Source organism: Streptococcus pseudopneumoniae (assembly GCF_001073085.1).
GTDB classification, from domain to species: domain Bacteria; phylum Bacillota; class Bacilli; order Lactobacillales; family Streptococcaceae; genus Streptococcus; species Streptococcus pseudopneumoniae_M.
This window is the reverse complement of the sequence record NZ_JVFV01000044.1, coordinates 1-57,517: the sequence shown is the minus strand read 5'-3', so window position 1 is coordinate 57,517 and position 57,517 is coordinate 1. Positions and strand designations below refer to the sequence as shown.

Genomic DNA, 57,517 nt, shown 5'->3' with positions numbered 1-57,517 from the left:
AGAATCCTCTTTATACTTAATAGTCCTATTTTACCATAAATGAGAGGATTGGGACAGTGTGAAAAGAAGACTAACACCTAAATTTCATTTTTGAGATTAAGACTAGCTAGGAGAATCGCAAGCAAGGAAAGCCCAACAAACAGAGCCCATGTTAACTGTATATCCCATACTGCCACCAGTGAAAAACAGGCTGTCCCCACTGGTATGGATAGAGTAAACAACAAACCTAAAAAATTACTGGTACGAGAGAGAACCTCTGGAGCAAGATTTTTCATGAGCAGAGCACTAATTTTTGGAGAAATTTTCCCAGAAACATACATGGTAAAAAAGACGAAAAGCATCCCGAGCAAGACTTGGTTTAACAAATTAGATAGACCAACTAGACTGGCTCCTAATGTAACCCACATCATCAATCTAGGCAGAGATTGCTTCCCAAAATAATCATTGCCCGTAAGGCTACTGATGATAACTGCTAATAAGGTAATCAATTGTAAGATAAACAAGGCATCCTTGTAGGAAAAATTCAGTAAGGAATGATTTAAAAGGAAGATGTTATAGATACCACCTAAGGCACCACCCAAAGCATTGATAATCAAGATAGCAAAGAGCATAAAACCAAAGTTTTTATGTCCACTTTTAAGAAAAACGAGACGTAAGTTTCGGTAAATCGTTAAAAACTGATCTTTGATAGAAAGTTTCTCATTTTTCAGTGATTTACTATCAACAAGTGGAGTTGATAAGCTTAATTCAGCCCTTCCTAAAAAGAGAATGAGAGCTGACACTAGGAAAAATATGGCATTGATTCCCGCTACGAGCGAAAAGTTCTGTGTTGACACCCCTAATAGCCAAACTCCAAAAGCTTGGCCGCCAATCGCAGAGATGTAGGTAATAAACTGCGAAAAGGAATAGGCCTCCATCAGATCTGACTCTGCTACCTTTTCTTTAACGAGAGGCATTCGCAAGCCACCAGCAAAATCACTGGCTACATCACTAAGGACATTGATGAGGCAAAGGGTCGAAAAGGCAAAGAAACTAGCTTGCTGAACAACTAGGGCTGCTAGAAAAAATAAAACTGCCTGAAATAAACCGACATAGGTCATCCATTTGACCTTGTCCTTGGTATAATCTGCCCGAATTCCCACAAAAACGGTAAAAAGAGTTGGAAGCATCATCACAACATTCGCCATGGCAACGGCAACAGAAGCCTCTGGCAAAGTCGAGGCATAGACCACAAATACTAAATTAAAAATGGAAGCTCCAAAAGCATTGAAAAATCGTGATAAACTCAAAACTCTGTATGCTTGATTTCTTAGTAATAGTTTCATATAGATTCCTTTCTTTCTCACATTCTACTTTTATGGTAGTTCTAGTATAGCACCAAGAATCCCTCGAGAATACTTTTTTGAATATATGCAACAGACCAAACTGATAGCGAAAACGATAAAATTTTCTACTACTAATAAGTATCTTCACAGTCCTATCGTTTCAATTTAATTTACCTAGTTGCAAATATTCAACACTCCATGCCACTTCTATAATAGTCTGCAGATTTGCTACAACCGATCATCTCGAAAATACGGATAGCGTCCTCCATTTTTCTCTGTCCTTCCTCCGCTCTTCCTTGCTTACTATCAAGCAAACCTTCTGCCCATAGGTAGACTATTCGAAAATAGGTTTCATTTTCTTCAAAGAAGTTCTTTTCAATTTGTTTTTTGAAATAGAGGGCATTGGTAAAATCATCAACTTCAATACAGGCCATAAAACCATTGAGGAGCAAGGTGTGCATCATATTCCGATTTTTCCCCACTCCTTGCAAGAAATCTGACTTCCGCAACATTTCTCGAGTGTACTTTGTCAAAAGCTGGACCGATAAAAGAGGAGAGCAGGAAGAAAAGAACAACAGTTCATAGTACCCCCAAATTTCAACAGAAAATAGATAATCATGTAGGACTCTTTCTTCCTCAGAGGTCAATGTAACCGTCTCATCAATAGCTTTCATATAGGATTTTATCAAAATAGCATTGAGAATGTGTTGCTGTTTATCCTTTGAAAAAGGAAGTTGTTGATATTCTCTCTGGTAGAGAGTACGCAAAGATGTTAAATCTTGTGGGTCTATAGCCTCAAACATTCTGTTTCTAAATTCAGAATAGGCATCCTGATGAAAACCTCTCGCCAAAAATAACAACTCTTCCATACTCGCATGAATATTCTCCAAAGCTGTGATTAACTTTGGAGCAGATATTTCACTCTGACCATTTTCAAAACGCGACAATAAGGATGCTGAAAAGCGTCCACCTGTGGCTTTTCTCAAGGAGATTTTTCTGGACTCCCTTAACTCTTTAAAAACTTTTCCTAAATTCTTCATCCTCTTACCACTCGTCTTTTATTTTTTCCTATTTTACCACATTTCCTAATAAATACTAGTTCCAAGCTAGCATTTACAATCTGCTACAGGCATGATACAATGAATAACATCAGATATACGAAGGAGAACTTATGAAAAAGAATATCTTGACAACCCTTGTAGCCGCTCTTCTCTACTTTCTCTGTATCGGAGTGGGGGTTCTACTAGGGAACCTTGTCGACCACACTGGAAATATGTTTTACGCCCCTGCCTTTTCTGCTCTTGTGGGTGGTAGCGTCTATATGATCCTTTTAGCAAAGGTGCCTCGTTTTGGAGCGATTACTACGATTGGACTTGTAATTTCTCTGTTTTTCCTCGGGAGCAAGCATGGTGCTGGAGCCTTTCTGCCAGGAATTATCTGCGGTCTTGCAGCAGATGGCATCGCTCACCTAGGCCACTACAAAGATAAGGTCAAGAACCTTCTTTCCTTCCTAGTTTTTGCTTTTGGTACTACTGGTCCCATTCTACTCATGTGGGTGACCCCTCAAGCCTATATAGCAACTCTAGTCGCTCGTGGAAAATCCCAGGACTATATTGACCGCATCATGGTCGCAGCAAATCTCACTACCATTCTTCTCTTTGTAGCAAGTGTCCTCATCGGTGCTTTACTTGGTGCCTTGATCGGACAAGCACTTAGTAAGAAATTCGCAGATAAAATGTGATAGAAAAAGAGCCACACGGCTCTCAGTAGGTAGACAAAGCCTTTCGGTAATTAAAGGAGCTTGGTTCCTACATCTTGAAAACTCTTAGAAATGCAGATATAATGCTATTTTTAAGAGTTTTTTATTTTCTCTAGTAAAAAAAGATTGAAGAAAATTGTCCACAACGAACTTTTTCTTCAATCTGAGAGCCAGCTGGCTCTTTTTTTATTTATGACTTAATTTCTTGGTCAAGAAGTCTCCCAAGAACTGAATCGTAAAGATAATCAAAATGATAATAATGGTTGCCAAGATGGTCACATCGTGATTGTAACGGTTAAAACCATAAGCGATGGCTACGTTACCGATACCACCTGCTCCGACCGCTCCCGCCATGGCTGTTTCACCGACTAGTGAAATCAAGGTTACAGTCGTCACACGGATTAAATCTGGAAGTCCTTCTGATAGGTAAACACCCACGATATCCCAGAAAGTCGCTCCACTAGCTTGAGCTGCCTCAATGACACCACCATCTAGCTCAGCCAATACCACCTGTACTTGACGGGCAAAGAAGGCAAAGACTGCAAAAGATAGCGGAACGATAGCCGCATTTGGACCAATGCTTGTTCCTACGATTAGATGAGAGAAGGGTGACAAGACTGCCAAGAGAATGATAAATGGTACCGCACGGAAAATAGAGGTAATCTTATCCAAAATCCAAAAAACAACTTTATTTTCCAAGACCCCACCTGGAGCTGTCAAGACAAGGAAAAGCCCTGCAACCAGTCCTAGGAAACCTCCGATGATAAAGGAAAGAACCGTCATATAAAGAGTCAAGTAGATAGCTGTTCCCCAGCCAGCTTGACCAGACCAACCCATCTTATAGACGTTTGGTAAGTATGCTTTAATCAATTCTGCCATCTTACTGTCCTCCCTTCAATACTTTTAGTTGCACACCAGCCTGACGGATGGCCTCTTGAGCGCTTGCCAAGGCTTCTTTTTCCCCTGACAAGACAACCACAAGCTCACCAACAGGAGTACCATCCAAAATTTCGATGTTTCCATAGAGAATATTTGCTGTTACTTGGTAGTGCTTATACAATTCATTTAAAAGTGGCTCATCTGTAGAAGCTCCTGCATACTTGAGTTGTACCAAAATGCTGTTTTCAGATAAGTGCTCTACGATTTCTTGTTTCTCAATCTTGACCATTGCTTCATCAATACCTGTCGCAGTCGAGATAAAGTCCTGAGTCAATGGCTGCTTAGGATCTGAGAAGATTTCAAGAACGCTACCTTCTTCAATCAATCGACCATCCTGCATCACTGCCACACGATTAGCAATATCTTTGACAATCTGCATCTCGTGTGTAATCAGGACAATGGTCAAACCTAGTTTACGGTTCAATTCTTGCAAGAGTGACAAGATTTGTTTCGTTGTCTTTGGATCAAGAGCTGAAGTTGACTCGTCTGAAATCAGGATTTTTGGATCATTAGCCAAGGCACGCGCAATAGCCACACGTTGTTTTTGACCTCCAGATAATTGTGAAGGATAGTTTTCGGCACGGTCAGCCAAGCCCACCAAGTCCAACAACTTAGCTACTTTGGCCTTCTTTTCTTCCTTGCTGAGTCCAGAGTGTTTGAGAGCAAAGGCTACATTTTCCTCTGCTGTTTTCTGGCTCATCAGGTTAAAGTGTTGGAAAATCATCCCGATATCTTGACGTTTATGACGTAATTGCTCAGCAGTTAAGGTAACCTTGCCATCAAAAATTACATCATTATCAATAGTAATCTTACCTGCAGATGGTTTTTGCAAGAGGTTAATAACACGAACTAGGGTTGATTTCCCTGCTCCAGAATATCCTACGATTCCGTAGATATCCCCTTCTTGGATGTGAATAGTCACATCCTTGACCGCTGTGATGGTTCTTTTCTTTTGGTGAAAAGTCACATCGATCTGATCTAATTTGATAATATCTCTACTCATAGCTTCTAATCAGCTCCTCTACTAATTCAATATGGGTGTAATAATCGGCGATCCGCACGTTTTCATCTCCACCGTGGTCTCGGCTATTAGCATTTCCTAGACCAAAGGCAACCATAGGTACTTCTAAGGCATCAAAGACCGTATGCATAGGTCCTGTCCCAGCTGTAGTCGGCAAGACAGATACGCCCTGTGGATAGAATTTCTTAGCCAACTCAATAACATTGAGAATAGATGGTGCACTCATATCGCTTCGATAACTCATCTCACCCAAGGTATAGTATAATTCTACCTTATCAAAGCCGTTTTTGTCTAGTTGTTTCCGGATTTTATCCAAAACATCATGTGGGTCCAAGCCAGGAACCAAACGAACTTCTAGCTTGGCACTAGCCTCTGCTGGTAAAATCGTTTTAACTCCTTGCCCCTGATAACCAGACTGAATCCCTTCGATATTGAGTGCTGGTTCAAAGAAGAAACGCTTTAGAAAGGCTATACGTTCCTCTTGTAAAAGTGGCAATTCCAAGCCATAAATCTGGCTGATTTCTTCTGGATTGCGTTGAGCATAGGTTTCAACCAAGGCTAACTCACGTTCGTTAGGCTCTTGGACCTCATCGTACAAGCCCTCAACTAAAATACGTCCATCTGCAGCTCGCAAACTGGTCAAGGCTTGAATCAGATACCATGGAGCTGACTCTACAATGCCGCCATAGCTAGAGTGGATATCCACATCGGCACTCTTGACCTTAGCATCAAAGGTTACAATTCCTTTGTTCCCACCAGAGATTTCTAGCTGTTCCAAGGCATTTTTGGTCCCTTGTTCCCAGACCAATAAATCTGCACCACGAAGCTTGTCCGCATGTTTTTCTAAATATTTGTCCAAGTCCATAGAGGCAGATTCTTCTGCACCTTCCATGATGAAACTGATATTGACTGGTAGATCATCATGATGCTGCATGTATTTTCTAAGAGCACTCAAGCGGGCAGTGATATGCCCCTTGTCATCATCAACCCCGCGTCCATACATAATGCCATCACGCACAGAAAGCGTAAATGGATCCTCTGTCCAGACTTGGTCGCCATCCGCAGGTACTGTGTCATAGTGGTTGTAGAAAATGATAGTCTTGGCATTTGGGCGTGAACTTTTAAAATGCGCCATGACAAAGGGTGCCGTATAACTCTCATCAATCTCAACTTCAGCCCCTACACGCTTGAAAATCTCTCCCAGATAACGAGCCACTTCCTTGAGTCCGACTTGCTGGGCAAAAACAGATTTTTTAGAAATCAAGGTCCGCAACACTTCAAAGTAATGTTGCGCTACATGATCCTTTTCAAACTTTTCAATTTGTTCTTCTTGGCTATGGAAAACCATTTTCTCTCTACCTTTCTACTAGGACTTGTACCTTTGGAATCAATACAAGTGGATGTTCCTTTTCTTTAGTCTCTATATAAAAGCAAGAGGTGGAAAAAATCTCTCCCACCTCCCTGTGTTTATTACCAAACTGGTTGATCCAAGCCGTCTGAAGTTTCTTCGATGACTTTTTTCACTTCATCAGTATGGTAAGCTGCGATAATTTTCTTGATTGCATCAGCTTTAGGTGATGATTCCCAATCTTTTTTCGCAACGATGATGTTGTACCATTGTTTTGAGTTTTCGTCAGCTTGCTCTTTAAAGAGTGCTTTCTTGTAGTCCAATTTTGCTTCTGTAACAAAAGTGTTGTTTACAACTGCTGCATCAACTGAAGTCAATGAACGAGCTGTTTGGCTAGCGTCCAACTCAGTGATTTTCAAGTTCTTTGGATTTTCTTTGATGTTTGCGATTGTAGCAAGTTCAGTTCCTGAAACATCCAATTTAATCAAACCTGCTGATTGAAGAAGGTAAAGGGCACGGCTTTCGTTAGTAGCATCGTTTGGAATAGCAATTTCACCGTTGTTTGGGATTTCTTCCACTTTAGTGTACTTGTTTTCTTCACCGTTTTTACCTGAGTAAAGGCGGATTGGTGAGATATAAGTATCTGCAATCGCTACAAGGTCTTTACCGTTTTCTTTGTTCCAGTTGTTCAAGAAGTTGTAGTGTTGGAAAGCGTTCAAGTCTACTTCACCATCAGCAGTTGCTTTGTTTGGTTGTGAGTAGTCTGTAAACTCTGTGAATTCCAATTTAATTCCGTCTTTTTCAACCAATTCTTGGACTTTGTCCCAGCGTGCTTCTTCTGAACCGCTACGGTTAACAGTCGCGATTTTAACTGTAGTTGTGTTGTCTGCTTTCTTGTCTGAATTTCCGCAAGCTGCAAGTGCAAGGCCTGCTACTGTAGCGATAGCTGCTACGCCTAACCATTTTTTGATTTTCATGATTCATTCTCCTTTAAAAATAATACTGTAATAGTATCTCACACTTTATTTGATTTCGCAAATTGTTATTAGATAGGCAGACATATAGTTTGAAACTATATGCCTAAAAGTTACAAAATCATCCACCTACGAGAGAATGGATGATTTACAAACTTATTTGATGTCAGCTTCTGCTGGGAGGTAAGAACCACCAAAGAACTGTTGAGATAATTTTTCAAGAGTTCCGTCTTTGTAGAGTTCTTGGATGCGTTTGTCAACAAATGATTTCAATTCATCTTGACCTTTTGCAAGAAGTGGGTAAACGTAAGGTTGTTGGTCGCTTGGAAGTTCGATGACTTTCAAGTTATCCAAACCTTGGTTTTTGATAACTGTTTCTACACCGATTTTATCAAAAATCTTGTAGTCAAATTGTCCATCGCTCAAACGTCCCATGATTTGTTGGAAGTCAGCTTTTGTATAGTTAAGGACAGTTGGGTTATCTGCGTGTTGTTTGTTGTATTCTTCCAATTGTTTAGCTGATGTTGTTCCTTGAACGACTTCAGTAGATTTTCCACCGATATCATCAAGTGATTTGATGCTAGTGTCGTCCTTCTTCACAACAAGAACGTTAGGGTTTTTAGCAGTTGGCGCTGCATAGAGGTATTTCTCTGCACGTTCTTTGGTATAACTAAGGTTGTTAACGGCCATTTGGTAACGATCGCTATCAAGTCCTGGGAAAATCCCTGACCACTCTGTCTTTTCAAACTTGACAGTATACTTGTCTGAGTCTTTAAAGATAGCACGAATAAGCTCAATCTCGTAACCTGTCAATTCACCATTTTCTTCATAGATAAATGGTTTTGGTGAGCCGTTAGTTGCTACGACGATTTCTTTTTTACCAGATGTTGCTTCACCAGATGCAGCATCTTTCTTTTCACCACCTGAGCAAGCTGCCAATACACCCGCGGCAACAAGTCCTAGGGCAGCAAGTGATGAATACTTAACGATTTTTTTCATGATATTTCCTCCAAAATAGAATACAATCTTATCTTAACAGAAAAAAAGGAATTACGCTATTATATGATTTCTATATTTGTGATAGGTTTTCTTTATGGCTGATTAAAAGACCAAACGTAGGACTGCTATCAAGACCACTCCAAAGAGAACAGTCCCTACCAGATTGCGGTAACGAAAGGCTACAAAGGCCGTTGGAAAGATTGCTAAAAAATCTAACCACTTTATCTGCGGAAGGCTTCCAACTTTTCCTGTCACCACACTTGAAAGAATCAAGGCAAAGATAATAGAAACTGGTAGAAATTTCAAAAAGCGCTCTACGATAGGCGGCAAACCCTTGTACTTGGCTAGGATAAAAGGAATCATTCTTGGAATCCAAGTCACCAAGCCAGAAAAGACAATTGCTAATAAAATATACTTACTGACCATCCAAAACCACCCCCATGGTACAACCTAGCAAGGTCGCAAACAGAACAGCTAATGACTGAGACACCACCGTCAAGAGCAAAAAGAAAGATACAGCTACAACTGCTAAAATTATGAAGAGATTGCGCAAAGGAATCCGTTTTTGCATAATCTGAAACTGGGAAGTAAAAATCCCAATAAACATCCCCACTAGGGCAAAATCTAAGCCAAAAATTTCTGGATTTGGTAGAAGTCCACCTAGAGCAGTTCCGACTACAGTTCCAACAAACCAAGCTACATAGCTGTTAAGGTTGTTCCCGTGCATCCACATGGGGTTAACCTTATCCGTATGCACCAACTCGCCCATCAAAACGCCATAGGTCTCATCAGTCAAGAGGCTAGACATACCGATGTTTTGCCAAAGACTGGTATGACGGAAATAAGTCGACGCATGCAAACTTAGCAAGAAGAGACGCAGATTAATCAAAAAGACCGTCATGGCAATGGCTGCCACAGGTGCTTGAACTGCTATCAAGGCTATCATGGCAAACTGAGCACTCCCAGCATAAACAAAGAGACTCATCAAACCCATCTCGACAGGTGTTACGTAGGGCGCACCGATAATGCCACAGGCAAGACCGATGCTGACATACCCCAGAGCCGTTGGCATGGCTGCCTGCACACCTTCCCAAAATCCTTTTTCTTTCATAAATTCCTCACTAATCATTCCTTCAGCGACTGCTTTCCAAACAGTCACAGCAAACATTATTATAACATATTCGTAAAATAGAAAAAAGTCTGCTGATTGACAAGAATAGAAAAAGACTGGGAGGCCAGTCTTACTATGCAACTTATAAACTATTTTAGATTTAGCACCCAAATACCAATAAACTAACAACGATCCTTTTCATCGTTGATCCTTTAAAGTTTTAGTTATACCATCTTCCAGCTAAACTTACCCAAATCCTTTTATCCAATCAAAATCACCACGATGAGGACTTTTCCCTTTATTTATGATTCTTAAAATCCTCTAAAATAACAAAGGTAGAATTTGCCCAATACCGTTATAGACTATATGCAGTCCAATAGGCCAATAAATTGACTTTGTCACTCTAAAAAAGACTGCCATTATTAGACCACTACCCATATATACGAAAAAGTCTGTCAAGACCCAACCATGACTACTGATATGCAGAATTCCAAATAAAGTAGCCGAACCGAGCACATCCAGTCCCCATTTTTTGACTTTTTCCAAAGCGGTCATCACCAATCCACGATAGATCATCTCTTCAAAAATGGGACCTGCAATCACAGGATAGAAAAAATACATCAAAAATGCCGTAGCGCCTGTAAAAGTAGGAAGATCTAGTTGATAAGAAATTGCATTTTGGGTAGGTGGGAATAGGAAAAATTTAATAAAATTCCAAATAAATAAAACAAGAAGAGCTAAAAAGGAATAGAAAAGATAGGGCACTTTAAATTTTCTGCTATTGATTTGTTGCCATTTCCCTGACCAAGCCATAACAATAAAAATAAGCAGAACCACAAGAAAATGCAACATTAGCCTCGATAGATAAAATGCAAAATCAGATAGATCAGCAGCCAAGTCACTGTGTAAAACCAGACGGATGAGGAACTGGTCCGCAATGATAAGTAGAATAGCTACAAAAAAGTAGTAGCGTGAGATGATCTTTTTCATATATCACCCTTCTAAAATCCAAATACCAATAAACTAACAATAAGCAAGAAGGTATTCCATGAAGCATGTAAAGCTATGGCCCAATAAATAGAGCGTGTATAGCGAAACATCATGCAAAATATCAAGCCCATTACAAAGTAGAGTATGAAATCCGTCGTTATCCAACCATGCTGTAAAACATGCATAGCGCCAAATATGGCAGCAGAAACAAGAACATCAATATAGTAGTTTTTGAATTTAGACAAGCTTGTCATCAAAAAACCACGACACACGATTTCTTCTGCTACAGGTGCGATAAGGATACCGTAAAGTACACGCGTAATAAAATAGCTAATTCCTGTCAAACTGGTGGCTACTTCCACTACTGTACTTCCATTTTGCGTACGAGGAAAGATACGAGTTGCTAGATTTGCCCACACAAATAATAAGAAAAAAGAAAGAAAGAAAACACCTAGGTAAGACCAACGAAACTGGAAACGACCATACTCTTTCCAATGTTCACTTTTGACAAAAATAATTGTAGATAAAGTTCCCAGGATAAGTACTAATAAAACCTGAAACACATAGTAGATCTCATCAGACAAAGCTACAGTAAAATCTAAGTCTGGTATGACATTAAAAATGAGGTAATAAGTCAAAAGCAACAAGCCAGTTGCTAGGTGAAATTTCATTTCTTTCATTTTCTTCATTGAATCAACTCCTATAGTATCCTATCTTCTACTACGCTTAAACAACTCACCTGTTGGATCTACAACCCAAGCAAAAGCACCACGACGAGGATTCTTCCCTTGATTTAGGATTTTGAAAATCCTCTAAAACAGCAACGGGAGTATATGCCCGATACCGTTATAGACTATATGCAGTCCAATAGGCCAATAAATAGACTTTGTCACTCTAAACAAGAGTGCAAATATGATACCGCCGCCCATATATACGAAAAAGTCTGTCAAGACCCAACCATAATCACTGATATGCAAAATTCCAAATAAAGCAGCAGAACCAAGCACATCCAGTCCCCATTTTTCCCATTTTTCCAAAGCGGTCATCACCAATCCACGATAAATCATCTCTTCAAAAATGGGACCTGCAATCACAGGATAGAAAAAATACATCAAAAATGCCGTAGCGCCTGTAAAAGTCGGAGCAGCGAGTTGGTAAGCAAGTCCATTTTGGGTAGGTGGGAATAGGAAAAATGTAACGAAATTCCAAATAAATAAAGCAAGAAAAGCTAAAAAGGAATAAAAAAGATAGGACCCTTTAAATTTTCTACTATTGATTTGTTGCCATTTTCCTGCCCCTACCATAAAAATAAAAACAAGCAGAACCACAAGAAAGTTCAACATCATATCCGAAAAATAATAGCCAAATTTAGATAGACCAGCAGTAAAATCATTGTTTAAAACCAGACCACTGAAGTACTGGTAAGCAATGACAAGTAGAATGGCTACAAAAAAGTAGTAGCGTGAGATGATCTTTTTCATTCTTTTTTCTCCTATACCATGGAATGAAGACAGTATAACACGAAAAATTCTATATTTTAAAAAATCGCATATTTGACATTTTTTCTGATAGGAATTTCACATTTGCGATTTCTAACTAATCTATAAGTTCTTTATATTGCTGGAAGCGTAATTCAAAAAGGGCTGTTAATTGTGGATTTTCTAATACTTGCAGAGATTGGATAAAGTGTTCAATCTCTTTTTGATTGCTTCCCTTGGTTTGAAGGAAAACACTCAATTTCTTTAAAAATTGCCATGATACTTTCTCAAAGACATCATAGGGACGAAGCATACTCTCCAACTCGGACTCAAAGATTGGGATGTAGGAGAAAAGTTTACGCTCCATAAGCTCTGAGATGATATTTAGAAAGCCACTTTTCATATACAGTCTATTGTGTGCCAATTCTTTAAATTCCTTAGATTTTTCGAGTAAGGAGGTTGATAAAAAGATCAGATATTGATTGCTCAAAAAAGGCATGGTATTGCAAAAAATATAGAGTTCAAACCAGGTCCAAGACTCGATAGCATAGAGATAGGTGGTCAAAAACTCGCTATCCTCCTCTGCTAGCGGATAGCTTTTATCTAGTGAATGGATAGCATCTTTAATCACAATAGAGTTCAAACGGCGATAAGTCTGCGCCATCTGTTCTTGCTCAATTTCTTTCAACAATTGTTCTAAGCCAGCTATATCTTGATGGGCAAAGCGATCCACAATCCTTCTACCAATTCGCATATGTGGAGATTCTTGGTAATTGTTGAGCTTGTGCCCAAATTCATCAAAGGTCACATTTATCCCTTGAATAGCTAGGATCAGCTTATCCGCAGACAGCATAGACTGCCCTAACTCAAACTTGGATAGCTGAGAGGCTGTTAGTCCAGCACAAGCCACATCTGACTGCTTGAGCTTTCTTGCCAGGCGCAATTCCTTGTAAAATTCTCCTAATTCCTGTTTTTCAATCATTACCAAACTCCCTTTTAAAAATTCCCTTTACTATTCTATTCGTAAAAACTTTTTACTTTTTTAACATATTATAAAATATTTTAGCAAAAAAGCCAGCTTCAAGCTGACTTTTTATTCCATAGTATCAAAAGCGAGACTTGGTTTGGCGTTTAGCTCCAAGCCTGCAAAGTTTTCTTTGTTCCACTCGCTAACGCTGGCATAGGCAATCATACCTGCATTGTCTCCGCAGAGACGCAGAGGCGGAATGATGACCTTGACATCTGTGATTTCAGCTGCCAAGCGTTCTCTTAATCCTCTATTAGCTGCCACACCACCAGCCACGACTAGAGTTTTAACAGGGTATTTTTCTAAGGCCTTCTTGGTTTTTGCCATGAGAATATCCATAACTGCTGCTTGGAAGGAAGCAGATAGATCTTCCTTGGATAAGCTTTCCCCCTTTTGCTCGGCATTATGGTGAAGATTGATAAAGGCAGACTTCAAACCTGAGAATGAAAACTCCAGATTGTCCTCCTTGATCATGGCACGTGGAAAATCATACACATCCTGACCTTGATGAGCCAACTCATCAATCTCACGACCTGCTGGATAGGTCAAGCCCATGACACGGCCGACCTTATCATAGGCCTCACCAACCGCATCATCTCGGGTCTCTCCAACAATCTTGTAGTCACCAGCCTCAGACACATAGACCAACTCTGTGTGCCCACCACTGACTAAGAGGGCTAGCAAGGGAAACTCCAAGGGTTCCACACTTTGAGCCGCCATGAGGTGGCCAGCCATGTGGTTCACAGGAATCAAAGGAAGGCCATGCGCCCAAGCAAAAGCCTTGGCAGCTGATAAACCAACTAGCAAGGCTCCGACCAAGCCTGGTCCATAAGTAACCGCAACAGCTGTCACGTCCTCTTCGGTAATTCCTGCTTCTACTAGTGCCTCCTCGATACAGGCTGTAATGACCTCGACATGGTGACGGCTAGCCACTTCTGGCACTACGCCCCCAAAACGTTTATGACTTTCAATTTGACTAGCTATGACATTGGACAAGAGCTGGTCGTCGTTTTTCAGGACGGCGACACTGGTCTCATCACAGGATGTCTCAAATGCTAAAATATATCTATCCTTCATCTATTTCTCTCTTCATGATAATGGCGTCCTCAACTGGATTATGGTAATAGGACTTTCTCTCAGCGATGACTGCCATTTTTTCTTTCTTGTAAAATACTTGCGCTCGGTGATTTGACTTTCTGACTTCGAGAAAAATCTCCTTGTCTGTCGGTAATGTTGCAAACAAGGCTGACGCGATTCCCTGACCCTGATAAGCTCCCTTGACAGCGATTTGCAGGACTTCTACCTCAAAGAGATTTTCCTGAACAGCTAGAAAGCCAATCACTTCTATCCCATCGTAAGCTAAAGCATACCAGGTTTGGTCTTGGGACAGGTCTGCTTGGATTTGTTCCAGAGTCCAAGGACTAACTGGATAAACATCTGCCATAACAGCATAGATAGCTTGAGCCAAGTCAGGTTGCTGTTGAATTCGTTTAATCTCGATCATAGGCGTTTGATGTAAGATTCTCCAGAATCGGTGTGATTCTTGAGCCAGTTTTCCTCAGCTTCGACACGCTTGAGGTAATTCGGCACAAAGTCGTGCAAGGAGTCTGCTTCCTTGTCCCAAACCAAAAGAGCTAGATTGGCTGCGTTTGGTAAGGTTTCTAGATAGTTGGCTTGTGGCAATTGTTCTTGGATTTGATCCACAAAGGCTCCAACTTCACCGACAAAGGTTACCTGCTCAGCATCCTTGACTTTTTCTAACACCTCTTCAAAAGATAGGTGCGCTTCTGGAAAGACTGGCTGGGCATTTTCATAAAATCCTGCATAAACATTGTTGCGACGCGCATCCATCAAGGGAACGAAGAATCCTTCTTGCTGATGTGGCACCAGTGCCAAGAGGCTAGACATACCAACTAACTCAATATTCAGAGTATGAGCCAAGGTCTTGGCAGTCGCTACTGCGATTCGCAAACCTGTGTAGCTACCTGGCCCCTCTGCCACTACGATTCGATCCAAATCCTTGGGTGTCAAATCCAAACTTGCCATCAAAAAATCGATAGCAGGCATCAGAGTGATACTGTGATTTTTCTTGATATTAATAGTCGTCTCGGCAAGAAGCTGCTTGTCCTCTAAAATAGCTAGAGAAAGAGCCTTGCTGGACGTATCAAAAGCTAATACTTTCATAACACATTCCTATCTTTTTGTCTGCTTACTATTATACTACAAAAGCTGGCACATGGGAATTTTCTTTGTTTTGTATCAAAAATCACAGTGAAAAGAAATCTTCAAAAAAATCGCAACTTTTCCTTTTCGTTTCCGAATATAAAAGTGAACAAGAAAAAAGGAGGAAAGTTCAATGACAAATTTCGAAAATATTGACAATCAATTTGTATCGCTATCTGAAAATGAATTATCAGATATTGATGGTGGTCTCGCTCCCTTGGTTATCTTTGGTGTAGCAGTTTCTTGGAAAGCTGTTGCTGGCGGAACAGCACTTGTAGGCTCTGGCTTAGCAGCTGGTTATTTTTTAGGAGGTTAGTATGATTAAAGATTTAGACAAATATCGTGAAATTTCTAATAAAGAATTGCAAGAAATCAAGGGTGGTTTTGGTGTAGGTGTTGGTATAGCTTTATTTATGGCAGCTTACACCATTGGAAAAGATCTCCGTAAAAAGTTTGGATAAGTCATGCTAGATAAAAGACACATTTTTAGAAGGATGAATTTTATTTTCTTCATCTCTTACAGTTTGATCAGTATTCTCAACGATTTAAGCATTACTACTATACCATTGCCAATTGATTTATCTGTTTGTATTGTTTTATTTTTATGCTTCAACTCTTTTTTTGAACAAAACAATCATAACTGTAAAAATAAGGATAGGGCCTGAAAATATAACCTCTGTTTGAGGGAAAATTGGACACAGAATTTGAGAAAAAGTTGAAAAATCCACCCTATCTTAATAGTTGGGGTGGATTTTTTTGTAACTAGATTCGCTATCTTTTTATACCAGATATTCGTTCAATCAGCAGATATAAATAAACAACTGAAGCTAAGCATTCAAACCAAAGTAAAATACAAGCCAAACCACATAGGTCACAAGAAGGAGGAAAATGGAATACAGTGTTACAAAGAGAATTTTCCAGTGTACAGCTGTTTTTCTATGTTCCAGCCGAACAAATAGTAGATTGCCACCGTAAACACAAGCAACAAAAACAGCAAATACCAAGAGACGAATCGCGATAGCTAGTTGAAACATAGAGAGCCTCCTTTCTCCAATTCTAAAGGCAAATATTTCAAAATCATCATCTAACAAAAAGGAGCCCAAGCAGTTGTAGCAATATGTAGAATTTCCATCCAAATAGGTGAAACACAAAATCAAGCATAGCTAGTCCTCCTTAATCAAGAAAAACCTCTTTTCTAACTTTATTATAGCACTTACATCTGATGGCTTCAAATACTTATACAAGGTAAAATGAAACCCATTTCAAGCTCCTTACTTTCATGTTTCCTGCTTTTACTAATTCCCCTTTTTATGATATAATTGAGATAATTGTAACGAATCAAGGTCAATAAAGACAAAAAATGAACTGGAATCAAACCAGCTTCAAACTGAGCATTTTTGAATATAGCTGACCTGAAAGCAGAAAGGAAACATATGATTTACAAAGTTTTTTATCAAGAAACAAAAGACCGTAGCCCACGTCGTGAAACAACACGCTCACTATACTTAGACATCGATGCTAGTTCAGAACTTGAAGGACGTATCGCTGCTCGCCAACTTGTCGAAGAAAATCGTCCAGAGTACAACATCGAGTATATCGAACTCTTGTCTGACAAATTGCTAGACTACGAAAAAGAAACTGGCGCATTCGAAATTACGGAGTTCTAATATGGCCTACACTCTTAAACCAGAAGAAGTTGGCGTTTTTGCTATTGGTGGTCTAGGAGAAATCGGTAAAAATACATACGGAATCGAATATCAAGACGAAATTATCATCGTTGATGCAGGGATTAAATTCCCTGAGGATGACCTGCTTGGTATCGACTACGTTATCCCTGATTACTCTTATATTGTAGAAAATATCGACCGCGTCAAGGCTCTCTTGATTACACACGGACACGAGGACCATATCGGAGGGATTCCTTTCTTGCTCAAGCAAGCAAACATCCCTATCTATGCTGGTCCACTGGCCCTTGCCTTAATCCGTGGAAAACTCGAAGAGCATGGACTTTTGCGCAATGCTACACTTCACGAAATCAACCACAACACGGAGTTGACCTTTAAAAATCTTAAAGCAACTTTCTTTAGAACAACCCACTCGATTCCAGAGCCATTGGGAATTGTCATCCACACACCTCAAGGGAAAATCGTCTGTACGGGAGACTTCAAGTTTGACTTTACACCAGTTGGTGAACCTGCAGACTTGCACCGAATGGCAGCTCTAGGTGAAGATGGAGTACTTTGTTTGCTCTCTGACTCGACCAATGCTGAAGTGCCAACCTTTACAAACTCTGAAAAGGTTGTCGGCCAGTCGATCATGAAGATTATCCAAGGTATCGAGGGACGTATCATCTTTGCATCCTTTGCCTCAAATATCTTCCGTCTCCAACAAGCAACGGAAGCTGCTGTTAAGACTGGTCGTAAAATCGCTGTCTTTGGGCGCTCTATGGAAAAGGCCATTGTCAATGGAATTGATCTTGGCTACATAAAGGCTCCTAAGGGAACCTTTATCGAACCAAATGAAATCAAAGACTATCCTGCGGGTGAGATTCTGATCCTCTGTACAGGTAGTCAGGGCGAACCTATGGCGGCCCTCTCTCGTATCGCTAACGGAACTCACCGTCAAGTGCAACTCCAACCTGGTGATACTGTTATCTTCTCATCTAGCCCAATTCCAGGAAACACCACCAGCGTTAACAAATTAATTAACATCATTTCAGAAGCTGGTGTTGAAGTTATCCATGGTAAGATTAACAACATCCATACATCTGGACACGGTGGCCAGCAAGAGCAAAAACTCATGCTTCGCCTCATCAAGCCAAAATACTTCATGCCTGTTCACGGTGAATACCGCATGCAGAAAGTCCACGCTGGACTTGCCGTAGATACTGGCGTAGAGAAGGACAATATCTTTATCATGAGTAATGGTGATGTGCTTGCCCTCACTGCAAACTCTGCCCGTATCGCAGGTCATTTCAATGCTCAGGATATCTACGTCGATGGAAATCGTATCGGCGAAATCGGTGCAGCTGTGCTTAAAGATCGTCGCGATCTATCTGAAGATGGTGTTGTACTGGCTGTCGCAACCGTTGACTTCAAGTCTCAGATGATCCTATCTGGACCAGATATTCTCAGCCGTGGATTTGTCTACATGCGCGAGTCTGGCGACTTGATCCGTCAAAGCCAACGCATTCTTTTCAATGCTATTCGTATCGCTTTGAAAAACAAAGATGCCAGCATCCAGTCTGTCAATGGCGCTATCGTAAATGCCATTCGACCATTCCTTTACGAAAATACTGAACGTGAACCAATCATCATTCCGATGATTCTCACACCAGATGAAGAATAAGAAAAAATTCTCTGAAATCCTATGACTTCAGAGAATTTTTTTATTATTTTTATTTTACGATAAGTTGTAGCAATTATTTTCTTTAATCAACTATTCTATAAGACTTATAACTCTTACCTCTGCTTGGTCTCAATAGCTTTTTTCACTAAAATCTGTTGATAAGCTTCCATATCTCCACATTTCAATTCTTCTTCATGAATGGATAGTCGCCATTTATAAGCCTGAATTTCCTTATCCAACAACTCCTGAGGTGCCCCAATCAGATTCAAAATAGTCAGACGCTCTTCAATACTCTTTAAAGGATAAACATCTGCAAGATTAACTGTTCTCGTCACACTTGTGGAGCGTTTTCTATGAATATAAATGGCTTTATTCATATAGGCTATCTTATTCGCTTGAAGATAAACCTTATAGGTCGTATAATCGTCTTCTACCTTCTGATCCGTTGGATAAACAATATCCTTGAAAAGCTCTGCTTTATAGAGTTTTGCCCACGGAACTGTAAAACATTGACTAATATTATACTTTCCATCATATTGATGATGGAACCAATCGAAAGAGCTGTACACTTGTTCAAAATAGTTATCTCCACCTACATGGATTAAAAAAACTTCCCTGATCTTCAATAAATTGAGTAAAATTACCAATTGCAATATCTGCATCCGTTTTTTTCAATAAATCATAAAGGCTTTGAATATGGTCTAACTCTAGACAATCATCATTATCCACAAAGACAATGTAATCACCTGTCACAGCTTCCAAAGCTCGATTGCGACTGGAAGTAACCCCTTCATTCGGCTTATGATATACTTTAACACGCATATCTTGATTTTTATATCGTTGACAAATAGCTGCTGAACCATCCGTTGATCCATCATTGATCAAAATAACTTCAAGATTTTGATAAGTTTGTTGAAGAAGGCTATCTAAACATTTTTCAAGATAGGCCTCTGACATATAAACAGGGACGATAACACTTATTTTTTACATTTTATTTCTTTCTTTATTCAATTTTTAGACCAGTTTCTTCAAATATCGCTGAATCGATACAATCATATCCTCTTAGCTACAAACTCTTGATTATATTTCCCCATACTAAGTTAATGATTCAAATACAAATTATCAGCAAGCGAAATACTAAGCTAAACGCTATATAGTTATTGATATCTTTATCTAGGAGGATCTACTCTAAAGCTTTTACGATACTTCCTTTATTTATCCGTCATTTCAAAAAGTAACTTCATCTCTTCCTTTGTCGCTAAGCACGGATTCATCTTCTGTTTATCATAAGCGGATTGATATTTTTCCGGATTCCCAAGTTGAGATAATTCATCAATCATCTCTGCTACACCATCCTTTGGAAACAGATGGTCAGTGGCATAAAACTCTGGATGGTGACTCATTTCCTTAAAAGAATAAAGGATCATGCCATTTTCAAGAGCTGCACGGCTACCATCAAGTATTTCCTGCGCATGAGAAATATCCAGATAAATACTACACGTTTGTAAAAGTTTCTCATATATCTCTCTAGATAGTCCTGGATAGAGATGAACATTTGCAAGGCAATCCAGAACTAGCAAGCGCCTTCCCATTGCTGTTAAAGCAGCAATATGAAATTCAAAATTCGGTAGGGCAGATACAAGGACTTCAATTTGTTCTAGTTCTTGCGTATTTGTCAAAATTAAAATATGCGGACGAAACTCCCTAAAGGCACCAAGAAACGTTGGCAGATAAATCAGGGGAAGATTCATATTATCTGTCTTAAATTTCAAATCTTGGGTCAGTAGTTTCCCACAACGCTCTTTTAGATATGAAATATCTTCTACAGACAACTCTTCTCTTATATAAAACATTATCTGATTAGATGAGAGGTTGGGCATATCCCTAAGCAAGCTTATATCTGATAATACTAAACAATCACCTGTGGACAATTGTTTATCTAAAATCAGTTTTATTGCTTCACCAATTGAAGAAAGCCCCTGTTCCCGACCATTTGCTTCTCGAAAAAGTGCACGATTATGAGATGAAAAAAGATAGAGTTGCTCTTGATTTTCCTGACCATAAATGTCTATCTCTTTTTTCCCACCACTCCAGATTTCTCTATGAAAACAAGTTCCCGATAAATCATAATGATCTTTTGCACAACAAACACCTTTGTTATCATACCATTCGACTAACTCCACCATTTGTGGCCACTGAGGATAGCAGTAAATCTTCCCTTTTTTATTTCCTTCGGCTACGATATCACCTGTAGAAAGAACCTCCCAAAATCTAGGTAAGGGTAGTTGAGTCATGTGTAAGGGACTTGAATTTTCATGATTAGAAAAAAAACTAGTAAAAATATTGTTAATCGTTAATGGTTTCAGATCCATCCCCATGAGTTCTAAATCTTTTTTTAGGCGATCGTCATCTGAAGACCATTCCCTCGCCAGATAATAATACATCATTTCTTTTTTTATTCCCATTCTCTAGTCAAAAATTCATGCCATTGTTCTATTATACGGTCTGATAAATACTCTTCAGCCAAGCGGTAAGATCCTTCCCTGAACTGTTCGATTTGTTTGAAGGCTTTCTCTAAAGCTTTTGTTAAATCAACCACAATTTCCTCATCCGAACGAGCATCAAAAGGAACTAAATAACCATTTTTACCCTCTCGAATAAAGGTCTGATTTCCATATGGTACATCTAAACCAACAAGAGCTTGTCCAGAACCAATTGCTTCTAACAAAGTTATACCAAGAGTTTCCCATTCCGAGGTAGCTAGGTAAAGTTCATACTCTTTGAAACGGTTTGAAATTGTCTGATGCCCCTTAAGATGGATGTAATCTTGTGCTCCTAGATTGGCAATCTCTGCTTCAATATCCGGCCATAGCATCCCTTGACCATAGATATCTAAGTTGACGTCTGGACAAATTTCATGAAAAGCAACGATTGCTTTAATTGCTAAGTCTAATCGTTTTCGACGTACAAATCGAGCGGCGAGCATCACAAAATATGGTTTTCGTTCATCTGCTAATTGCAACTGGTCTAGAGCAGCTACTGGAAGAACGCGAACTTGACCAGTTTTTCCCAGTAACTCTAAATGTTTTTCTAATTCATCCTTCTGTGCTTGCGTTGATACTAAAATACCATCAAATTCTTCAGCATATTGAAAGAGCTGATAATATTCAGAATTCATATGATCTCCCCAATAATGAATGGAGTGCACAACACAGGATAATCTTGCTTCACCCTTTAAACGTAAAAGAGGAGACATGAAGGGGAGATTCTCTAGACGATCAAGAAATATATGATCCTCTTTACTAAACTGCAACTCTGATATGGCTCGCTCTAAAAATTCAGATTCACTATAGAACCACTCCGCACCACACCGATAAACTGCTTCAGTATTGTCACCTGGTTCTTTTTTTATCTCTTCAAAAGCTACTGAACCATCTCTATTATGAAACAGTCGGCGAACAACTCTAGCTTCTAGACCAAATCCAGTATCCACTGCTGTAAAAAATTCTGTGAATAGCTTTTTCTTACCATAATGTTCTCTACGAAGTAAACGACCAAATACATAATAATCTACATAATCCACATAATCCGGTTTTAGACTATTTTTATGTAGAATGATAGTCACACCATCTTGTTCTTGAAAACTCAACTCGTGATTATTTTCCTTATATTCAGCAGTCAAATGTAAGAGCTGTTTCATATCATCTATACGGATCCCTAAGCTCATATCACGCTGATCTGTCAACAACATATGTGCTAACAGGATTTCTTCCTCAAGATGACCCAAAGATAGGTAGTAGTCCCATTTATATCGAGGAGGGACTTGTGTAAATACAAAACTGGCAGGGAGGCCCAAGTCGCGAAAAGCCTTCCCACGATATGCTTGAGCAACATCTACACCATTGGGTTCTAAACCCACCATAAGATTGAAAGTGTAAAGCATTCTTTAACTCCAAACTAAACTCTAATCACAAGCATCAAAGCCTGGACTCCTTAAAAGAAATGAACAAACAAATGATTAGATTTTCTACTTGTCTTTTAGTATTTTCTCTCATTCATCTAACGAATTGAGGTAAGCTTTAATCGCCACTACCATCGTTTCAGGAGTTTGCGAAGAAAAAATCTGGCTTTCTCCTGTTGGGTCCTTACTGGTATTATCAAAAGCAAAGATCGCTTTCCCCAACTTATGAATTTCCTGAGTGATATTCATAAGTTCATTAAAATGATTGATATCTAAATAAAAATCGATTTTGCTAAGAATATTTTCAAAATTATATCTGTTAAAACTAGGGTAGATGATCACATTAAGATATCGTTGTAAATCAACAACTTCGATGCAAAAGTTGTATGAGCCAAAATATGAAAATGAACATCAGGTAGTGCTTTTATCAAAAGCTCCAAGTATTACATTTCGTAATCAAGAGAGTTTTTTACCAAAAATCTTTATCAAAATCTAGTATTTTTAGTCAAAAGCCTAGATTTATTCCATTTTAATTATACCTTATTTTTAGCAAAAGAGCTATCATATAAATATATCTATTAGATATTATTTCAGCATTTAACTATCAAAATAAGTCAATCATCTTTATTTAGTTAGAATATTTGATATATAGAATTATCTTCTAAACTTTAGATTATTTCCTTATTTTTCAAGAATCAAAAAACAACCTAAACTATAACAGCTAGCAAATAACTAACGGTTAAAGTCTAGGTTTACTCAAAGAATAATCATTATTTCACGACAAGCTCGTAACGTGTTTTGCTGGTGAAAGTTTCACATGCTTTGAGGATGACTTGGTCTTTAAGGTCACTATGAATAGCATCTGGTAAAGCTTGCGCTTCTAAAGCAATTCCATTGTGCTGAATCATTGGCTGACCAGCGATGATGACACTCTCGTCCACAAAGTTTGCTGTGTAAACCACAAAGCAAGGAGCCTCTGTCTTGAAGAGCAAGAAGCGACCTGAACCTTGGTCATAGAGGAATCCAGCATTGTCATGTCCTGCAGGAAGAGCAAATGGATGGTCCAAACCAGATACGAGTTGGATTTGCTCATCTTCTTCTGCAAAGATATCCTTCAACAAGGCACCATTATAGATATGTTTGACCACATCACGATTAGCATCTGGGGTTTTAGCTGGAACACCATCAGGAGCAATTGGATAAATCCCCTCTGTATTCAATTGGAAGACATGGCGGTCAACTGTCTGCGTGAAATCACCAGATAAGTTAAAGTAGCTATGATTGGTTGGATTGACCAAGGTATCCTGGTCTGTCGTTACCTTGTAACTAACTTCGTAGGCACCACTTTCTTCCAAGTTGTAGCTAATCCAGATCTTAAGATTTCCAGGGAAACCTCCTGTCCCGTCTGCTCTTTCTGTGTAAAGAGTCAAACCACTATCATTCACTTCGACTAGCTCAAACAAGCTAGAATCCCAACCAGTTGAGCCACTGTGGTTACAGTTGCTAGCATTGTTGACTTCAAGATCATAGGTCTTACCATTAAGTTCGAAAGTCGCTCCTGCAATACGACCTGCAACTGGACCTACACTTGCTCCATGTTTAGGGCTATTTCCCACATAGCTTTCGAAATCATCAAAACCTAGGATAACATTGGCAAAATTGCCAGTCTTATCTGGAGTTACATAGCGTAAAATTGTTGCTCCATAGGTCATGATTTCCAGTTGGTATCCTGCCTCCGTTTCAAAACGGTAAGCGAGGACATCCTTGCCGTCAACTTTCCCAAATACACGTTCTGTGTATGCTTTCATCCTTCTCTCCTTTTTCTAATTCAATTAAGCAAACAAACCATAGAAAGCGCATTCACTCTCTATGGTTTTATTGTATGATTTACAGACACCTTTGTCAAAAACCATAGATATTTTATTAACAAAAGTCGTTTTTTCTATTTCTGATCTATGCTTCTACACGTTCAGTCCATGAAGTAGCTGTTGTTTGAAGAACCTTGTTAAGTTCATCGATGTTTTCAAATCCAGTTGTACGAAGCCATTCGCGAGCTGCTGCTTCTCCATCTTTGATGTAAGCTTCAACGGAGCCAGCCCATGTTGCACGTCCACAAAGAACACCATTGAAGTTTGCGCCTGATTCATGGGCAAAGACAAGTGTTTCTTGGAAGAGCTTAGCGGATACACCTGCACTCAAGTAGATGTATGGAAGGTTAGTTGCTTCGTCTTGCGCTTTGAAGAAAGCAGCTGCTTCTTCACGTGTATGAACGATTTCGCCATCACCAAAGCCTTCAACGTATTTCACGTTAACTGGAACTTCTACTTTCAAGACATCGATGTTGAAGCGTGGGTCTGAGAAGACTTTCATAGCTCCGATAACCTTGTGTGGTTTTACTTTAGCGTATTCAGCAGAACCTGCGTCAGCAATCTTTTCATCGTAAGCCAAGATTTCAAGGAAGAATGGAATATCTTCAGCCACACACTCAGAACCGATACGTTCGATGTAGGCTTGTTTTTGTTGGTTGAGTTCGTCAGAGCTGTCTACATCATAGTAAAGCAAGAACTTAACAGCATCTGCACCTTGTTCTTTGATACGTTTTGCAGACCAAACATCCAAGCAGTCTGGCAAACGTTTTGTACTTGTTGTGTCGTATCCTGTTTTTTCATAAGCAAGGAGAAGACCTGCTTTTTCATCAAGAGCTTTAGTCGCTGGAAGTCCATACTCAGGGTCAAGAAGCATAGATGAAGCGTATTTTGTCAATTCATCTGCTACCAATACTTTGAGTTCTTCCATTTGAGCTACTGTTGGCTCTTCTGTTTGGTATTGAGCCATAAGGCGTTTCAAAGCACCACGTTGGTCAAAAGCAAGAGCTGAGATGATACCATTCTCATCAGAGAGTTTTTGCATGCAAGCAAGTTTATTTGGGCTTAATGTTAATTTACTCATAAATAACTCCTTATTTTTCAAACTCGTGAATAATAACACCTTGAACGACGCGGTTAACTGTACCTGTAGGTGATGGTGTATCTGGTCTGTTACCAACTTTAAGTGAAGTCAAGAGAGCAAATAACTGACCATAAACGATGTAAGGGAAGACACGGTAAACATCATTCAGAACCCCACCGCATCCAAGTGCTACTTCCTTCACATTTTCAAGTCCGAAGGCTTGATCGCTCAAGAGAACAACACGTCGAGCAATTTGGTCGCCTGCAACTTCACGAACCAAGTCCAAGTCATACTTACGAGTATAGTCTGTTGTCGTACCAAATACCAAAACGACTGTATCTTCGTTGATAAGAGATTTTGGACCGTGACGGAAGCCAACTGGACTTTCATACATAGTCGCGACTTGACCAGCAGTCAATTCCAAAATTTTAAGCTGAGCTTCGTGAGCAAGTCCGAAGAATGGGCCCGCACCTAGATAAATCACTCGGTTAAAGTCTAGGTCAACCAACTCTTTGACATCTGCTACATTATCAAGGACTTTACGAGCTAAACTAGATAGCACGTCAAAACGTTCAGCTTTAACAGCAAATTCTGTTGGATCAAATACCAAAAGTGCTGTCAACATCATTGAAGTGAAGCTTGAAGTCATAGCAAAGCCAGCATCGTTAGAAGCAGCTGGTTGTAGCAACAATAGGTTGCGGTCATCACCATGCGCTTGGAGAGCCAATTTCCCTTCAGCAGCACAAGTGATTGTCACTTGATAAAGCTCATCAACCAAAGCCTTGGCCAGGTCAACTGTTGCCACACTCTCAGGTGAGTTCCCGCTACGCGCGAATGATACCAAAACAGTTGTCACATCTTTTTTCAAATAAGTTTGTGGGTTTGCTACAATATCAGTTGTCGCGATAGCATTAAAATTCCATTTACGTTCATCATAAACTTCTTTAAAGTAAGGAACGAGAGTATCACCTACATAAGCAGAAGTTCCAGCACCAGTCAGGATAACTTTGATGTAGTCATGTTTGTCAGCAATTCCTTGTAAGAAGGCTGCAATTTCATCACGTCGTGCTTGATAAGCTTCAAAAGCTTCTTTCCAAACGTCTGGTTGTTGGTAAATTTCGCGAGTTGTGATTTCTGCCCCCAACTCAAGCAAATCTTCTTTTGTATAATCTAGCATTGAAAACCTCTAATCTAATATTGTTTCATGATTGAAAACATGGGAATGGGAGCTGCTCCCATTCCCATGTATATTTTCTATAAGATGATTTAACGTTTTAACGCAATCACATCTTATACTCAATGAAAATCAAAGAGCAAACTAGGAAGCTAGCCGAAGGCTGTACTCAAGTACGGCAAGGCGAAGCTGACGTGGTTTGAATTTGATTTTTGAAGAGTATTATTCATCTTCATCGTCGTCGAAGCTTGCCAATAAATCATTAACTTTCACAATGTTTTCTGAAGCACGTCTCTTATAGTCCACATCCATGCCAGTTAGGCTTGCATTGATAAACTCAATGACCATTGGAAGGTTCATTCCTGCATAAAGTTCAATGTCGCGACCTTCCATAATCAAACGGCTCACCACGTTACATGGAGTTCCGCCAAGAAGATCCGCAAAGACTAGGAAATCATCCAATCCTTCAACAGCAGCTTCAAATTTTGCAGTAAATTCTTCTGGCCCATCTTCTGGAAGAAGAGCTACCGCATGGATGTTATCTTGTGGTCCCATAATCATCTCTGTGCTACCTTTAAGTTCTTCACAGAAACGACCGTGACTCACTAAAATCAATGATTTAGTCATAAACTATGCGCCCATTCCAAGTGCAAATTTACCAAGAGCAGAAAGAGCCAAGGCAAGCACGATAATGATACCGATAGCTTTTGTAGAGTTCATACCTTTCTTACCAAGCAACCAGAAGATGAATGCAGTGAAGATCGCTGGAAGCAAACGTGGGAAGATTGAGTTCAAGATGTCTTGGAAGTCAATCATCTTTTCACCGATTGGCAATTTGTATGAAATTTCAAAGTTGATCATTGTTGCTACAAGAGCCCCCATCATGAACACACCAAGTACAGATGCAGCTTCAATCAAAGCTGTCAAAGTGCTTTGCATGTTGTTGATAAGGTTAACCCCTTCTTTGTAGGCAAATTCCAACTGTTTCCAACGGAAGATGTCATAAGCTACTGCAACTGCGATCCAAAGGAAGATACCCCAAGGTTGGCCAGCGATAGCCATTGTTGCAGCGATAGATCCCATGATAGCAGGAACAAGTGAACCAAAGATAGTATCTCCAAGAGGAGCGAATGGTCCCATCAAACCTGTCTTGATACCGTTAACCGCATCTTTTGAGACAATGCCATCTTTTTCTTCCATGGCAAGATCAAAACCAGCGATGATAGTGTGGAAGAATGGTGAAGTGTTGAAGAATTGAGTATGAACTTTCATCATTTCTTTCAACTCAGGAGTTCCATCTCCATACATTTTACGCAATTGTGGCAAGATCATGTAAAGGTAACCTGATGCTTGCATACGCTCGTAGTTCCATCCCAATTGGAAAGTGAACAAGCTACGTTTGTTAATTTGATTAAAATCTTCTTTTGTTAATTTGTAATTAGAATTCGTCATCTTCAATTTCCCCACTTTCTGATGGTGTAGAAGGTGCTGCTACAGCAACTTTTTGGCTGTTCTTGAAGTGAAGCACTGCAAGGAAGATACCTACGATAGAGATACCGATCATAGACAAACCTTTGAAGTTGTTGGCAAAGCCAATTTTTTCAGCAACGTCAGCAGGAAGAGTGCCAACGAGACCAGCAACTACTCCACCAAGACCTGTTACGTATGAGTAAAGTACAGTCAACATAGCTGTCAAACCGAATCCCATAGCAAGGTAGTGAAGGTTACGTTTAACTGGAAGGTAACGAAGCAAGATAGCGAATCCAAGGCCTGGAAGCATACGACCTGCAAGAGTCAAACCGTCTGCAACCCATTGGTATTCTTTAACAAGGTTTACAACACCTTGTACGAATTCTCCACCGAAAGCAAGGGCGAAGAATACTGGAAGGGCACGAGATAGAGCCCAAGGAACTGCACCAAGAAGATAGTTACGTTCGATTCCTTTGTAGTCAAAGCGTTCGATCGCAGCATCAATACGGTGAGCGAAGAATGTTGTAGTCATACGACCAAGTACGTCGAAGTAAGTCAAAAGTGCTGCTACTGGTACAGCGATTGTAGTGATCGCAAGGTCTGTTTCGATTCCTTGTGAAACTGAGAAAGCAGTCGCAAGAACCGCACCAGAAGTTGCGTCGATACGAGAAGCACCACCGAAGGTACCTACCCCAAGTACGAACAACTGCAAGCTACCACCGATAAACAAACCAGTTGTCAAATCTCCCATGACTAAACCAGTAATGAAACCAGCGAATACAGGGGAACCTGCAGAAGAAACGATCGTCAACTCATCACAGATTTGATAAGCTGAGTACAAAGTGAGAAGTAAAATTTGCCACCATTGTATCATAACAATGACCTCCTAAAAATTTTTTCCTATTTTAATAAGCTCAAAAAGTCTGAAACTGGATCATTTGGAACCATTTGAGCAGTAAGTTTAACACCTTTTTCCGCCAATTTGTGGAAATCTTCTACGTCTTTATCAACAACGTTAATAGAACGTGTGATAGGACGAGTTTCTGGTGTTTGAGACATGTTGCCGACGTTGACAGTTTCAAGCGGCACACCTGCTTCGACCAAACCGAGGAAACGGTCAGGTTTGCGTGCTACAATCAAAAGACGTTGGCTATCATATTTACCAGCAAGGATATTCGCCGCTGCTTTATCAACTGGCAAAATACTAAGTTTTACACCTGGTGGTGTTGCAAGTTTCAAGCCGCTTTTTTCAACGTCGTTGTTCACAACTTCATTGTCAACGACCATGATACGTGAAACATTAAGTTTAGCAGACCAAAGGTTTGCCACTTGTCCGTGAATTAAGCGCCCATCTATACGGCATCCTACAATTGTCATAAATTTTCCCCCTTTATATGTTTTAGTGTAGGTTTACGAGTTAAGTGTATGTGATCTTCATAATCCCCTTCAGTTTCAAAGATAATGATGCGGTTAGCACCTTCCTTGAGATAGCTGTGCGGAATATAAAGCGATAAGGTTGGACCAACATTCCAGAAACGACCTAGATGATGGCCATTGACATAGACAATCCCTTTACCAAATTCAGATAGTTCTAAGTAGGTATCCTTCGGAGCCTCAACTTCAAAGTCATAGGCGTAAAAGGCAGGCTGTCCTTCTGTCCATCCTTTTGAGAAATCAATCTTTTCAGGATTATCTAGTGGAAGCGGATATTGTTTCCAATTGAGCAAGAAATGCAGATCTTTACAAACACCTGTACGAATCCCTTTTCGCTGGGTATCTGCTAAGAATTTGTGACCATAATTGACACGCCCCATATTTTCTACCAGGATATCAAAACGAGAGAGCGCTTTCTTTTTTCCTTGATAGAAGATATCTTCACCAATTTCTGTTTGGTACTGAGTTGCAACCCATTTACCATCTACAAATAGCTGAGCTCTGTCTCGACCGTCAATGATGCGGATGCGTTCTTCTTCTGCATCCCAACTAGCTTCTGTACGATAGAGTAGATAACCGTAGCTTTGCCCCAACTCTTCCATTTTCTTAGGATAGAGACTCTCGATAGGACTTGTTAGGCTATCCAAGGTTCCAAAGAGAGAAACTTTCTCAACCAGTGGAATGTTTTCAACTTCCATACTCTCTTTGTAAAGCGGTTCTAATTGTGGATACTCAGAATAGTAAGTTGCCATCATTTCCTTAACTGCCATGTATTTAGCAGTTGGATTTCCAGCTTCATTAAGGAGAGCGTCATAATCATAAGATGTTACTTGTGGTAAATCAATGGTCCCTCGAGCTGAACAACCATTCATAAATCCAAAGTTGGTTCCACCGTGGAACATGTAAAGGTTGATAGAGGCTTGCTCTAGCACCTCATGTACGGCTTCTGCTAACTCCTCTGGATCACGCGTGATGACTGGTTCTTTCCATCGGTTAAACCATCCATCCCAGAATTCCATACACATGAGTGGCCATTTCTTGCCATACTCATCAAAGAACTCTTGCATTTGCGAGAAGTTAAAGTTAGCTTTTGAACCAAAGTTCCCTGTCACAAAGAGATCATCTTCGATTAAGGTTCCAGCTTTCAGAGTTGCTCGCCATGGGCCATCAGATGTAAAGAGCGGACAAGTTACTGAACGTTCTTCCATCAATCGGCGAATCTCACGCAAGTAAGTCTTGTCCTCACCGTATGAACCGTACTCATTTTCAACCTGCATCATGAGGATGTTACCACCATTGTCCAACAATCTTGAAACAAGACGCGGAAGTAAATGATCGTAGTAACGTCCTACCATTTCAACAAAGGCTGGATCAGAAGAACGGATTCGCATGTCTTTATTTAAAAGCCATGCTGGTAAACCACCGAATTCCCACTCTGCACAGATAAAGGGAGATGGTCGAACAATAGCATACAAGCCTAAGTCCTGAGCTGTCTGAAGAAATTTGTCAATATTAAGATTGCCTTCAAAATTGAAGTTTCCTTCAGTTGGCTCATGCAAATTCCAAGCGACATATGTTTCAACGGTGTTGAAACCTAAAGCTTTGAGATTGTATAATGAATGATACCAGTCTTCTTCAGGAATTCTAAAATAATGAATGGCACCAGATAAAATTTTGAATGGTTTCCCATCTAGGTAAAAATCATCCTCAATTTTAAACCTTGCCATTTTACCACCCCATACTTTTCCGTTTGCGCTTTCATTTGTTGTTATATTAAATAATAAACTAATGAATCCATCTTGTCAATAGATTTTTCGAAAATTATTTAAATTTTTTCTTTTTTTACTGAATTGTTTTCTAAAATTCTTGTAAAAAATTTTTTTCTTAAAGATTCTCGATCTAGATCTCATAAATGTATAAGTTTATAACCATAAATAATATGTAAGTCAATCACTTAGCCTATTATTTTATTTTTTTACATTATTTACTATCATTTTCAAACTATTTATGGTAAAATCGAAGATGGAGAAGGAAAAAATGAGGTGAAAATATGGCAATTCCAAAGTATCAATATATCAAAGATGAATTGAAAAACAAAATCATTTCAGGTCAATTTGCAAGTGGCGACAAGTTCTACACTGAAGCAGAATTGATTGCAATGTATGACGTAAGTTCAATCACTGTTGTTCGCGCCTTAAACGACCTTGCTAAAGACGGTTATATTGTCCGCCAACAAGGAAAAGGAACCTTTGTGGCTCGCGCTCGCAAGCACAAACTCGTAGAATTTTCTGATGTAGAAATTTTTGAAACCAAGGACGATAAAGTCACTGTTCTTTCTATTGAACGCGGTAACGATCTTAACTACTTAGAAAAATTGGGATTGCGTGGCGATCAATTTTATTACAAAATCGAACGTGTCCGTGAATCTAACGGTGTTACTTATATCTACCACACATCTTATATCCCTGAACAATACATCAATGCAAACTATCCAAATCTTGAATACTATAGTTCTATCTATAATCGTTTCAAATTGGACTACCACATTCACATGAATGACGAGCATTTTGAAGAAATCAATGAAATTGTATTTCCAACTCCAGAACATGCTGCTTCTATCCTAGGAATCGACTCTCAGTTCCCAACTGTTCTCCAAACCAAGACAACTAAACTTGAGTCAACTGGCCAAGTGTTGGAATACATTGAAACTTACAAACGTTCTGATTTCTATAAGATTAAATTTATCTCATGTGATCGCGATCACTAAACATTAAAAAGTCTGAGACAATCGTTTCAGGCTTTTCTGTTTTTCATTATAGCACGCTAGCTTTTAGTAGGAAATATCAAATGACTTTAAACTATAATTTGGAGAAATTTTACTAAAAACAGAGTAAAAACTGAAAATTAGTTCAAATTAAATAACTTCTTATATTTTTTATAGGTATTTTATTAAAATACTTGACTTTACTAGTTTCAGATAATACAATGGAATCAGTTTGTGAAAACGCTACCAAAACAATAAATTAGGAGGTTATTTAATGAAACCAGAAAATAAACAGCGTTTCTCTATTCGTAAATACGCAATCGGAGCAGCTTCTGTCTTGATCGGCTTTGCCTTTCATGCGCAAGCTGTTGCCGCTGATGGAGTCGTACCTACTACAACAGAGAATCAACCCACTATCCAAGCCGCAGGAGAATCGTCTCCACAGGCCAGCGAAGAAAAACTTGAAACTAGTCCTACACCAGAAGCCGTAGTTCCTGCAGCTCCAGCGACACCTGTAACAAACACTGAAGCACCAAAAGTTGAAGCTACTCCTGCACCTGTCGTAGAAAAAACTGTTGTAGCCGAAGAAACTCCAACAAAACCAGAAGCAACTGAAGAAGTTAAGAAGACAGAATCTGAAAAAGAAAAAGTTGAAAACAAAGAAGTTACTAAAGTTGAAGCTCCTGTAGTTGCTACAGATAGAGAAGCTCAAGTCAATGAAAAACTAGCTAAAAAGAAAATCGTTTCAATCGATGCAGGGCGTAAATACTTCTCTCCTGAACAACTGAAAGAAATCATCGACAAAGCCAAACACTATGGTTACACTGATCTTCATCTCCTAGTCGGAAATGATGGCTTGCGTTTTATGCTTGATGACATGTCTCTAACTGTAGGGGACAAAACTTATGCAAGCGATGATGTCAAACGCGCTGTTGAAAATGGAACCAATACTTACTACAACGATCCAAACGGCAATCATCTAACTGAAAGCCAAATGACCGACTTGATTAACTATGCCAAGGATAAAGGTATTGGACTTATCCCATCTGTTAACAGTCCTGGCCACATGGACGCTATCCTTAATGCTATGAAAGAATTGGGTATTGAAAAGCCTAACTTTAACTATTTTGGTAAAGAATCAGCGCGTACTGTTGACCTTGACAATGAAAAAGCTGTTGCCTTCACAAAAGCTTTGATTGATAAGTATGCAGGCTACTTTGCTGGTAAGTCTGAAATCTTCAACATCGGTTTGGATGAGTACGCTAATGATGCTACTGATGCCAAAGGATGGAGCGTGCTTCAAGCCTATAAATGGTATCCAGAAGATGGATTCCCAGACAAGGGTTATGACAAATTCATCGCCTATGCAAATGACCTAGCTCGTATCGTCAAATCTCACGGTCTAAAACCTATGGCCTTCAACGACGGTATCTACTATAATAGCGATACAAGTTTTGGTACCTTTGACAAGGACATCATCGTCTCTATGTGGACTGGTGGCTGGGGTGGTTACGATGTCGCTTCTTCTAAGTTACTAGCTGAAAAAGGACACGAAATCCTCAATACTAATGATGCTTGGTACTACGTTCTCGGCCGTAATGCTGACGGGCAAGGTTGGTACAACCTGGACCAAGGTTTGAACGGTATTAAGAGCACACCGATTACTTCAATTCCAAAAACAGAAGGAGCTGACGTTCCTATTATTGGTGGTATGGTAGCGGCTTGGGCTGATACTCCATCTGCTCGCTACTCTCCATCTCGTCTATTCAAGCTTATGCGTCAATTCGCAAACTCAAATGCTGAATATTTCGCTGCTGATTACGAGTCTGCTGAACAAGCTCTGAAAGAAGTTCCAACAGACCTTACTCGCTACACAGAAGAAAGTATTGCAGCCGTTAAAGAAGCTGAAAAAGCCATCCGCTCTCTTGATAGCAACCTCAGCCGTGCTGAACAAGATACCATTGATCAAGCGATCGCAAAACTCCAAGAAGCTGTTGCTAACTTGACCTTCACTCCAGAAGCTCAAAAAGAAGAGGACGCTAAACACGAAGTTGAAAAACTAGCTAAAAATAAGGTTATCTCTATTGATGCTGGACGTAAATACTTCACGCTAGACCAACTTAAACGTATCGTTGATAAGGCTAGCGAACTTGGTTACTCTGACCTTCATCTCCTCCTTGGAAATGATGGACTTCGCTTCCTATTGGATGATATGAGTATCTCAGCAAACGGCAAGACTTATGCAAGCGACGATGTGAAAAACGCCATCATCGAAGGAACAAAATCTTACTACGACGATCCTAACGGAACTACTTTGAACCAAGCCGAAATCACTGAGCTTATCCAATATGCTAAAAACAAAGGTATTGGACTAATCCCAGCTATCAATAGCCCAGGTCACATGGATGCTATGCTTGTCGCTATGGAAAAATTAGGCATCGCAAACCCTCAAGCTAACTTTGACAAGGTTTCAAAAACAACTATGGACCTTGAAAACGAAGAAGCAATGAACTTTACAAAAGCCCTTATTGGCAAGTACATGGACTTCTTTGCAGGTAAGACTAAGATCTTCAACTATGGTACAGATGAGTATGCCAATGACGCTACCAACGCTCAAGGTTGGTACTACCTCAAATGGTATGGACTCTACGGTAAATTTGCTGAATACGCTAATAGTCTAGCTGCCATGGCTAAAGAAAAAGGTCTTCAACCAATGGCCTTTAACGACGGCTTCTACTATGAAGACAAGGATGATGTTGAGTTTGATAAAGACGTTATCATCTCTTACTGGTCTAAAGGTTGGTGGGGTTATAACCTTGCATCTCCTCAATACCTAGCAAGTAAGGGGTACAAATTCCTTAACACGAATGGAGATTGGTACTACATTCTCGGTCAAAAACCAGAAGATGGTGGTGGCTTCCTCAAGAAAGCTATTGAAAATACTGAAAAAACTCCATTTAACCAACTAGCATCAACTAAATATCCTGAAGTTGACCTACCTACTGTTGGTAGTATGTTAGCTATCTGGGCTGATCGACCAAGCGCAGAATACAAGGAAGAAGAAATCTTTGAACTCATGACTGCCTTTGCAGACCACAACAAAGACTACTTCCGTGCTGACTACAAAGCGCTACGCGAAGAACTTGCTCAAATCCCTGAAAACTTAGAAGGATATAGCACAGAAAGTCTCGATGCTCTCAAGACTGCTAAAGACGCTCTTAACTACAACCTCAACCGTAATAAACAAGCTGAGTTGGATGCACTTGTAGCTAATCTCAAAGCTGCTAGACTTGGTCTTAAACCAGCTGCCACTCACTCAGGAAGCCTCGATGAGAGTGAAACTGCTGCTACAATTGAAAATCGACCAGAGCTTCTTGTTAAGACAGAAGAAATTCCGTTTGAGATCGTTAAGAAAGAAAATCCTAACCTTCCAGCAGGACAAGAGAAAGTCATAACTGTTGGTGTCAAAGGAGAACGTACTAAGTATCTTTCAGTCGTGACTGAAAATGGCAAGCAGACAGAAACAGTTCTTGAAGATCAAGTAACGAAAAAAGCTGTCAATCAAATTGTCGAAGTTGGAACATTAGCAACACATGTAGGAGACGAAAAAGGTCAAGCTCCTGTGCTAAACAAACCTCGTGTAGTCATCGAAGATGAAGAAATTCCATTTACAACGATCACTCGCGAGACTCCTTCGCTACCAAAGGGACAAACTCGTCTAGTAACTGCAGGTGTCAACGGTCGTCGTAGCCATTTCTACTCTGTAACTACTGCTGCTGATGGATCTGAAGTTAAAACATTGGTTACTAGCGTTGTAGCTCAAGAACCAGTCGCTCAAGTGATTGAAGTTGGAAATCCTGTCATTCACCTTGGCGATGAACATGGTCAAGCTGCTATCGCAGAAGAAAAACCAGCACTAGAGATTCCAAATGTGCCAGCTCCTGTTACAGAAGAAAAACCAAAACTAGATATTCCAAATGAACCAGCTCCAGCAACTGTTCCTGCAGAGGAGAACAAAGTCCTTCCTCAAGGCCCAGCTCCTGTAGCAAAAGAAAATAAACTTCCTGAGACAGGAAGCCAAGGTTCAGAATGGTTAATTGCTACTGGTCTTATGACTGCTCTCACAGCTTACGGACTTAGCAAGAAAAAAGATTAAGCACAAATAAAAAGCGAGACAAAAATCTCGCTTTTTATTGTTATCATTAATCACCCAAGCCGATGCGTTCGAAGATCTCATCCACACGTTTGGTATAGTAAGTTGGGTTGAAGATTTCATCGATTTCTTCTTGAGTGAGGCGTGAAGTCACTTCTGGATCTGCTTCTAGAAGTGGTTTAAAGTCTACTTGATTGTCCCATGATTGGGCTGTCTTAGGTTGAACAAGGTCGTAAGCTTGTTCACGCGTCATACCTTTTTCAATCAAAGCCAACATAGCACGTTGACTGAATATCAAACCAAATGTAGAGTTCATGTTGCGGACCATGTTTTCAGGGAAAACTGTCAAGTTTTTAACGATATTTCCAAAACGGTTGAGCATGTAGTCGATCAGAATAGTCGTATCTGGTGTGATGATACGCTCAGCTGATGAGTGAGAGATATCACGTTCGTGCCAGAGAGCAACATTCTCATAGGCCGTAATCATGTGACCACGGATAACACGCGCAAGACCAGTCATGTTTTCAGAACCGATAGGGTTACGTTTGTGAGGCATTGCTGAAGAACCTTTTTGACCTTTAGCAAAGAACTCTTCCACTTCACGTTGCTCAGATTTTTGCAGACCACGAATTTCAGTTGCCATACGCTCGATAGAAGTTGCGATGCTAGCAAGAACTGCAAAGTACTCAGCGTGAAGGTCACGAGGAAGCACCTGTGTAGAGATTTCTTGAGCACGGATACCAAGCTTGTCGCAGACGTATTTTTCAACGAATGGTGGGATGTTGGCAAAGTTACCCACCGCACCAGAAATCTTACCAGCTTCCACACCAGCAGCCGCATGCTCGAAACGCTCAATGTTGCGTTTCATTTCGCTGTACCAAGTCGCCAATTTAAGACCAAATGTTGTCGGCTCAGCGTGTACACCATGAGTACGACCCATCATGATGGTGAACTTGTGCTCCTTAGCCTTATCAGCGATGATGTTGGTGAAGTTTTCAAGGTCACGACGAATGATGTCGTTAGCCTGCTTGTAGAGGTAACCATAGGCAGTATCCACTACGTCGGTAGAAGTCAAACCATAGTGGACCCACTTACGCTCTTCACCAAGAGTCTCAGAAACCGCACGCGTGAAAGCCACCACATCGTGGCGAGTCTCCTGCTCAATCTCCAAAATACGGTCGATGTCAAAGTCCGCTTTTTCACGAATCAAAGCCACATCTTCCTTAGGGATTTCTCCCAACTCAGCCCATGCCTCATCAGCCAAGATCTCCACCTCAAGCCAAGCACGGTATTTATTTTCCTCACTCCAAATATTCGCCATCTCAGGGCGAGAGTAACGTTCGATCATAATTAAGATATTAAGGGCGTTAAGCGGATACAGTCAAAATAGGAGTTTCGACGAAGAAGCGTCAGCTTCTAGGAAAAACTATCTTTTTGACCAAGTCCGTAGCCCGTATTCAGTTTTTGTGAATACGAGTACCCTTGTTCCTTTCTTTTTTGTTTATTTAATTCTATCAAAGATTGGACGTTTGAGCTCAAATTAATGGTATCCTATATCCACTTCTTTTTAGTTTTATATGCAATATTTCTTTTGATGTTTCACATCAGTTAGCAAACGGCAATCACTTTATTCAAATTCTTCTTTCCCAATCCACACAGATGGATAATGATTGAGTGTATTCAAATCTGTATCCAGCGGTAGATCATAGATAGCTAAATAGTTTTCAGGGTATTGTGCAACTAGCTCTTCATACTTAGCTTTCATTTTTTCGTGATCGCTACTAGCATACAAGACTTCGACGACTGCTCCGGTCTTCTCTTTTTCAACAAATGCGTTGACAATGAGTTGAATCATAAAACCTCCTAAATCGAAAAACCCTTCATATTTGCTTCCAGAATAGGCATCTCAACACCTAACTCCTGACCTGTCTGATAGACACTTTGACAACAGTAGAAAATATCCTGTTTATCATTGTGTAAGGTCATGATTTTTCGTGTCAGCTCATTTTTCGCAAACATGACTTTCATAGCTTTTCCTGCAATCCATGCTGGAATTTTGTAAGGCAGAAGCTCGGATTTGTAGAGCTTTAAATTCACGCCACGCGCTTCTACGACTTTCAAAGCCTCTCGAATGGCCTTGATGGCCAATGATAATTCCGAAGAACTATTCATCAAGTTCAGAGCCAGTTGTTCTGGATTTTCCAAATTCCCCGAACGAGCAGCTGTCGAAGTGACACCCGCATTAATCGCCATGTGAATCCAAATCCACTCGACCATATCATGAGGTACTTCCCACTTCAAATCTGCAGAAGCTAGTAAATCCGTCAGATCAGCATAGTTAGAAATGTGTGCTTTTTGCTCACCTTCTAGCATTAAATGATCAAACAAGACACCATCCAAATGGTCCTCTTGCATGTGACCGCCCGCTGTCGGAAAGGCCAGAATATAGTCGTAATCCCCTGCCCACTCTTGGACCTCTTTTTGAGTATCCCAGAAATTGCAGAAGAAAACGAGAGTACCTTTGATATTATTTTTTCGCAAGGTCTCCACAGCTTCTTTGACAAACCCATGGCGCACACTGAGAAAAATAAAATCATATTCCGAATCAACTTCTGCCACACGAACCTCATAGGTGTCGTGTTTGTTTTCACCTTTGGAATGATAGCGACCATCTAGCAGATCAACCGACAACTCCTTCGGAGCATTGTTTTTCTTACTATCTCTAAGTACGTGTTCCACTTGATGGCCTGCTTTTTGAAAGGCGTAGGCATAGGTGGTCCCGATGACTCCAAGTCCTAGAATCGCTATTTTCACTTAAAAATCAATCCCTTTTCCAAATTCCTCTACCTCATCCGGCACATCACTAAACAAAGTCACATGTCCCATCTTGCGATTGTGCTTCGCTTCTATTTTACCATACATGTGGAGGTGGGCGCTTGGATTTTCTGTAACATACTTTTCAGCGGCCTCGACATGTTGGCCGAGAACATTGAGCATAACGGCTGGCGCATGTAGTCTGATAGTAGGTAATGGTGCTGCGAGAACACCGAGAATATGGGTATCAAACTGCGAGAAGTCACAAGCCTCAATCGAATAATGCCCTGAGTTGTGTGGGCGTGGCGCAATTTCGTTGACAATGATGTCATCGGCCGTCGCAAACATTTCCACGCAGAGAGTTCCAGACAAGTTAAGCTGTTCAGCGATTCGCACAGCCATGGCTTTGGCTTTCTCAGCTAGATCACCAGAAATACGAGCTGGCACAATGGTCTTAGATAGAATATTGTTGCGGTGGATATTTTCCTGAATAGGGAAGACTGTCACGTCCTTACCATTACCTGACACGATGACAGAAATTTCAAGGTCGAAGTTGACAAATTCTTCTAGGACACAGTCTGCTGAATCAGCTAGTGCATAGGCTTCTTCCAAGTCTGCTTCTGAGCGAATAACCTTTTGTCCATGCCCATCATAGCCACCAGTCGCCGTCTTGAGGACATAGTTTTTAGATAGGTCGATATCTGCCAAATCTTGGCTTGAAGTCACGACCTTGTAAGGAGCTACCGTTACTTGAGCCTTATTGGAAAGGAAGTCCTTCTCAAAAATGCGATTTTGAGAAATGCGGAGCAAGTCCGTTCCTTGAGGGAGTTGCCCATCCTTGATAACAGCATCCAAACCGTCGGCATCCACATTTTCAAACTCATAAGTGAGGACATCGCAACGCTCCGCCAACTGGCGAAGAGCGTCCACATCATTATAAGGAGCCACGATAATCTCCGCCACGCGAGAGGCCGGACAATCCACTGCAGGATCCAGCGCGATAACCTTGTGACCCATGTAGATAGCAGAAATGGCCATCATCTGACCAAGCTGACCGCCACCAATAATTCCGATTGTTTTAGATGAGCTCATTTGTAGACTCCTCTGCGATTTTTCCTTGTTCTTCAGCAAAGTTAGCAAGCGCATCTGCAATGGCCTGGTCTTCTACTGAGAGGAGACGGAGGGCAAAAAGGGCAGCGTTAGTCGCTCCAGCCTCACCGATCGCCATGGTTGCGACTGGAACACCACCTGGCATCTGTACGATAGAGTAGAGCGAATCCACACCGCTAAGAACTCGTGATTTGACTGGTACACCAATAACCGGAAGGGTTGTTTTAGCAGCTACCATGCCTGGCAAGTGAGCCGCGCCCCCCGCACCTGCGATGATGACCTTGATGCCACGGCCACGTGCTTCTTCCGCATGTTTGAACATGAGGTCTGGTGTACGGTGGGCGGAAACAACTTTCTTTTCGTAAGCAACGCCGAAGCGGTCTAGGACTTCTGCTGTTTTTTGCATGGTTGCCCAGTCGGACTTTGATCCCATGATGATGGAAATTACTGGTTTCATAGTTAATAATATCCTTTTCTTTTTTGATAATGGTCTTAGGTGGTGGGGACGGAAGCAAACCTTCGGTTTCATTCCTAAACTTTGAGCCTAAGGTCTCAAAGTTTCCCCCGACCAGAACATTCACTGTGCTGGTCTTTTCACCACGGCGACCATTATCTTACTTTGGCTCGCTTTCGCTCGCCATTGACAAATATAGTATCTGTTAATCTTTTATCGCCTTGCTACCGATATCCGTACGGTAGAAGAGGCCTTCTGTGTTTTGTTTGTTGAGTTGGTTGTAGATAATATTTTGGCCGTCTTTGACAGTATCTGCTGTGGTGACTAACATATAGACACGTCCTCCGTTTGAGAGGAGGTCTTGGCCATTTTCAGCGAATTTCGCTCCAGCATAGTAAGTGACGATGTCACCATCTGTCTTAGCTGGAAGCTTGACACCCTTCTCATAAGCGAGTGGGTAGCCGTTTGATGCCACAACCACGCCCAGTGTCACACCCTTGTCTGTCCAAGTGATGGCTGGCTCTTTGCCATCCAAAATGTCAGTGATATTTTGTGCAAAGTCAGATGTCAAACGAGGCAAGATGATTTGCGTTTCAGGATCGCCAAAGCGTGAGTTGAACTCGATGACTTTAGGGCCATCAGCTGTCAAGATAAGCCCCGCGTAAAGGACTCCAAGATACGGACGACCTTCTTTGATCATACCTTCAAGGACTGGCTTGACAATAGTGTCAACCGCTGTGTCAACCACACTCTGTGGCAAGTGAGGAACTGGCGCATAGGCACCCATCCCACCAGTGTTAGGGCCTTTGTCGCCATCGTAGGCACGCTTGTGGTCCTGTGCCGTTGGCATAATGCAGAACTTATCCCCATTGACAAAGGCAAAGAGAGAGAACTCTTCCCCGTCAAGAAATTCCTCAATGACCACACGCGCACCTGAATCACCGAATTTATTGTCCAAGAGCATCTCATGAGCAGCTTCGACAGCTTGCTCAACTGTCTCAGCAACAACGACACCTTTCCCAAGGGCCAAGCCGTCTGCCTTGACGACGATTGGAGCGCCTTTTTCTTCGATGTAGGCCTTGGCTTCTTCGAAATCTGAAAAGGTCCCATAAGCTGCTGTCGGAACGTCGTATTTGACCATGATTTCCTTAGCAAAATCCTTAGACCACTCAAGCTCAGCCGCAGCCTTGGTCGGACCAAAGGCTTTGAGTCCTGCCGCATTGAAATCATCCACAATACCAGCTGCAAGAGCATCATCTGGACCGATAAAGGTCCAGGCGATATCGTTGGCATTTGCAAATTCAATCAATGCAGAATGTTCGGAAATAGAGATATTCGCCAAATCAAGTCCATCTAAGGTCATACCGTCATTTCCAGGTGCCACGAAAACTTTCTCAACGTCTTTAGACTCTAATAACTTCTTGGCAATCGCATGTTCACGACCACCTGAGCCAACAACTAACAGTTTCATCTCTCAACCTCTTTTGCGAATTATTTATTAATATTATACCATAAACGTTCGTTTTAATCTTGTTTCATTAAGCTTTTTTAAGCAAAAAAGGAAAGAAACTGTTTTCTTCCCTTTTATTTTCTTAATGTCTAAAATGTCTTACTCCTGTGAATACCATAGTCAAGCCGTATTTATCAGCAGCTTCAATAGACTCTTGGTCACGGACGGAGCCACCTGGTTGAATGATGGCCTTAATACCTGCCTTAGCAATTTCTTCCACGTTATCCGCAAATGGGAAGAAGGCATCTGAAGCAAGAACAGCACCATCAAGACGGTCTTTAGCTTGGTCAATAGCAATACGGACGGAAGCCACACGATTGGTTTGACCAGGGCCAACGCCAAGTGTCATGTGGTCATTAGTCACAATGATGCCGTTTGATTTGACGTACTTGATTGCTTTCCAAGCAAACTCAAGGGCTGTCGCTTCTGTCTCAGTTGGTTGGCGTTTGGTTACCACTTGCCAGTCAGCTGGGCTTTCTTTGACCACGTCTTGATTTTGAACGAGGAGTCCACCGACAACACCTGTGTATTCTGCTTCCACTTCACTAGCATCTTGTGCGTCAAATGGCAAGGCAAGAATGCGCAAGTTTTTCTTTTTGTTGGTCAAAATAGCTAGCGCTTCATCCGTATAGCTTGGTGCGATGATGATTTCAAGGAAAACGCCGTGCATCTTCTCAGCTGTCGCAGCATCTACCTCACGGTTGAGAACGACAATTCCACCAAAGATAGACACTGGGTCAGACTCATAAGCATAGTCCCATGCAGTCTCGATATCGTCAGCTTGACCGATCCCACATGGGTTCATGTGTTTCAAAGCCACAACGGTTGGACGTTCTTTAAAATCACGAATGATACGGATGGCAGCATCAGCGTCACGGATATTGTTGAAGGACAATTCTTTACCGTTAAGCTGTTTAGCTGAAGCAATCGAATAGGCAGTCGGCAAGGCTTTTTGGTAGAAATCTGCATCTTGTTGAGGGTTCTCACCGTAACGCATTGGTTGCTTGAGGTCATAAGTCAAAGTGAGTTTTTCAGGCTTGCTTTCACCCACTTGAGCTGTGAAGTATTCTGCAATCAAAGCGTCATAAGCCGCTGTGTGACGAAATACTTTGGCTGCTAAATGTTGGCGAGTTTCATAAGAGGTTTCGCCGTTTGCTGCCAATTCGTCCAAAACCACAACATAGTCAGCAGGATCTACCACAACTGTAACACTGGCATGATTTTTCGCTGCTGAACGAAGCATAGATGGCCCACCAATATCGATATTTTCAACTGCATCAGCATAAGTCACATCTGGTTTAAGGATAGTTTCCTTAAATGGGTAAAGGTTGACCACCACAAGGTCAATGAGCTCAATCTTGTTGTCTTTAGCCGCTTCCAAGTGGCTATCTAAGTCACGACGAGCCAAGAGTCCACCGTGGATATTTGGATGGAGAGTCTTGACGCGACCATCCATCATTTCCGGGAAACCAGTCACATCGTCGATGGCAATGGTATCAACACCGGCATTATCAAGGGCAACTTTGGTACCACCTGTTGAGATGATATCCCAACCAAGTTTTTTAAGTTCTTGGGCAAATTCAACAATGCCCGCTTTGTCTGAAACACTAATTAGTGCGCGTTTAGTCATGTTATTTCTTTTCCTTTTTTAAAAAAGTTCTTCATTTGCTACAGTCGAAAATTTTCTTTCAGCTCGAGGGCTTCCTTATTTTCGTGCAGCTCCCAAACTATCCAACACCTCTGGATACAGTTTATACTCCGCCTCATGAATGCGAGCTTCAAAACTGTCAATGGTATCATCAGCTAGTCTTGGCACACGGACTTGTTTGATAACCTTACCAGTGTCCACACCAGAATCCACCCAGTGAATGGTCACACCAGACTGGTCAACGCCAGCATTCCAAGCATCTTCAATACCATGAGCGCCTGGAAATTCTGGAAGGTAAGCCGGGTGAATATTGATAATACGTCCTTCATAGGCTGCTAGCAAGGTTGGACCGACGATTTTCATATAACCGGCCAAACAAACTAGGTCAATCTGGTGCTCATCCAAGAGCTCGACAATGGCTGCTTCGTAGTCTACCTTGCTCTCAAATTCCTTGAGTTCAAAGGCATAGGTTAAAACTCCAAGATTTTCTGCACGCTCAAGGACGTAGGCATCTCGATGATCAGAAAAGACAAACTCAACTGGAAACTGTTCTGCAATCACCTGTAAGTTTGAGCCATTGCCAGAGGCAAATACAGCAATTTTTTTAGCCATTATTTAATCACCACACTAGCATCTGTCTTCTTCACAATTCGACCGATTTCATAAACAGGTTCGTCAAGAAGTTCTTTGACACGTTCCACGTGTTCTGGCTTCACCGCAAGCATGAGACCAATCCCCATGTTGAAGATTTCAAACATTTCTTCATGTTTGATTTCACCATATTTTTCAAGGGCTTTGAAAATTGGAAGAACTGGGACCTTGCTTTCGTCAATTTCAGCAGCCAAGTCATCCGCAAACATACGTGGGACATTTTCGATAAAACCACCACCTGTGATGTGGGCAATCCCATTGACCAATTCTTCTTTGATAAGAGGCAAAACAGCTTTGACGTAGATACGAGTTGGTTCAAGAAGGACCTCTTTGAGCTTTTTGCCTTCCAATTCTGGCAAGACTTCTTCGCCTGTGTAATCCGCAAAGACACGACGCACAAGTGAGTAACCATTTGAATGGATTCCGCTTGAGGCAAGTCCAAGAATCACATCTCCTTCAGCTACTTTTGAACCGTCGATGATTTGAGATTTTTCTGCAACACCAACAGCAAAACCAGCCAAGTCATAGTCGTCTTCGCCATACATACCAGGCATTTCAGCCGTTTCACCACCGATAAGTGCTGCACCAGCTTGTACACAACCTTCAGCCACACCAGCAACAACTTGTTCTAGTTTAGCTGGTTCATTTTTACCAGTTGCGATATAGTCCAAGAAGTAAAGAGGCTCTGCCCCTGCAGCGATGATATCGTTGACACACATGGCCACACAGTCTTGACCAATGGTATCATGCTTGTCATACTTGATAGCCAGCATTAACTTAGTACCAACACCATCTGTACCTGAGATCAAAACTGGCTCTTTGACACCTGTTTTTGAAAGGTCGAACATGCCACCAAAACCACCAAGAGCTCCCATAACACCTGCACGCTCCGTACGTGCCACGTGTTTTTTGATCCGTTCAACAACTTCATAACCCGCTTCAACGTCCACACCAGACTGCGCATAAGCATTTTTATTCGTCATTTTATTCATTCCTTTTCTTTTTTTGAGAAAGACTGCGACGTATTTTTAGATAAACAATTATTTTATCTAAAAATACTAGTCAGGTCTCTAGCTTTGGTCCCATAGGAGAAAGCGTCTACTGACAAATGCTTTAGCTTTTAGTCAGTAGTGAGACGTGGCGCATAAGCATTTTTATTTATCATTTGTTTATTCCTCTTCCTTTCCTTCAATGGGGATTTTTATTCGTAAAAACTTGTTTTTTCTCCTAAACTTCTACGATATTCTTCTTCATAATCATAGAGAGGAGTTGGATAGTTCCCATCAAAGTAAGCCACACAGAGACCGCCATTTGGCGCATCTGTTTCAATCCCAATAGAGTCAATCAATCCATCAATAGAAAGATAAGTCAGACTATCCGCACCAATGATTTGGCAAGTTTCCTCAACGGTATGATTAGCCGCAATCAACTCCTGACGTGTCTGGATATCAATTCCGTAGAAACATGGATAGGCAAGAGCAGGACTCCCAATGGCAACGTGAACTTCAGAAGCGCCAGCCTCCTTCAGCAACTGAACAATCCGACGAGATGTTGTTCCTCGCACGATAGAGTCATCAATCATGACCACACGTTTGCCTTTAACGACACCAGAAACGGCAGACAATTTCATTCGAACTCCTTGCTCGCGCAATTCTTGAGTCGGCTGGATAAAGGTCCGCTGCGTGTATTGGTTCTTGATGAGCCCCATTTCATTTGGCAGACCTGATTCTTCAGCAAATCCCATAGCTGCGCTGAGTGAGGAATTTGGTACCCCAACTACAATATCAGCTTCGTGCTTGAACTCACGTGCCAATTGAGCTCCCATTCTCTTACGAGCCGTATGAACATTGACACCATGGATATTGGAGTCAGGACGGGCAAAATAGATATACTCCATGGAACAGATTGCCAGCTGAGTATCGTTTGTATAGCTGTCATACTGGATGCCATTGTCATCAACAATGACAATCTCACCTGGTTTCACATCGCGAATCCACTCGGCACCGATGACTTCAAAGGCACAGGTCTCAGATGAAACCACAACTGCTCCATTGGCCATTTTCCCGATTGACAGAGGGCGGAAGCCGTTTGGATCAAGGGCTGCAATTAACTTATCTTCAAACATCAAGAGATAAGCGAAACCACCTTTAACAAGACTGAGTGCTTCCTTAATTTTCCCCATCAGGTTTGGATTGTGGCTACGGCGAATCAAGTGAGCCAAGATTTCTGAATCAGAAGTCGAGCTAAAGATTGCTCCTCTTTGTTCCAATTCTTGCTTGAGTGATTCTGCATTGGTCAAATTCCCATTATGAGCCAAACCAAACTGCATATCGTGAAAGCGGAAGAGGAAAGGTTGGATATTGTCTACAGAAGCTTCTCCCGCAGTCGCATAGCGCACGTGTCCAATCGCTCCAGTCCCTGTCAATTTATCCAAATTAGCAGGATTTTTGAAGACTTCTGATAAAAGCCCCATATCACGATGACGCTTCAATTGTCCATGGTCATTGGAGAGGATTCCTGCCCCCTCCTGACCACGGTGCTGAAGACTATGGAGTCCAAAATAGGTCATTTTGGCAGCATCTGAGTGGCCCCAGATGCCGAAAACACCACATTCTTCATTAAGAGATTTTACTTCGTATGTCATTTTTTATACCTTTTATTTCCCAGTAAAGTATTTAACCGCTGATGCAAAGAGATGTTGATCTTTATTTCCTGGAATATTTTGGAAGAGACCGTCTTCGAAACGTTCTGAGTGACCCATCTTACCAATAATTTGACCGTTCTTGCTTGTGATACCTTCGATCGCATTGACCGAACCATTTGGATTGTATTTAGAATCCATGCTTGGTTTCCCTTCGAAGTCAACATATTGGGTAAAGATTTGACCATTGTCACGAAGCTCTGCAAATTCCTCAGCTGTCACGACAAATTTACCTTCACCGTGTGATACTGGGATGGCATGGATATCACCAACCTCAACTCCGGCAAGCCATGGTGAGTTGGTATTGGCAATACGTGTTTCAACCATCTTCGCCACGTGCTGGTTGGCATCATTGTAGAAGAGGGTTGGACTCGTACTGCTTGCATCTTCAAAGTTACCATATGGAAGAAGACCTGATTTAACAAGAGCTTGGAATCCGTTACAGATACCGATAATCAAACCACCACCTTCGATGAAGCTATCAATGGCTGCACGTACTTTTTCATTAAGCAAGATATTAACGATAAATTTAGCTGATCCATCTGGTTCATCCGCTGCTGAGAAACCACCTGCAAAGAAGATAATATTTGCTTTTTCGATATTGTCAACCATGGTGTCAACAGACTTGACAATCGCCTCTTCGTTCAGTGTTACAAATGGTACCAAGTTGACTTTTGCACCTTCTTTTTCAAAGGCCTTAGCTGAATCGTACTCAGAGTTCGTACCTGGGAATACTGGGATGTAAACCACTGGTGTCTCAACTGTTTCTTTAGCTTTGATCACAGCGTTTGATGCTACAGCAGGTACTTCTTCCAACTCAGTTGCTTGTGCAAATTCCGTTGGGTAAACTTCTTCCAATTTACCTTGGAAGGCACTGTCAAGTTTGTGTCCATCAAGCGTTACACCATTGACAACCAGTGTAAAGTCAGACACTGTTTGTCCAATCTTGGCAACACCTGCAATTTCTTCAGGCGATGTGAAGGCGAATCCACCCAATTGGGCTGTCAAGCTAGTGTCAAGGTCAGCTAATTCAACGTTAGCACCGATATGGTTACCAAATGTTGCAAGGGCAAGAGCTTCAACGACACCACCATATTTGACAGCTGATGCTGCTGTCACTTTATGGTCAGCTTGAATGGCTTCAAATTGAGCAAAGTTAGACTTGATAAGATCAAAGTCAATTTCTTGCGCCAAAGCTTGACCTGGAATATAGTAAATATTTTCACCAGCAGCTTTGAATTCTGGAGAAAGAACCTTACGGCTATCTGCAGTTGTTACCCCAAAAGCAACCAAGGTTGGTGGTACTGTCAATTCTTCAAAGGTACCAGACATAGAGTCTTTCCCACCGATAGATGGCAAGCCAAGTTGAATCTGAGCTTCGATTGATCCAAGAAGAGCTGATACTGGTTGACCAAAACGCTCTGCTTGTTTATCCATACGCTCGAAGTACTCTTGGTAAGAGAAGCGAGCCTTAGACCAGTTGGCACCAGCAGCAACCAAACGAGCTGTTGCTTCGATGACTGCATAGGCAGCACCATGATATGGAGACCATTCTGCTACATAAGGGTTGAATCCTTGCGCCATGACAGAAGCCGTATGAGTCACACCATGTTGGACTGGCAATTTCTGTACAGAAGCTTCCGTTGGTGTGATTTGGTAGCGACCACCGAGTGGGTGATTGACTGTTGAACGACCAACTGAACTATCAAAGATGGTTTGTAACCCTTTTTGACTTGCATGGTTCAGGTCAGCCAAGACTTCAAGAGTATCAGCTTCAAGGGTTTCGGCAGATGTTTGACGTTCTTCTGGAAGCTTGACATCCTTGTCAACCACCTTAGCATCTACGACTACACGTACACCGTTTGTATCAAGGAAACGACGTTCCAAATCAACGATTGTTTCACCATTCCAGTGCATGACAAGGTTTGGTTTCTCAGTCACCGTCGCAACGACAACAGCATCAATATTTTCTTTGTTACATTCTGCAATGAAGACATCCACATCTTTTGGACGAACCACCACGGCCATACGTTCTTGAGACTCAGAGATGGCAATTTCTGTACCGTTCAAACCTTGGTATTTCAATGGCACTTTGTCTAGATCAATTTCAAGACCATCAGCCAATTCACCGATAGCCACACAGACACCACCAGCACCAAAGTCATTTGATTTCTTAATCAGACGGGTCACATCCCCATTACGGAAAAGACGTTGAATCTTACGTTCTTCGATGGCATTCCCTTTTTGAACCTCAGCACCAGCTGTTTCAACAGATTCAACCGTTTGAACTTTAGAAGAACCTGTCGCACCGCCGACACCGTCACGTCCAGTCTTACCACCAAGCAAGATAATCACATCGCCAGCTTCAGGCTTTTCACGGACAACATTTTCCTTAGGAGCTGCACCGACAACGGCACCTAGCTCCATACGCTTAGCAACGAAACCTGGGTGGAAGTATTCACGAACATAAGTTGTTGCAAGACCAATTTGGTTACCGTATGAAGAATAACCGTGAGCCGCTGTTTTAGAAATCACTTGTTGTGGCAATTTACCAGCACGTGTTTCTGAAATCGGGGCTGTAATATCACCAGCGCCTGAGATACGCATGGCTTGGTAAACGTATGAACGACCTGACAATGGGTCACGAATGGCACCACCGATACAAGTAGCCGCTCCACCAAATGGCTCAATCTCCGTTGGGTGGTTATGAGTTTCGTTTTTGAACATGAGAAGCCATGGTTCTTTCACACCATTAACATCCACTTCAATTTCAACTGAGCAGGCATTGATTTCATCAGACACTTCCATGTCTTCTAAACGACCATTAGCACGCTCATAACGACCAAAAATAGTCGCCATATCCATCAAGGTTTGAGGTTTTTCGGTACGTCCCAACTCATCACGCATGGCAATATACTTGTCATAAGTCGCTTGCAATTGTTTTTCAAATTTAGAAGCTGAGAAGTCGATGTTTTTCAACTCAGTTTCGAAAGTTGTATGACGGCAGTGGTCAGACCAGTAAGTATCCAAAACCTTCAACTCAGTCTCAGTTGGTACACGTCCAATAGATTTGAAGTAATCTTGAATGAAGAGAAGGTCATCCACTTCCATTGCCAAGCCTTGCTCAGCCTTATACTTGGCAAAATCTTCTGCCGTATAGCTTTCAAAGAAATCCAAGTTTGGAATGGTCTTGTCAGACTCAGAGAAATCCTGTTTCTCAATGCCAACAGTGATATCTTTGAAACGAGAATCCACTGGGTTCAAAAGGTAGTTTTTGACAGCTTCCAACTCATTCGCATCAATATCCTTGTTAACCAAGTAAAGTTGCGCTGTGTTCACTGTTACATCATTTGAACTACCCAACAAAAGCAAAGCTTCTTGTGAAGATGCCGCACGTTGGTCAAATTGACCAGGCAAACTTTCGATAGCAAAGAAAGCATACTTCTCAAGATCAGCCTTAACCGCAGCTTCATCCAAAACAGTATCAGTCACTTGCTCAGAGAAGATATGTTTTTCCGCACGCGCAAACAAGTCCTCTGCCAAACCAAAAACATCGTAAACCTGAACAATACGAAGATCATTCAAGGTTTTCAACTGAAGATTATGCTGTAATTCTTTTACTAAAGAGTGAGATTTCACACGAAAATCAGCTTTTTTCTCAACGAAAATACGTTTATCCATTTTATTTCCTTTATTTCTATTCAAATAGGTTATCGAAGACGAAGGTTTTCCGTTTCAAACAACTTATTTCAAGCCTTGCAATTTTCCAATACAACTTCATAAACATCTGTCAAGCTACCAAGATCACGACGGAGTGAAAAGGTTTAGTAGACCTTTTCAGCCTGAGTCCTTTTACTTGAAAGACGAAGGTTTTCCGTTTCAATCAAGTTACTTCAAGCCCTGCAATTTCTCTAACACAACCTTATAAACATCCGTTAGGCTGCCCAAATCTCTACGGAAAACATCCTTGTCCATATGGTGCCCTTCAGCATCCCAAAGACGGCAGTTGTCTGGTGAAAATTCATCTGCCAAGATAATTTTGCTATCCTTATCAAAACCGAATTCCAATTTAAAGTCAATCAAACGAAGACCAATTTGTGCAAACCAATCTTTCAGCAATTCATTGATACGACGCGTTTCTTCCTTGATATAAGCAATTTGTTCATCATTGGCAATATTCAAGAACTTCACATGCTCATCATTGATAAATGGATCATCCAACTCATCGTTCTTGTAGTAAAATTCAACGATTGGAGTTTCTAAGTCCAAACCTTCTTCCACGCCAAAACGTTTTGAGAAAGAACCTGCAGTCACGTTACGAAGAACAACCTCCAAAGGAATGATGGTCACCTTCTTATTGAGTTGTTCTGTGTCAGAAATACGTTCGATAAAGTGTGTCGCCACACCAGCCGCATTCAATCTTTCGAAAATAAGAGACGAAATCTGATTATTGAGCACACCTTTCCCCTCTATGGTCTCTTTGCGAGCTCCATTCAGCATAGTGGCCTGGTCCTTGTAGACCGACTTAATCACATTTTCGTCTTCTGTAGTATAGATATCTTTAGCTTTTCCCGTATAAATAAGTTTACTGGACATTTTCTTGTTCGCCTTTCGCATTACTTTACATCATTCTAACACAACAGACACTAAAAATCAAATATTACACGAACTATATTTTGTATAGTATCTGAAAAAGTACAGAAAAATCGCAAACGATTTTTCATTTGCGATTTTCTAAGATTGATTTGAGTTAGAATGCGAACCTTATTCTTGTTTCAAAAAACGATCAAGATAGTAGCGTAAAAAACTCTTCCTACCTGTAATCATAGTCAAACGACCTTCAAGTCCATAACGAAGTTTTTCTGCTTGTTCAGCATTCAAATCCGTCTCTGCCTCTAATTTAAAGAAATTGCCCTTTTCTGTCTGAGTCGCACTGGTATCGATATTCGTAATCTTGGATGTCAACACTAGCTGCTTATTGGCATCTGTTACTGTTGTAAATCTTACCTCATTTCCATGCTTGAGATCAGCCACTTCCTTAGAACTGACATAAGCTGTCAGTTTTGCCTTCCTCTCTCTAGCCAACTGTGGAAAAAGGTGAGCGAGGATAGTTCCTTCTGGAATGATGGTAGATCGACTATGCTCAGGATTCAAATGTAGAACACCATCTTCTGTTGCTGTAATTTTCCCCTTCTCTAAAAGATTTCCTTGAATCTTTTTACCTGACTCCACTTCAAGAATTTTCTGATCCAAGAGCGTTAATTCCTGGCCTACCTTGGCTAGTTGCTGAGATTTTAATGACTCCAACTGACTTCCCAATCCAGATGCATACGCTTGCTGGGCTCCTGAACCTGCATACTGTACTCGATAACCTGCAAGAGTTGACTCCAACTGAGTGATTTGAGCATCTAGCTGAGATAAGGCCTGCTGTTTGGCTTCCGATCCCTGCTCCTTTGTCGACTGATAAATAGCATAAGCTGGATGATCACTCTCTAAGTATCCATCACCCTGAATAGCAGACTTGGCTTGCTGATATTCTTTAATTTTGGACTGGGTTTCACCGATGAGATTGCCTAACTCTGCCTGACTACCACTAGCTGCTGCATTTTGAGATGATATACTAGCATTTTGTTGCTCAACCTGACTTCGCAGACTAGCAGCTTGATTTAGATAATCTAAAAAACTATGCTGATAGCCAAATTTATCTGCTTCAGGAAATTGATCACTTCCTGCTTGAAGGCTTGCTTTTAAATACTCCAGTTGAACCTTCTGATCCTTGAGCATTTCCAACTGACTGGCATAATTCTCAGCCTGAACGGCTTCTGCTCCCTCTTGGTATTGAACGAGAAGATCCCCTTGCTTGACAAACTTATTTTCAGCCAAATGATTCGCCACAATCTTACTATTACTACTAGACTGAATGGTAGCAATGATACGAGCAGGTTCTACCGTAGCTCCAGCTGTCAAGCTTATCTCCTTTTGTGCAAAGATTGAAAAAACTAGCAAGAATAGAAACAAGATAAAACTTGGAAAAATCACATAACTAGAAAAATTATGGTAACGACGATTGTAAAACTCAGCACTTTCTAAAAATTCTGATTGCATCTTTTCTCCTCTCTAACTATTCACCAAGTGGGCATAAAAACCACCCTGAGCCAGTAAATCCATATGTGTACCCTCTTCGACAATCTTGCCCTGATCCAAAACGACAACCTTCTCTGTCCGCTCAGCAATGGTCAAACGATGGGCGATGAAAATCAAGGTCTTATCCAAAGCCATGAGATTATCGACAATTCGCTTCTCGGTCAAAATATCTAGACTGCTGGTCGCCTCATCCAAGATCAAGACAGGCGCATCGGTCAAGAGAGCACGCGCCAAAGCGATCCTCTGACGTTGCCCACCTGAAATGCCCGCTCCATCCGAAGTCAATTCTGTCTGGTAATTCAGTGGCATGCGCTCAATATCCTCCCGAATCTCTGCCAACTCCACTGCTCTCAAGATATCCTCCTGGGTCGTCCCCTCCTTAGCTCCGAGGAGAAGATTCTCCAAAATCGTCCCATTGAAAACATAGGGCTGCTGAGGCAGGTAGTTGATATACTGGCGCAGAGCCTTTTTATCAATCTGATTGAGATTGACACCACCCAGACTAATCTCCCCCTGACTAGGATCATAAAAATTAACCATCATCTTAGCCAAGGTCGTCTTACCCGATCCTGAAATTCCTACAAAAGCCACTTTAGAGCCTTGCGGAATGGTTAGATTGATGTCCGACAAGACATCTCGACCATAGCCATATTTGTAGTGAACCTGCTTGAAATCCATATCTCCTTCTAGCAAGCTCAAATCTGAGACTGTTTTCTTTTCCTCAAACTCAGATGCAACCAGATAAACTTCATTGAGACGGTTATTGGCTACCTGCGCTGTCTGAAGTTTGGTTTGCAGGTTGATGATATTTTCCAATGGATTTGTAAAGTAAATAAGCAAGGTATTATAGGTAATCAACTGGCCCAAACTCATCTTATTATCCATGACTAGGAGAGCCCCCATCCAGAGAATGGCAACATTGAGCAAGAGTTGGGCAAGCTTTTTCAGAGCCTTTTGCTGACTTTCTGCCCGACTGTAAGTAAAAGATTTTTTCAGATAATCTACAAATTCCTTGTCAATCTTTTGGTAGCGTGAACTTTCACTAGTTAAGGACTTGATAGTCTCAATGCCATTGATGTCCTCAATGATAGAAGAAGACAGAACCGCATTGGCTTCCATAGTTTCCCGATTCATCTTTTCAAAGGGTTTCATAAAAGCAAAGATAATCACTGTGTAGATAGGAAGGGCTAGTAAACTCATGAAAAAGAGATTGCTATTCTGCGAAAATAGAACTACTGAAATAATCAAGACAGTAGATACATCCAAAAAGATTGATAGAATAGTCGAAGCCAGTGCATCGATGATACTATTGGCATCCGTGAAACGAGACACGATTTCCCCTGTCCGTCGTGTCGCAAAAAAGGACATAGGTAAATGAAAAACGTGCTTGATGTAGGATAAAATCACGTCAATTGACAAGCGTTGCCCCAAAACAAGTAAAAGATACTCCTGGGCATAAGATAAGATTTGCTGAAGGACATAAACGATGACTAGCCCTATCGAAATAATTCCCAGTGTCGAGCGCATCTGATCTGGTACATAAGTATCAATGATAGACTGCAGATAATAAGAACCCACAATGTTAATCAAGGTCACCAAGAGGGTCGCCAAAACGATATTAACAATCAAACCTCGCTGTTTCACTAATATAGGGATAAAGGAAAGCAGACCATTTTTTTGTTCCTTATGAGGCTGATAACTCGGAGATGGTGCCATAAAAATAGTGATTCCTGTCCACTCCTTGGCAAAGCGCTCACGAGAAATCTTGGTCAGCTTAACACTAGGATCTGGATCAGCAATATGAATGTTGTTCTTGTCCTGCCCAGTCACCACATAATAATGGAGCAATTTCCCTTCCTTAAGCACATGAGCCACAAAAGGAAAAGTTACATCCGGCAAATCAAACAAGGTCATGTCCGCCTTTATTGCTCGCGTCTCAAAACCTATCTCCTCAGCAACCTTGACTAAGCCTAAAGCCGTAGTCCCATCCATGGTCGTCTTGGCCAACTCTCGCAAGTGAGCCAGAGAATAATAACTACCATAATAACCAAAGACCATGGCTAATGAAGCCACACCGCAGTCCATCTGGTCTACCTGAGGACGATAATGCCGTTTACTAAATTTCATATCTTACTCCTTTTCCTAACAATCTCCAAAAAAACTTTGTAAGATTATTTTATCCAAACAAAGAAGCAAAAAGAAAATTATTTCTAAAAAAACAATAACTGCACCTGAACAGCACTTTTCCCTAAATAAAAATAGGTAGAACAAACATTCTACCTAAAATATATATTTATAAAGATTTCTTTTTCTTCCTAATTCCTTTGTCAATCATGTACAAAACGATAATCGAAAACAGCGGTGGTACAATATGACTCTTTTCACTCATTGTCAGCTGAAATCCAAGTGTTGTTAGTATTTTGAGAATAAACATATTCATCAGCAATAAGAAAAGGAATGTTAGAAAGATTTTTAAAGTCTTATTCATTTCCATCCTGATTATCTTCTTTACCTCTTATTTTCTGGATAGCATGATATTTTACTGCTATGTAAATGATTAAAAGAAGTAGGGGATAAGAGAATAAATCTGAAAGCTCCATGAAATTTATGTTATACTTTCCTAGCAATAGTTTATAGTCTATTAAAACTTGCATGATAGAAAGTACAATACGTACTAGTAGAAGCAAGCCTAATAATATCACTTCTTTTTTAAACATACGAATATCTTTCTAACTAAAATCAGACTACAGTTCATCAGCTTAACACCCCAACATTCCTCAAGATTGCCCTAATACTGGAGCCACAAAGTTCAAATTCATTTTATCAACCTTTATCATATTTTTCTTCACTTCTATAAAGTAAAATAAATACTATCAAGAATAGTGAAATTGTAGGCATGTCAAAATTTTCAAACCATGTAGGTAGATTTATTTTGTTTACATCAGCGACTATTCTAACAATGATATAAACCATCGAACTGCAGCATACAGTAAACTCTAGCCAAGCTTTTTGTAACACTTGAACGACTTTCATCTCAAACTCCATTTTGATGGTCCATCAATTCCCAATCTTACTTCCTTTTGTTTGATACTTGTATCCTACATAAAACAGACCAAGCAGAATTGGATAGTTTTCTGGATAAAACAAGGTATTGATCGGTTTTTTCAAAATCAAATACGTTGCGATATAGATAATGACTGACACGATAAAATAACCTTCAGCAAATCCTAATAAAAATGTTTTCATAGCAGACTCCTGCTTTCTTATAAAGAATTTACTAGCTTTTTATCCACCTCGTGATGCCGACTGATAACCATTATACGCACCCCAAGCTAATAGTCCAACAGACAAAATACCACCACCAATTAAAAGTACTACTCCTCCACCATTGACTTCTTGCAGTTCAACATCACTTAACGTAGTATAATTTTGTTCAATAGTTTGTAAATTCGACATGTTTATCCTCCATTTTAATAATAAAAATTAGTTTTCTTTTAATACACCAATAATAATCATCAATACACTCATAACAAACGCAGACAACAGTCCTTTAGTAGTACTATTGAAAAAAGGTCTATCAAAAACATAATAATTATATGCAGATAATCCTAAACCAACGGCAGTCACCACAATTGTAATAACGAGTAGTATAATCCAAAATGTTTTCTTGCTCATATTTATCAAAAACTATGGATGAGTAATATAGTAGAACGTTTTACCAGCAGCTTCACCAACTTGGTAAATCCCCCAACCAATTGCAATACCCACAGAGACTACCTCCCAAGCAATTCCCCCATCCACTTCCATTAGCTCTTCTTCCGTAAGAGCTACAAAGTTCTGTTCCATTTTATCAAAGTTTGTCATTTGTTTTCTCCTTTATTTTTATATTTGTGATTTCTAACCTTTAAACCATTTTAAAAGCCAAATTGGATAAATAACTGAAATAATCATTCCTAATCTCCTTCCTCTTCTTCTCATTTGTCTATTCGAGAAATCATTTTAAAATAAACAGCTAAATCAAATTTATTTTAAAAACCA

General features: G+C 40.8%; 56 protein-coding genes and 1 pseudogene. 7 read left to right on the top strand and 50 right to left on the bottom strand.

What is annotated here, in order from left to right; translation table 11 throughout:
- Nucleotides 1-77 precede the first annotated feature (77 nt).
- Entirely contained in the window at nucleotides 78-1,325 is a 1,248-nt protein-coding gene (locus ADH90_RS10120) for a transporter (protein WP_049531165.1), read from the bottom strand.
- 188 nt (nucleotides 1,326-1,513) lie between these two features.
- Nucleotides 1,514-2,365 (bottom strand): Rgg/GadR/MutR family transcriptional regulator, encoded by an 852-nt coding sequence (locus ADH90_RS10115; protein WP_049531164.1) that lies wholly within the window; start codon nucleotides 2,363-2,365, stop codon nucleotides 1,514-1,516.
- A 131-nt stretch (nucleotides 2,366-2,496) separates the two neighbouring features.
- On the opposite strand from ADH90_RS10115, the gene ADH90_RS10110 reads away from it, so the two are divergent.
- The gene (locus ADH90_RS10110) at nucleotides 2,497-3,066 is read left to right on the top strand and encodes an MptD family putative ECF transporter S component (protein WP_049531163.1); all 570 of its coding nucleotides are present in this window, start codon (nucleotides 2,497-2,499) and stop codon (nucleotides 3,064-3,066) included.
- A gap of 204 nt (nucleotides 3,067-3,270) precedes the next feature.
- On the opposite strand, the gene ADH90_RS10105 is transcribed toward ADH90_RS10110, so the two are convergent.
- The 14 genes from ADH90_RS10105 to tsaB all read right to left on the bottom strand — a co-directional run bounded on the left by ADH90_RS10105 (nucleotide 3,271) and on the right by tsaB (nucleotide 15,155).
- Nucleotides 3,271-3,963, bottom strand: coding sequence for a methionine ABC transporter permease (locus tag ADH90_RS10105; protein WP_049495467.1), 693 nt, complete (start codon nucleotides 3,961-3,963; stop codon nucleotides 3,271-3,273).
- Nucleotide 3,964: 1 nt separating this feature from the next.
- Nucleotides 3,965-5,026 carry a methionine ABC transporter ATP-binding protein gene (locus tag ADH90_RS10100; protein WP_049531162.1) on the bottom strand — a complete coding sequence of 354 codons (1,062 nt, stop codon included), beginning with the start codon at nucleotides 5,024-5,026 and terminating at the stop codon, nucleotides 3,965-3,967.
- Nucleotides 5,019-6,392 (bottom strand): M20 family metallopeptidase, encoded by a 1,374-nt coding sequence (locus ADH90_RS10095; protein ID WP_049531161.1) that lies wholly within the window; start codon nucleotides 6,390-6,392, stop codon nucleotides 5,019-5,021. The genes ADH90_RS10100 and ADH90_RS10095 overlap by 8 nt, the downstream gene beginning before the upstream one ends.
- Nucleotides 6,393-6,514: 122 nt before the next feature.
- Nucleotides 6,515-7,369 carry a MetQ/NlpA family ABC transporter substrate-binding protein gene (locus ADH90_RS10090; RefSeq protein ID WP_000694516.1) on the bottom strand — a complete coding sequence of 285 codons (855 nt, stop codon included), beginning with the start codon at nucleotides 7,367-7,369 and terminating at the stop codon, nucleotides 6,515-6,517.
- Between the two features lie 153 nt (nucleotides 7,370-7,522).
- On the bottom strand, nucleotides 7,523-8,365 hold the full coding sequence (locus ADH90_RS10085) for an amino acid ABC transporter substrate-binding protein (RefSeq protein ID WP_049531160.1): 843 nt from the start codon (nucleotides 8,363-8,365) through the stop codon (nucleotides 7,523-7,525).
- A gap of 102 nt (nucleotides 8,366-8,467) precedes the next feature.
- A complete protein-coding gene (locus tag ADH90_RS10080) occupies nucleotides 8,468-8,791 on the bottom strand; it encodes an AzlD domain-containing protein (RefSeq protein WP_049526398.1) in 324 nt (107 codons plus the stop codon).
- A complete protein-coding gene (locus ADH90_RS10075; protein ID WP_152904502.1) occupies nucleotides 8,781-9,476 on the bottom strand; it encodes an AzlC family ABC transporter permease in 696 nt (231 codons plus the stop codon). The genes ADH90_RS10080 and ADH90_RS10075 overlap by 11 nt, the downstream gene beginning before the upstream one ends.
- 321 nt (nucleotides 9,477-9,797) lie before the next feature.
- Nucleotides 9,798-10,466 (bottom strand): CPBP family intramembrane glutamic endopeptidase, encoded by a 669-nt coding sequence (locus ADH90_RS10070; protein WP_049531159.1) that lies wholly within the window; start codon nucleotides 10,464-10,466, stop codon nucleotides 9,798-9,800.
- A gap of 11 nt (nucleotides 10,467-10,477) precedes the next feature.
- A complete protein-coding gene (locus ADH90_RS10065) occupies nucleotides 10,478-11,155 on the bottom strand; it encodes a CPBP family intramembrane glutamic endopeptidase (protein WP_049531158.1) in 678 nt (225 codons plus the stop codon).
- Between the two features lie 123 nt (nucleotides 11,156-11,278).
- Complete coding sequence (locus ADH90_RS10060) at nucleotides 11,279-11,947, bottom strand: CPBP family intramembrane glutamic endopeptidase (protein WP_049531157.1); 669 nt, start codon at nucleotides 11,945-11,947, stop codon at nucleotides 11,279-11,281.
- Nucleotides 11,948-12,062: 115 nt separating this feature from the next.
- Entirely contained in the window at nucleotides 12,063-12,926 is an 864-nt protein-coding gene (locus ADH90_RS10055) for an XRE/MutR family transcriptional regulator (protein ID WP_049531155.1), read from the bottom strand.
- Between the two features lie 111 nt (nucleotides 12,927-13,037).
- Nucleotides 13,038-14,048 (bottom strand): tRNA (adenosine(37)-N6)-threonylcarbamoyltransferase complex transferase subunit TsaD, encoded by a 1,011-nt coding sequence (gene tsaD / locus ADH90_RS10050; RefSeq protein ID WP_049531154.1) that lies wholly within the window; start codon nucleotides 14,046-14,048, stop codon nucleotides 13,038-13,040.
- The gene (rimI, locus tag ADH90_RS10045; RefSeq protein WP_049531153.1) at nucleotides 14,038-14,475 is read right to left on the bottom strand and encodes a ribosomal protein S18-alanine N-acetyltransferase; all 438 of its coding nucleotides are present in this window, start codon (nucleotides 14,473-14,475) and stop codon (nucleotides 14,038-14,040) included. The genes tsaD and rimI overlap by 11 nt, the downstream gene beginning before the upstream one ends.
- On the bottom strand, nucleotides 14,472-15,155 hold the full coding sequence (gene tsaB, locus ADH90_RS10040; protein ID WP_049531152.1) for a tRNA (adenosine(37)-N6)-threonylcarbamoyltransferase complex dimerization subunit type 1 TsaB: 684 nt from the start codon (nucleotides 15,153-15,155) through the stop codon (nucleotides 14,472-14,474). The genes rimI and tsaB overlap by 4 nt, the downstream gene beginning before the upstream one ends.
- Nucleotides 15,156-15,327: 172 nt before the next feature.
- Here tsaB and cibA point away from each other — a divergent pair, with 172 nt between their 5' ends.
- Together cibA and cibB are read left to right on the top strand one after the other, a co-directional pair.
- The gene (gene cibA, locus ADH90_RS10035; RefSeq protein WP_049502797.1) at nucleotides 15,328-15,510 is read left to right on the top strand and encodes a fratricide two-peptide bacteriocin subunit CibA; all 183 of its coding nucleotides are present in this window, start codon (nucleotides 15,328-15,330) and stop codon (nucleotides 15,508-15,510) included.
- Nucleotide 15,511: 1 nt separating this feature from the next.
- The gene (gene cibB / locus ADH90_RS10030) at nucleotides 15,512-15,655 is read left to right on the top strand and encodes a fratricide two-peptide bacteriocin subunit CibB (RefSeq protein ID WP_049531151.1); all 144 of its coding nucleotides are present in this window, start codon (nucleotides 15,512-15,514) and stop codon (nucleotides 15,653-15,655) included.
- A gap of 366 nt (nucleotides 15,656-16,021) precedes the next feature.
- On the opposite strand, the gene ADH90_RS10025 is transcribed toward cibB, so the two are convergent.
- Entirely contained in the window at nucleotides 16,022-16,228 is a 207-nt protein-coding gene (locus ADH90_RS10025; protein ID WP_049531150.1) for a hypothetical protein, read from the bottom strand.
- A gap of 399 nt (nucleotides 16,229-16,627) precedes the next feature.
- On the opposite strand from ADH90_RS10025, the gene ADH90_RS10020 reads away from it, so the two are divergent.
- On the top strand, nucleotides 16,628-16,861 hold the full coding sequence (locus tag ADH90_RS10020) for a DNA-dependent RNA polymerase subunit epsilon (protein ID WP_000639568.1): 234 nt from the start codon (nucleotides 16,628-16,630) through the stop codon (nucleotides 16,859-16,861).
- Nucleotide 16,862: 1 nt separating this feature from the next.
- The gene (rnjA, locus tag ADH90_RS10015) at nucleotides 16,863-18,542 is read left to right on the top strand and encodes a ribonuclease J1 (protein WP_049531149.1); all 1,680 of its coding nucleotides are present in this window, start codon (nucleotides 16,863-16,865) and stop codon (nucleotides 18,540-18,542) included.
- A gap of 113 nt (nucleotides 18,543-18,655) precedes the next feature.
- On the opposite strand, the pseudogene ADH90_RS10010 reads toward rnjA, so the two are convergent.
- The 12 genes and pseudogenes from ADH90_RS10010 to ADH90_RS09955 form a co-directional block, all read right to left on the bottom strand.
- Nucleotides 18,656-19,499: pseudogene (locus ADH90_RS10010) on the bottom strand (glycosyltransferase family 2 protein).
- Nucleotides 19,500-19,753: 254 nt separating this feature from the next.
- A complete protein-coding gene (locus ADH90_RS10005; RefSeq protein WP_049531245.1) occupies nucleotides 19,754-20,989 on the bottom strand; it encodes a hypothetical protein in 1,236 nt (411 codons plus the stop codon).
- Nucleotides 20,990-20,997: 8 nt separating this feature from the next.
- The gene (locus ADH90_RS10000) at nucleotides 20,998-22,485 is read right to left on the bottom strand and encodes a glycosyltransferase (protein WP_049531148.1); all 1,488 of its coding nucleotides are present in this window, start codon (nucleotides 22,483-22,485) and stop codon (nucleotides 20,998-21,000) included.
- Nucleotides 22,486-22,593: 108 nt separating this feature from the next.
- Nucleotides 22,594-22,752, bottom strand: a complete 159-nt coding sequence (locus ADH90_RS11680) for a hypothetical protein (RefSeq protein WP_239682004.1) — start codon at nucleotides 22,750-22,752, stop codon at nucleotides 22,594-22,596.
- Nucleotides 22,753-23,273: 521 nt separating this feature from the next.
- Nucleotides 23,274-24,311: an aldose epimerase family protein gene (locus ADH90_RS09990; protein ID WP_049531145.1), complete on the bottom strand. Its 1,038-nt coding sequence runs from the start codon at nucleotides 24,309-24,311 to the stop codon at nucleotides 23,274-23,276.
- A gap of 145 nt (nucleotides 24,312-24,456) precedes the next feature.
- The gene (lacD, locus tag ADH90_RS09985) at nucleotides 24,457-25,452 is read right to left on the bottom strand and encodes a tagatose-bisphosphate aldolase (RefSeq protein WP_049531144.1); all 996 of its coding nucleotides are present in this window, start codon (nucleotides 25,450-25,452) and stop codon (nucleotides 24,457-24,459) included.
- Nucleotides 25,453-25,462: 10 nt separating this feature from the next.
- Nucleotides 25,463-26,629, bottom strand: a complete 1,167-nt coding sequence (locus tag ADH90_RS09980; protein ID WP_049531143.1) for an SIS domain-containing protein — start codon at nucleotides 26,627-26,629, stop codon at nucleotides 25,463-25,465.
- A 219-nt stretch (nucleotides 26,630-26,848) separates the two neighbouring features.
- A complete protein-coding gene (locus ADH90_RS09975) occupies nucleotides 26,849-27,253 on the bottom strand; it encodes a PTS sugar transporter subunit IIA (RefSeq protein WP_080982654.1) in 405 nt (134 codons plus the stop codon).
- A 3-nt stretch (nucleotides 27,254-27,256) separates the two neighbouring features.
- Nucleotides 27,257-28,078: a PTS system mannose/fructose/sorbose family transporter subunit IID gene (locus tag ADH90_RS09970; protein ID WP_000185279.1), complete on the bottom strand. Its 822-nt coding sequence runs from the start codon at nucleotides 28,076-28,078 to the stop codon at nucleotides 27,257-27,259.
- Nucleotides 28,065-28,970, bottom strand: a complete 906-nt coding sequence (locus ADH90_RS09965; RefSeq protein ID WP_000617021.1) for a PTS mannose/fructose/sorbose/N-acetylgalactosamine transporter subunit IIC — start codon at nucleotides 28,968-28,970, stop codon at nucleotides 28,065-28,067. The genes ADH90_RS09970 and ADH90_RS09965 overlap by 14 nt, the downstream gene beginning before the upstream one ends.
- 26 nt (nucleotides 28,971-28,996) lie before the next feature.
- Entirely contained in the window at nucleotides 28,997-29,473 is a 477-nt protein-coding gene (locus ADH90_RS09960; protein ID WP_006147736.1) for a PTS system mannose/fructose/N-acetylgalactosamine-transporter subunit IIB, read from the bottom strand.
- A complete protein-coding gene (locus ADH90_RS09955; protein WP_049531142.1) occupies nucleotides 29,470-31,257 on the bottom strand; it encodes a glycoside hydrolase family 35 protein in 1,788 nt (595 codons plus the stop codon). The genes ADH90_RS09960 and ADH90_RS09955 overlap by 4 nt, the downstream gene beginning before the upstream one ends.
- 323 nt (nucleotides 31,258-31,580) lie before the next feature.
- Between ADH90_RS09955 and ADH90_RS09950 the strand changes: the two genes are divergently transcribed.
- Together ADH90_RS09950 and strH are read left to right on the top strand one after the other, a co-directional pair.
- A complete protein-coding gene (locus tag ADH90_RS09950) occupies nucleotides 31,581-32,297 on the top strand; it encodes a GntR family transcriptional regulator (RefSeq protein WP_001007179.1) in 717 nt (238 codons plus the stop codon).
- A gap of 271 nt (nucleotides 32,298-32,568) precedes the next feature.
- On the top strand, nucleotides 32,569-36,450 hold the full coding sequence (strH, locus tag ADH90_RS09945; protein WP_049531141.1) for an LPXTG-anchored beta-N-acetylhexosaminidase StrH: 3,882 nt from the start codon (nucleotides 32,569-32,571) through the stop codon (nucleotides 36,448-36,450).
- 46 nt (nucleotides 36,451-36,496) lie between these two features.
- Here strH and purB read toward each other — a convergent pair whose 3' ends face one another.
- The 21 genes from purB to ADH90_RS09845 form a co-directional block, all read right to left on the bottom strand.
- Entirely contained in the window at nucleotides 36,497-37,795 is a 1,299-nt protein-coding gene (purB, locus tag ADH90_RS09940) for an adenylosuccinate lyase (RefSeq protein ID WP_000572897.1), read from the bottom strand.
- A gap of 279 nt (nucleotides 37,796-38,074) precedes the next feature.
- On the bottom strand, nucleotides 38,075-38,302 hold the full coding sequence (locus ADH90_RS09935; protein WP_000615430.1) for a hypothetical protein: 228 nt from the start codon (nucleotides 38,300-38,302) through the stop codon (nucleotides 38,075-38,077).
- An 8-nt stretch (nucleotides 38,303-38,310) separates the two neighbouring features.
- Nucleotides 38,311-39,261, bottom strand: coding sequence for a ketopantoate reductase family protein (locus ADH90_RS09930; RefSeq protein ID WP_000684300.1), 951 nt, complete (start codon nucleotides 39,259-39,261; stop codon nucleotides 38,311-38,313).
- Nucleotides 39,262-40,353: a 5-(carboxyamino)imidazole ribonucleotide synthase gene (gene purK / locus ADH90_RS09925; RefSeq protein WP_049531138.1), complete on the bottom strand. Its 1,092-nt coding sequence runs from the start codon at nucleotides 40,351-40,353 to the stop codon at nucleotides 39,262-39,264. It abuts the gene before it with no gap.
- Nucleotides 40,340-40,828 carry a 5-(carboxyamino)imidazole ribonucleotide mutase gene (purE, locus tag ADH90_RS09920; protein ID WP_049531136.1) on the bottom strand — a complete coding sequence of 163 codons (489 nt, stop codon included), beginning with the start codon at nucleotides 40,826-40,828 and terminating at the stop codon, nucleotides 40,340-40,342. The genes purK and purE overlap by 14 nt, the downstream gene beginning before the upstream one ends.
- 202 nt (nucleotides 40,829-41,030) lie before the next feature.
- Nucleotides 41,031-42,296, bottom strand: coding sequence for a phosphoribosylamine--glycine ligase (gene purD / locus ADH90_RS09915; RefSeq protein WP_049531135.1), 1,266 nt, complete (start codon nucleotides 42,294-42,296; stop codon nucleotides 41,031-41,033).
- Between the two features lie 121 nt (nucleotides 42,297-42,417).
- Nucleotides 42,418-43,965: a bifunctional phosphoribosylaminoimidazolecarboxamide formyltransferase/IMP cyclohydrolase gene (purH, locus tag ADH90_RS09910; RefSeq protein ID WP_000166533.1), complete on the bottom strand. Its 1,548-nt coding sequence runs from the start codon at nucleotides 43,963-43,965 to the stop codon at nucleotides 42,418-42,420.
- 75 nt (nucleotides 43,966-44,040) lie between these two features.
- Nucleotides 44,041-44,595, bottom strand: a complete 555-nt coding sequence (purN, locus tag ADH90_RS09905; protein WP_001074680.1) for a phosphoribosylglycinamide formyltransferase — start codon at nucleotides 44,593-44,595, stop codon at nucleotides 44,041-44,043.
- Nucleotides 44,595-45,617, bottom strand: a complete 1,023-nt coding sequence (gene purM, locus ADH90_RS09900; protein ID WP_049531134.1) for a phosphoribosylformylglycinamidine cyclo-ligase — start codon at nucleotides 45,615-45,617, stop codon at nucleotides 44,595-44,597. Before purM ends, purN begins: the two co-directional genes overlap by 1 nt.
- Nucleotides 45,618-45,835: 218 nt before the next feature.
- Nucleotides 45,836-47,278: an amidophosphoribosyltransferase gene (gene purF, locus ADH90_RS09895; RefSeq protein ID WP_049531133.1), complete on the bottom strand. Its 1,443-nt coding sequence runs from the start codon at nucleotides 47,276-47,278 to the stop codon at nucleotides 45,836-45,838.
- Nucleotides 47,279-47,290: 12 nt separating this feature from the next.
- Nucleotides 47,291-51,016 carry a phosphoribosylformylglycinamidine synthase gene (locus ADH90_RS09890; RefSeq protein ID WP_049531132.1) on the bottom strand — a complete coding sequence of 1,242 codons (3,726 nt, stop codon included), beginning with the start codon at nucleotides 51,014-51,016 and terminating at the stop codon, nucleotides 47,291-47,293.
- A 207-nt stretch (nucleotides 51,017-51,223) separates the two neighbouring features.
- The gene (purC, locus tag ADH90_RS09885) at nucleotides 51,224-51,931 is read right to left on the bottom strand and encodes a phosphoribosylaminoimidazolesuccinocarboxamide synthase (protein ID WP_049531131.1); all 708 of its coding nucleotides are present in this window, start codon (nucleotides 51,929-51,931) and stop codon (nucleotides 51,224-51,226) included.
- 168 nt (nucleotides 51,932-52,099) lie between these two features.
- The gene (locus ADH90_RS09880) at nucleotides 52,100-53,440 is read right to left on the bottom strand and encodes a bacteriocin secretion accessory protein (protein ID WP_049531129.1); all 1,341 of its coding nucleotides are present in this window, start codon (nucleotides 53,438-53,440) and stop codon (nucleotides 52,100-52,102) included.
- Nucleotides 53,441-53,452: 12 nt separating this feature from the next.
- A complete protein-coding gene (gene comA, locus ADH90_RS09875; protein ID WP_049531128.1) occupies nucleotides 53,453-55,606 on the bottom strand; it encodes a peptide cleavage/export ABC transporter ComA in 2,154 nt (717 codons plus the stop codon).
- Nucleotides 55,607-55,772: 166 nt separating this feature from the next.
- The gene (locus ADH90_RS11675) at nucleotides 55,773-55,967 is read right to left on the bottom strand and encodes a hypothetical protein (protein ID WP_049531243.1); all 195 of its coding nucleotides are present in this window, start codon (nucleotides 55,965-55,967) and stop codon (nucleotides 55,773-55,775) included.
- Nucleotides 55,960-56,196 (bottom strand): hypothetical protein, encoded by a 237-nt coding sequence (locus ADH90_RS09865; RefSeq protein ID WP_049531127.1) that lies wholly within the window; start codon nucleotides 56,194-56,196, stop codon nucleotides 55,960-55,962. The genes ADH90_RS11675 and ADH90_RS09865 overlap by 8 nt, the downstream gene beginning before the upstream one ends.
- 106 nt (nucleotides 56,197-56,302) lie before the next feature.
- The gene (locus ADH90_RS09860; RefSeq protein ID WP_049531242.1) at nucleotides 56,303-56,512 is read right to left on the bottom strand and encodes a hypothetical protein; all 210 of its coding nucleotides are present in this window, start codon (nucleotides 56,510-56,512) and stop codon (nucleotides 56,303-56,305) included.
- A gap of 24 nt (nucleotides 56,513-56,536) precedes the next feature.
- Nucleotides 56,537-56,725, bottom strand: coding sequence for a hypothetical protein (locus ADH90_RS09855; RefSeq protein WP_049531126.1), 189 nt, complete (start codon nucleotides 56,723-56,725; stop codon nucleotides 56,537-56,539).
- 39 nt (nucleotides 56,726-56,764) lie between these two features.
- A complete protein-coding gene (locus ADH90_RS09850; protein ID WP_000067700.1) occupies nucleotides 56,765-56,935 on the bottom strand; it encodes a H354_08695 family bacteriocin-like peptide in 171 nt (56 codons plus the stop codon).
- 27 nt (nucleotides 56,936-56,962) lie between these two features.
- Nucleotides 56,963-57,154, bottom strand: coding sequence for a hypothetical protein (locus ADH90_RS11020; RefSeq protein WP_004236903.1), 192 nt, complete (start codon nucleotides 57,152-57,154; stop codon nucleotides 56,963-56,965).
- A gap of 12 nt (nucleotides 57,155-57,166) precedes the next feature.
- Nucleotides 57,167-57,343, bottom strand: a complete 177-nt coding sequence (locus tag ADH90_RS09845; RefSeq protein ID WP_000180823.1) for a class IIb bacteriocin, lactobin A/cerein 7B family — start codon at nucleotides 57,341-57,343, stop codon at nucleotides 57,167-57,169.
- Nucleotides 57,344-57,517: the final 174 nt, after the last annotated feature.

What these genes read in the sequence shown, in the direction of transcription:
- ADH90_RS10120 (WP_049531165.1), bottom strand. Translation starts at nt 1,325, where the DNA reads ATGAAACTATTACTAAGAAATCAAGCATACAGAGTTTTGAGTTTATCA.
- ADH90_RS10115 (WP_049531164.1), bottom strand. Translation starts at nt 2,365, where the DNA reads ATGAAGAATTTAGGAAAAGTTTTTAAAGAGTTAAGGGAGTCCAGAAAA.
- ADH90_RS10110 (WP_049531163.1), top strand. Translation starts at nt 2,497, where the DNA reads ATGAAAAAGAATATCTTGACAACCCTTGTAGCCGCTCTTCTCTACTTT.
- ADH90_RS10105 (WP_049495467.1), bottom strand. Translation starts at nt 3,963, where the DNA reads ATGGCAGAATTGATTAAAGCATACTTACCAAACGTCTATAAGATGGGT.
- ADH90_RS10100 (WP_049531162.1), bottom strand. Translation starts at nt 5,026, where the DNA reads ATGAGTAGAGATATTATCAAATTAGATCAGATCGATGTGACTTTTCAC.
- ADH90_RS10095 (WP_049531161.1), bottom strand. Translation starts at nt 6,392, where the DNA reads ATGGTTTTCCATAGCCAAGAAGAACAAATTGAAAAGTTTGAAAAGGAT.
- ADH90_RS10090 (WP_000694516.1), bottom strand. Translation starts at nt 7,369, where the DNA reads ATGAAAATCAAAAAATGGTTAGGCGTAGCAGCTATCGCTACAGTAGCA.
- ADH90_RS10085 (WP_049531160.1), bottom strand. Translation starts at nt 8,365, where the DNA reads ATGAAAAAAATCGTTAAGTATTCATCACTTGCTGCCCTAGGACTTGTT.
- ADH90_RS10080 (WP_049526398.1), bottom strand. Translation starts at nt 8,791, where the DNA reads ATGGTCAGTAAGTATATTTTATTAGCAATTGTCTTTTCTGGCTTGGTG.
- ADH90_RS10075 (WP_152904502.1), bottom strand. Translation starts at nt 9,476, where the DNA reads ATGAAAGAAAAAGGATTTTGGGAAGGTGTGCAGGCAGCCATGCCAACG.
- ADH90_RS10070 (WP_049531159.1), bottom strand. Translation starts at nt 10,466, where the DNA reads ATGAAAAAGATCATCTCACGCTACTACTTTTTTGTAGCTATTCTACTT.
- ADH90_RS10065 (WP_049531158.1), bottom strand. Translation starts at nt 11,155, where the DNA reads ATGAAGAAAATGAAAGAAATGAAATTTCACCTAGCAACTGGCTTGTTG.
- ADH90_RS10060 (WP_049531157.1), bottom strand. Translation starts at nt 11,947, where the DNA reads ATGAAAAAGATCATCTCACGCTACTACTTTTTTGTAGCCATTCTACTT.
- ADH90_RS10055 (WP_049531155.1), bottom strand. Translation starts at nt 12,926, where the DNA reads ATGATTGAAAAACAGGAATTAGGAGAATTTTACAAGGAATTGCGCCTG.
- tsaD (WP_049531154.1), bottom strand. Translation starts at nt 14,048, where the DNA reads ATGAAGGATAGATATATTTTAGCATTTGAGACATCCTGTGATGAGACC.
- rimI (WP_049531153.1), bottom strand. Translation starts at nt 14,475, where the DNA reads ATGATCGAGATTAAACGAATTCAACAGCAACCTGACTTGGCTCAAGCT.
- tsaB (WP_049531152.1), bottom strand. Translation starts at nt 15,155, where the DNA reads ATGAAAGTATTAGCTTTTGATACGTCCAGCAAGGCTCTTTCTCTAGCT.
- cibA (WP_049502797.1), top strand. Translation starts at nt 15,328, where the DNA reads ATGACAAATTTCGAAAATATTGACAATCAATTTGTATCGCTATCTGAA.
- cibB (WP_049531151.1), top strand. Translation starts at nt 15,512, where the DNA reads ATGATTAAAGATTTAGACAAATATCGTGAAATTTCTAATAAAGAATTG.
- ADH90_RS10025 (WP_049531150.1), bottom strand. Translation starts at nt 16,228, where the DNA reads ATGTTTCAACTAGCTATCGCGATTCGTCTCTTGGTATTTGCTGTTTTT.
- ADH90_RS10020 (WP_000639568.1), top strand. Translation starts at nt 16,628, where the DNA reads ATGATTTACAAAGTTTTTTATCAAGAAACAAAAGACCGTAGCCCACGT.
- rnjA (WP_049531149.1), top strand. Translation starts at nt 16,863, where the DNA reads ATGGCCTACACTCTTAAACCAGAAGAAGTTGGCGTTTTTGCTATTGGT.
- ADH90_RS10005 (WP_049531245.1), bottom strand. Translation starts at nt 20,989, where the DNA reads ATGATGTATTATTATCTGGCGAGGGAATGGTCTTCAGATGACGATCGC.
- ADH90_RS10000 (WP_049531148.1), bottom strand. Translation starts at nt 22,485, where the DNA reads ATGCTTTACACTTTCAATCTTATGGTGGGTTTAGAACCCAATGGTGTA.
- ADH90_RS11680 (WP_239682004.1), bottom strand. Translation starts at nt 22,752, where the DNA reads ATGAATATCACTCAGGAAATTCATAAGTTGGGGAAAGCGATCTTTGCT.
- ADH90_RS09990 (WP_049531145.1), bottom strand. Translation starts at nt 24,311, where the DNA reads ATGAAAGCATACACAGAACGTGTATTTGGGAAAGTTGACGGCAAGGAT.
- lacD (WP_049531144.1), bottom strand. Translation starts at nt 25,452, where the DNA reads ATGAGTAAATTAACATTAAGCCCAAATAAACTTGCTTGCATGCAAAAA.
- ADH90_RS09980 (WP_049531143.1), bottom strand. Translation starts at nt 26,629, where the DNA reads ATGCTAGATTATACAAAAGAAGATTTGCTTGAGTTGGGGGCAGAAATC.
- ADH90_RS09975 (WP_080982654.1), bottom strand. Translation starts at nt 27,253, where the DNA reads ATGACTAAATCATTGATTTTAGTGAGTCACGGTCGTTTCTGTGAAGAA.
- ADH90_RS09970 (WP_000185279.1), bottom strand. Translation starts at nt 28,078, where the DNA reads ATGACGAATTCTAATTACAAATTAACAAAAGAAGATTTTAATCAAATT.
- ADH90_RS09965 (WP_000617021.1), bottom strand. Translation starts at nt 28,970, where the DNA reads ATGATACAATGGTGGCAAATTTTACTTCTCACTTTGTACTCAGCTTAT.
- ADH90_RS09960 (WP_006147736.1), bottom strand. Translation starts at nt 29,473, where the DNA reads ATGACAATTGTAGGATGCCGTATAGATGGGCGCTTAATTCACGGACAA.
- ADH90_RS09955 (WP_049531142.1), bottom strand. Translation starts at nt 31,257, where the DNA reads ATGGCAAGGTTTAAAATTGAGGATGATTTTTACCTAGATGGGAAACCA.
- ADH90_RS09950 (WP_001007179.1), top strand. Translation starts at nt 31,581, where the DNA reads ATGGCAATTCCAAAGTATCAATATATCAAAGATGAATTGAAAAACAAA.
- strH (WP_049531141.1), top strand. Translation starts at nt 32,569, where the DNA reads ATGAAACCAGAAAATAAACAGCGTTTCTCTATTCGTAAATACGCAATC.
- purB (WP_000572897.1), bottom strand. Translation starts at nt 37,795, where the DNA reads ATGATCGAACGTTACTCTCGCCCTGAGATGGCGAATATTTGGAGTGAG.
- ADH90_RS09935 (WP_000615430.1), bottom strand. Translation starts at nt 38,302, where the DNA reads ATGATTCAACTCATTGTCAACGCATTTGTTGAAAAAGAGAAGACCGGA.
- purK (WP_049531138.1), bottom strand. Translation starts at nt 40,353, where the DNA reads ATGAGCTCATCTAAAACAATCGGAATTATTGGTGGCGGTCAGCTTGGT.
- purE (WP_049531136.1), bottom strand. Translation starts at nt 40,828, where the DNA reads ATGAAACCAGTAATTTCCATCATCATGGGATCAAAGTCCGACTGGGCA.
- purD (WP_049531135.1), bottom strand. Translation starts at nt 42,296, where the DNA reads ATGAAACTGTTAGTTGTTGGCTCAGGTGGTCGTGAACATGCGATTGCC.
- purH (WP_000166533.1), bottom strand. Translation starts at nt 43,965, where the DNA reads ATGACTAAACGCGCACTAATTAGTGTTTCAGACAAAGCGGGCATTGTT.
- purN (WP_001074680.1), bottom strand. Translation starts at nt 44,595, where the DNA reads ATGGCTAAAAAAATTGCTGTATTTGCCTCTGGCAATGGCTCAAACTTA.
- purM (WP_049531134.1), bottom strand. Translation starts at nt 45,617, where the DNA reads ATGACGAATAAAAATGCTTATGCGCAGTCTGGTGTGGACGTTGAAGCG.
- purF (WP_049531133.1), bottom strand. Translation starts at nt 47,278, where the DNA reads ATGACATACGAAGTAAAATCTCTTAATGAAGAATGTGGTGTTTTCGGC.
- ADH90_RS09890 (WP_049531132.1), bottom strand. Translation starts at nt 51,016, where the DNA reads ATGGATAAACGTATTTTCGTTGAGAAAAAAGCTGATTTTCGTGTGAAA.
- purC (WP_049531131.1), bottom strand. Translation starts at nt 51,931, where the DNA reads ATGTCCAGTAAACTTATTTATACGGGAAAAGCTAAAGATATCTATACT.
- ADH90_RS09880 (WP_049531129.1), bottom strand. Translation starts at nt 53,440, where the DNA reads ATGCAATCAGAATTTTTAGAAAGTGCTGAGTTTTACAATCGTCGTTAC.
- comA (WP_049531128.1), bottom strand. Translation starts at nt 55,606, where the DNA reads ATGAAATTTAGTAAACGGCATTATCGTCCTCAGGTAGACCAGATGGAC.
- ADH90_RS11675 (WP_049531243.1), bottom strand. Translation starts at nt 55,967, where the DNA reads ATGAATAAGACTTTAAAAATCTTTCTAACATTCCTTTTCTTATTGCTG.
- ADH90_RS09865 (WP_049531127.1), bottom strand. Translation starts at nt 56,196, where the DNA reads ATGTTTAAAAAAGAAGTGATATTATTAGGCTTGCTTCTACTAGTACGT.
- ADH90_RS09860 (WP_049531242.1), bottom strand. Translation starts at nt 56,512, where the DNA reads ATGAAAGTCGTTCAAGTGTTACAAAAAGCTTGGCTAGAGTTTACTGTA.
- ADH90_RS09855 (WP_049531126.1), bottom strand. Translation starts at nt 56,725, where the DNA reads ATGAAAACATTTTTATTAGGATTTGCTGAAGGTTATTTTATCGTGTCA.
- ADH90_RS09850 (WP_000067700.1), bottom strand. Translation starts at nt 56,935, where the DNA reads ATGTCGAATTTACAAACTATTGAACAAAATTATACTACGTTAAGTGAT.
- ADH90_RS11020 (WP_004236903.1), bottom strand. Translation starts at nt 57,154, where the DNA reads ATGAGCAAGAAAACATTTTGGATTATACTACTCGTTATTACAATTGTG.
- ADH90_RS09845 (WP_000180823.1), bottom strand. Translation starts at nt 57,343, where the DNA reads ATGACAAACTTTGATAAAATGGAACAGAACTTTGTAGCTCTTACGGAA.